The organism is Halomonas sp. GFAJ-1, assembly GCF_000236625.2.
Taxonomy (GTDB): domain Bacteria; phylum Pseudomonadota; class Gammaproteobacteria; order Pseudomonadales; family Halomonadaceae; genus Vreelandella.
Window position 1 is genome coordinate 1 of sequence record NZ_AHBC01000051.1, and the last position, 57133, is coordinate 57133.

A 57133-nucleotide genomic window follows, 5' to 3' on the forward strand; every position below is an offset into this window, starting at 1 on the left:
CCTAGCCGCTCAGCGACCTCGGCCACGCGATGGCCGCGCTCTACCACCTGCTTGACGGCTTCGATTTTGAATTCTTCAGTGTAGCGGGGATAGCTCATGGTTCCTCCTAGATACCTTTAGTATAAGGCCTGGAGGTGTCTACGAAACCTGGGGCGATTCATTAGTCAATTTATTTTGGGCGCTGGCTACTGGAGAAGTGATCAGCATCGCTGTGGGTGCAACGGCACGATACGGAAGAAAATACTGAGGCACTGGTGGCAAATATGAAAAGGGATTGAAAAACTCAAACACCTAAAGCAAATTAAAATTAGGAAAATGTCTATTGATCACTATTGGCGATATCAAAAGAAGATCGAGCTGTGACTCATCGCTCAGGCGGTGAAGCAGCATTTGCAGGACTGCCTTAAAGCCGAGCGGAGGATAAGTGAGCATATCGACGTGGCAAATACCAAAGCGTTATATGGAATAGAGATAGCGGTGGCGCTTGAGGAAACGATGGTGGGTATTCTAGGCAACTAATAACCAAAAGCCTGTCAAATGGCTGGCTTTAAACTGGCATTCTTTTAGACGTTAACGCTATAGAGTTTTGAAACGAAAAACTTTTGTAGCTAAATTTTGGTTGAATACCTCAGCCTTCTTAGCAGAGCTGTAGCAACCACCACTCTTTTCTCACCCCACATCCAGGGCATTGTGTGTTTACCACATTTAATAAAGGCTGAGGTTGTTGAAAAGAGGTGGGCAAGACCACTCCTATTTAAATAAAAACAAAAACTTACAACCCACAGGCGGTGGAAATTCAAGTAAGTGGCTTTTATGGTTTTTGGCCGATGGCTTGGGCGTGGGCTGTCAATAACCTGTGGATAAAAAATACCATATATGCTTGAATTGATTTTGATGTGGCCTATATATAGTATGCGTTTCAAGGGCTAATTAGCCCTTAAAGCGAAAAAGGGCCAGAGTCATAGACTCTAGCCCCCTCACATGGCATTAGGCGTTGCCGCGCCTTCAACCTATAGGTCATTACCTGACATGAAAATTAACACACTCTGTGTATTCTTCAACTCAAAATTGAAAAATCTTAGCTCCCCGGTTTGCGGCGAAGAAAGCTCAAACACTGGGAGGGAACTATGAAACATATCGAAATAGTGCTGTATCTCTTTGATTTATCATTAAGACTAATCGATCTTGCGCTTACGCTATGGCCTTACTTGCCGATTTTCCTATAAGGTAAATTTTATTCAAGTAAACCAGCCCGCCTCGGCGGGCTTTTTTACGCCTGCTCACACCCCACCGTGTAAACCGCCACACTCACACCCAAGTACCGCTAACACTGGGTCGCCATAACTGCACAGGTGCAACAACGATACGCTCACTTACTCCAGTATCTCTCTCGATACTGACTTGACGTATAACCTCCACACCTGAATGCGAACTTTGTGCTGCCTACCCTTTCTTGCGTACAATTGCCCGCCAACGCGCCCACCACGTCTGATAGGCCACCATGCTAGGCCATGGTGCTGCTGTTCATTTAGCGAATAGCCGCGATCAGAGGGCAATAGATTTGTGTACTTATACCGCATACCAAGTATGCAAGTGATTGATATGAAAAAAGAAAGCCCTGCCAACGCCGCCCGCCTGTTTTCTGTGGCCCCGATGATGGATTGGACAACCCGCGATTACAGAGCATTCGCACGCACCTTAACCAAGCGGGCGCTGCTGTATACCGAGATGGTGACGACCGGTGCGATTTTGCATGGCTCGCCCCGTGAGCGCTTTTTGGGGTTTAGCGAGGTTGAGCACCCTATTGCCTTACAGCTGGGCGGTAGCGATGCGGGGGAGCTTGCGGAGTGCGCGGCGATTGCCGAGGCGTGGGGCTATGATGAAGTTAACCTGAACGTGGGCTGCCCAAGCGACCGCGTGCAGAACAACATGATTGGCGCCTGCTTGATGGGCCACCCTGAAAAAGTAGCGGAGGCTATACGCGCCATGCAGGCGGCGGTGTCGATCCCGGTCACGGTGAAATGCCGTATTGGGATTGATGATCAGGATGAAGATGCGGATTTGGCGCGCTTTATTAATATTGTCGCGGATGCAGGCTGTGAGGTGTTTACCGTTCACGCGCGTAAGGCGTGGCTACAGGGTTTGTCGCCTAAGCAGAACCGTGATGTGCCGCCGCTTAACTACCCCCGCGTTCATCGTCTGAAGCAACACCACCCTGAACTCCATATTGGCATTAACGGCGGTATCAAAACCCTCGATGAATGCCAGGCGCAGCTCATGCACGTGGATAGCGTGATGGTGGGCCGTGAGGCGTATCAAAACCCGTGGCTGTTAGCAGGTGTCGATGCGCAGCTGTTTGGCGAACCTGGGCCAGCAAAAACACGCCTAGAGGCGGCCATGGCGTTTCGCCCCTATATTCAGCAGCGGTTGGATGAGGGGGCCAAGTTGAATCACATCACCCGCCACCTGCTGGGGCTATTTCAGGGCTGCTCGGGCGGCAGGCGTTTTCGGCGTCATTTGTCAGAACACGCCCACAAAGAGGGCGTGGGTTTGCGTGTTTACGATGAAGCGCTCAGCTTAGTGCGTGAGCCCTCCACCGAGCCGCTAGAAGTAGAACAGCCCGCCACGTTGTAACATAGCGGGCTGTTATGAGCGGGGTAAAATCGTTAATCGCTTATCGGCTTAGCTACCCCGCACGCCTTTCTCAATGCGCTCACCGACCTCTTGATCAATATTGCGCCAGTATTCAAAAGCGCGCTCTAGCACGGGTTCGGTGACGCCGCCAGACAAGTGGCCCACCACGTTAGAAACTAACCGGTCACGCTGCTCGTCATCCATCACTTGGCGAACAAGCGCGTGGGCTTGGCTCCAATCATCGTCATCAGGGCGCAGCGTGTAGGCAGAGCGTACCAGCTGGCCATCGGTCGACCACACCGCATCCTCTGGAAAGCGCTCAGGGTCTGCCTTGGCGCCGCCTTTACTGTTGGGGGTATATACCGGGTCGGTAGAGTGCTTAATTCGCATCGCGCCACCCTGGCTGTAGCTATGTACCGGGCATTTAGGCGCGTTTACCGGGATATGCTTGTAGTTTACCCCCAAGCGAGCACGGTGTGCGTCCGCATAGGAAATCACCCGCGCCAGCAGCATTTTATCCGGCGAGAAGCCCGTGCCCGGCACCGAGTTGTTAGGCTCAAAGGCGGCTTGCTCAATCTCGCTATGAAAGTCCGTCGGGTTACGGTTCAAGGTTAACTTGCCCACTTCCATCAGCGGGTAGTCATCATGGGGCCATACTTTGGTTAAGTCGAAGGGGTTGATGCGGTAGGTCTTGGCATCTTCAAACGGCATGATCTGCATTTGCAGCGTCCAGGACGGGTAGTCACCCCGTTTGATTGCCTCGAACAAGTCACGGCGATGGTAATCGGCATCGCTGCCTGCCATTTGGTCGGCTTGCTCCTGGGTCATGCACTTAATGCCTTGATCGGTTTTGAAGTGGTATTTCACCCAAAACCGTTCACCTTCATCATTCACCCACATATAGGTGTGGCTGGAGTAGCCATTCATATGCCGCCACGTGGCGGGCACACCTCGGTCTCCCATTAGCCATGCCACTTGGTGGGCTGACTCTGGTGCCAGTGTCCAAAAATCCCACTGCATATCGTGATCCCGCAAACCGTTGTCAGCGCGGCGTTTTTGCGAGTGAATAAAGTGCTGGAACTTCATAGGGTCACGGACGAAAAACACGGGGGTATTGTTACCCACCATGTCGAAATTACCTTCGTCGGTGTAAAACTTAATCGAGAAGCCGCGTGGGTCACGCCATGTATCTGGGCTTCCGCTCTCCCCGGCCACCGTCGAAAAACGGATCAGTACATCCGTCTTAGTGCCCGGCTGAAGAAATTTTGCTTTGGTGTACTTACTGACATCTTGGGTAACTTCAAAATGGCCAAAGGCGCCACTACCTTTTGCGTGGGGCTGGCGGTCGGGAATCATCTCTCGGTTAAACGCCGCCATTTGCTCCATGAGATAGTGGTCATGCATGACAATGGGGCCATCGGCACCCACAGAAAGGGAGTGTTCGTCGCTGGAAACCGGGATGCCCGCTTCGTTAGTTGTATACTTACTGCTCGTCATTACTCTTCCTCCATGTCGCGTTCGACGTGGCACGGCCTGTACCACTGGAAAGCACCGCCCATTGCAGCGTTGTTAACGTAAGCTTAAACGGTACCCACATAGGTATAGCTAATAAGCCGGTATCGCGCCATCCGTGGCATGGGTTCGACGGTGTATAAAAGTGTTAATACATCGCATCAGGCGGCGGTGTAAGGCTAGATTGAAAGCTTTCAATCGCGGTTTCTGCCTCCTCAATCTCATCAAAACGAGCGATGTGATAAAGCGCTTCACCTTCGTTGGCCAGCGGCAGTCGGCTCATGCCAATCACAATGCCGTCAGCCATAGAGAGCACCTCATCCTCATCATTACCGAAAGGGTCCGCGACCTTGCCCAGCACTTCGCCTTTGGCCACCCGCGCGCCTAGGCGCACTTTAGGGCGCAATATGCCGTCGATAGGTGCCCGTGCCCAACTGGATCCATTAGCCAGTTCAGCAGGTGCCGAGGAGCGCTGCCGCTGAGCGCCGGCTAGCATGTCCAACCGGCGCATTACCCGTAAAACGCCCCGCACACCTGGCGTAATGGCCCACTCATCAAAGCGCAGCGCCTCACCCGCTTCGTAAGTGAGTACCGGTATCCCGCGGTTCTGCGCGTAATGCCGAAGGCTCCCTTCCCGCAGCTCCGCATTGAGAATTACCGGCGCACCAAACGCATCTGCCATGCGCTCTGTTTCGCTACCCGCACTTAGCTGGGCGCGAATTTGCGGTAAATTTGTGCGGTGAATCGCCCCGGTGTGCAGGTCGATAATATGCGTTGCTTGGTCGACTATCTGCTCACGAAATAGCGCCGCAATGCGGCCGCCGAGCGAGCCTTTTTCGCTGCCCGGAAAGCAGCGATTTAAATCGCGCCGGTCAGGCAGGTAGCGGGTTTGTTGTAAAAAACCGAAGACATTAACGACCGGCACCGCGATCAGCGTACCCCGCAGGCTATTAATTGCTTTTGAGCGCAGTAATCGCCGCACGATCTCGACACCATTAATTTCATCGCCGTGAATGCCACCGCACACCAGCATCACCGGCCCCGCCTTGCGGCCATGTACCACTTCAAGCGGAATATGCAGCGGCGTATGGGTATATAAACGTGCAACTGGCATATCAATTTGTAAGCGCTGGCCGGGCTGAATGGTATGTCCAGCTAATTCTATGGGGGCTCGTGCCATGCTGTTCTTCCTATAACGGGCGTAGAGTGGGTACTCTACGAGTAACGACATACGTTTTAAAACGGTGCTTTAACACTCGGCTCATACACGCATCTTATACGCTCACTCATTATAAAGAACGATTTTGCTCACTCATGCTGAGGCGCTCACCCACCAACCATACAGTTTTGAATGTAAAACCACCCGTTTTCAGATAAAATGCGCGCGTCCGCATCGATAGTGAGGTTACGTTTTCATGGCCAGAAAGACCAAAGCAGAAGCCGCAGCTACTCGCGAAGCGCTGCTGGATGCTGCTGAAGAAGTGTTTTTCGCGAAAGGCGTAGCTCGCACATCACTAGAGCAGATTGCCCGCCATGCTGGCCTTACCCGTGGAGCAGTTTACTGGCATTTCAAAGATAAGGCGGACCTCTTTAAAGCGTTAGTTGAGCGTGTCCGCATGCCTTTTCAGTCATTGATGGACGAAGTGGATATATCCGACGCTGATATTTCGCCGTTAGAATCAATTCGCCGAGCCTGCCACACCGGTATGGCTAGGCTTGAGCAGCCTTCATATCAAAGGATATTGTCTATCTTGATGCATCGCTGCGAATTCTTCAGTGACATTAATCCTTTAGAAATGCAGGATAAAATTGCTAAGGAATGTTTTGATGAGATGCTAGCGGTATTTAAGCTTGCACAACATCAGCAACTACTGCGTGATGGCCTTAGCCCAGAGGTTGCAACACAGATGATGCAGTCTATGTTGGGTGGCCTATTCCATGACTGGCTTCGCAATCCCAGTGTTTATTCCATTGATGAGCGCAGCGGCAAAATGATAGATACATTCATTTTCCTAGTTAAACGTTAACACAAGGCTTTTGCTGCAATGCAGCACTACTCCTATACTGGTGAGACCCACAGCTTAGGAGTGCTTTATGGATGCACTGGAATTTATACGCGTTCGAGAACTCGATATCGCCGTACGCATTTGGAACCCCAATGCCCCGCGCACGTTAATTGCTTGGCATGGTCTTGCCCGCCACGGCGGTGACTTTTCCGCACTCGCCCAGCAACTAGGCGGCGAGTGGCGCATCATCGCACCGGACACGCCCGGTCGAGGACTTTCCAGTTGGTCCCTGTTCCCCGCCCATGACTATCTCTATAGCCACTATATAACCGTTGCACTTGGCGTTTTAGACCACTTTAAATTGCAACAGGTAGACTGGTTAGGCACCTCTATGGGCGGGCTACTAGGCATGCTAATGGCTGCCGACCCACAGCACAGTAACCGCATAAAGCGGCTGATCCTAAACGACGTGGGTCCTGAGCTTAACCCGCAGGGTTTGATTTCACTCTCTAGCTATTTTGGCGTTGCTCACCGCTTCAATAATTTTGCCGACTTACACGCAGAGTTAAAGCAGCATTACGCAAGCTTTGGGCTTACCCATGAACAGGAGTGGCGCGAGTTAGCGCTCAATAGTGCACGGCGCTTACCCGACGGCAGTTGGACCTACCATTTTGACCCGCGCATCGGGGAACAATTTGTCCACGACACCCCTCGGGACATGTGGAAGGAGTGGGCAAATATTCGCTGCCCGGTGATGGTCATTCGCGGCGCCGAATCTACTTTATTAGATGCCGAAACGCTGCCACGTATGGCCAAGGCACAGCCATCGCTGCAAACGTTAACCGTGGCTAATTGCGGCCACGCCCCCATGCTTAACCAGCCGGAGCAGGCCGCCCCCATCCTTCAGTTTCTCGACACCGCTATCCCCACTTACACCGCCCCCGCAGAGGTGGCCACTACCCAGCCACTGATCCTTTGGCTAAGCAAACAGTGGCGGCGGTTATTTAACCGCTAGGCAGTGATGGCTAGGCGGAATAGCCGTTCGACCGCTGCTGCTGTTTATGGTGCAGCCGCAGCTTGCTTAACCAAACGCGCGTCTCTAGATACTGCTGTTCCAGCACGCTGCGATACGCGCCCTCTTCGGCTAGGTATTTCACCAATACCCGGCGTTCACCCAATCGGGGAGTATCACCAGCTTTGCAGTGCAGCTTGATAAAACTATTCGGCTCATCATCGAGCAGTGAGGTAGCGCACCCATCCTGCTGAGGCTCTGTCACAACAACGGTAGCCCCCAATAAGCAGCGCCGTTTAAACGGTTGGTAGCGATGTAGCCCACGCTGAAGGGCATGGCATATGGCCGCCGCAATGGGCGAGGCAACGGCTAGCGACCCCCATAGCACAAGCACACCTACAGGCACTCTTAACATACCCAGCGGTAGCCAACGCAGCACCAATAACTCAACAGCCAGTGAGATAGCCCCCGCCAGGAGCACTAGAATGCTTAGCGCAAGCGTGGCAGGCACACCGGCAAAGCCCAGTGAAACAAGCGTACTGGCCGTATGGTCGTCACGCAGGCTATCTCGTTCGAATAGCTCAAGAGGCGCTACCCTGACTAGCACCAGTAGCCAATACAGCACAATCAGGGCCAGTAGGAACGTGAAAACAGCGGTCGGAAATTGCACAGCGGCAGAAATCAAGGTTTGCATAGCGTGACCTCCTCCAGACCAACAGGCTAGTAATATTTTCGCTTGGTTTTATCTTTATTAGTACAAGCTGAAAATGATGGTCTCTATTAGCGTAGTCCACATTACGCTTCTGCGTAGCGCATAGCCTTGACGCGTATCAGCCAGGCATAAAAAAGCGGGCATCACGTTGTCCGTGATGCCCGCTTAGTACCCCCCTGTTACGCTAGTGCTGGTCGTGCTCTAGTGCGGGGGAACTGGCCGTTTGATTAGGGTGTCGTTTGCGGTAGAGCCAGTCAGATACCGTCGCAATCATCGCGTAGAAGCTAGGAATGAACAGGCTACCCAGCACTGCCACCGAGGCCATCCCCATCGCCACGGTTGTGCCGATATGGTGGCTACTCACGTCGCTAGCACCTGAGGCTAATGCCAAGGGCAACGTACCAAAGATAAACGCCAGTGATGTCATGACAATCGGCCGAAAGCGCAATTCAGCAGCCGTAATAGCGGCTTCACGGATCGTCTTACCCTGCTCTTTACGCTGCAGTTCGGCAAACTCGACAATCAAAATAGCGTTCTTGGCCGCCAACCCCACGACCACCAGCATACCGATCTGCACGTAGACACTGGTATCCAAGCCTCGCAGCACAATCCCCCCAATACCGCCTAAGAAAGCAAACGGGGTGGCGGTCAGTACCGCTAAAGGCAGCGACCAGCTTTCGTACTGAGCCGCTAGAATCAAGAAGACCATTAAGATACCAAACACAATCGCTAGGGTTGCGGTATTACCCAAGTTTGCTTCCTGATAGGCCGTGCCCGTCCAACCCATACCCCAATTAGGGCCAAGGGTGTCTAACACCAAGGCTTCCATAGCCTCAATGGCCTGTGCCGAGCTATACCCTTCGGCAGGGCCACCTTGGAACTGTGCACCCGTATAAACGCCGAACCGGGAAACCACAGAAGGGCCCACCTGGCGTTCAAGAGTAACAAACTCGGAAAGCGGGATACGTTCGCCATTACCGCCCCGTACAAACACGCTATTAATATCTTCAGGAGTCTTACGGAACTCATCTTCGTTCTGTAGATAGACCTGGAAGTTACGGTTTTGGTAGCTAAAGAAGTTAACAAAGCCGTTGCCAAAGGTATTTGAGAGCGCTGAGGAAATGTTCTCTAACGCTACGCCATAGCTGAGCGCCTTCTGCTGATCAATTTCAGCCCGGAAGGAGGGCACATTGACGTTGAACGTTGAGAATACTCGGTTCAACGCCGGATGCTGATTCGCGGCCCCCATAATTTGCAGCGAGGCTTCATACAACTCTCGCGGCGAAGCGCCATCAAACGATTGCAAAAAGCCGGTAAAACCACCGGTGGTTGAAAGCCCCATAATCGGCGGTACGTTAAACGCCATCGCAGAGCCACCATCGATACTGGCGCCTAACTGCATAATGCGGCCTACCAACTCATCAGCGGTTAAATCGCGCTCCGCCCAGGGATGCATATTAATAAACATAATGCCGCGTGCTGTATTCACCGCACTGGAGAGAATGTCATACCCCGCTACCGCTGAGGAGTACTCCACGCCGGGGATATCTTCAATGGCCGCGCTCAGCTTGGCCATATAGTTTTGGGTACGGTCAAGCGACGCTGCATCCGGTAGCGACACGCTTACCAGCACAATACCCTGGTCGGTTTCGGGCACCAGCGTAGAGGGCGTATTAGCATATAGCCAATAGGAACCCACGCTAGTAGCCACTGTGAGGGCCAGCGCCAGCACCCAGAAGCGCACCAACTTTTTCACACCCCACATATACACGGCTGTGATGCCTGCAAACAGGCGATCGAACAGGCGTAGCGGTGTGGTGATCGCGCGCCTAAATGCAGTCTGTTTGGTTTTATGCAGGTTGTGCTTAATGAAAATGGCGGAAAGCGCTGGCGTGAAGGTCAAGGCCATTAATGCCGAGAGCGCCACCGATATCGTCACGGTAATCGCAAACTGCTGATAAATTTGCCCGGTAAAACCACCCATGAAAGCTACCGGCACAAAGACGGCAGCCATAATCAGGGAGGTGGCAATGACGGGGCCGCCTACTTCTTTCATGGCACGAATAGTGGCATCGCGAACGCTAATGTCTTCCTCTTCGCTAAGCACCCGCTCAACGTTCTCTACCACAAGAATGGCATCATCCACCACTATCCCGATCGACAGCACTAACGCAAATAGCGTCAGTAAGTTGATCGAGAAATCAAACAGGTAGAAGCCCGCAAAGGTACCAATAACCGATACCGGCACCACCGACATAGCGATAACGGTAAAGCGCCAGTTCTGTAGAAAAATAAACAGGATGACAATAACGATCAGAAAAGCTTCGATAAAGGTTTTGAGTACCGTTTCCACCGATGCATCGATGAACAGCGTTGTATCGTAGGGTGTCACATACTCAAGCCCCGGCGGAAAGCGAACCGCCAGCTCTTCCATCGTGTCGCGCACCGCTTCAGCCGTTGAAAGGGCATTAGCCCCCGGCTGCTGGTTGATGATGATAGGTGTCATCGTCGCACCATTTAAGCGCGCGTTTACCCCGTAAAACGAAGCCCCTAGCTCAATACGCGCAACGTCTTCCAAGCGCAATGAAGAGCCATCTGGATTGGTGCGCAGATAAATGTTACGAAAATCATCTGTATCTGATAAACGCCCACCAGCAGTAATCGTATAAGTATAAGCACGCGGTTCACTTTGTGGCGTTGCCGCTAAGTTACCCGCAGGGATTTCGGTGTTTTGCGCCCGTATGGCGGTTGCTACTTCGCTGGGGGTTAAGTCGTACTGGGCCAGCTTATCTGGGTCCATCCAAATACGCATGGCGAACTCGCCGCCGCCCAACACCTCAGCGTTACCCACACCGGGTACTTGGCGCAGTTCGTCAAGAATATTAAGGGTGGCGTAGTTCTGCATGTAAACATTGTTGTAATCACCGTTCGGCGAGGTCAGCGCCACCAGCATCAGAATCGAATCAGAGCGCAATTCAACCCTTACCCCCTGGGACTGCACGGCTTCGGGCAGCTGTGAGAGCGCGCCCTGCACCCGGTTGTTCACGTTGATGGTGTTGATATCACCATCGGTACCGATATTAAACGCCACGCTCAAGCTCATAATGCCGTTGTCGGCGCTGTTAGAGGTCATGTAGAGCATGTCCTCAACGCCGTTAATGGCCTCAGCAAGGGGCGCTGCCACTGTTTGCGCCACCGTTTCAGCATCCGCCCCAGGGAACTGGGCTTGCACTGAGACCGTAGGCGGCACAACGCTGGGATACTGCTCAATGGGCAGTATTCGCATCGCCAGGGAGCCTACCAGCGTCAGGATAATCGCCAGCACCGTGGCGAAAATCGGACGACTGATAAAGAAGTTGGAAAAATTCATTATTGCGCGCCCTCTTCCCCTTCGTCTGCTGGCATATCCCCAGCACCTTCGGCCATCTCTTCAGCTGCTTCAGCCTGTGCTTGCTGCTCCTCAGCTTCGACTTCTTCAGCGCGCTCAACCAACTCTCCCGCGTTGTCTTCAAAACGCTTAGGTTCAATCTTCCGGCCCGGCTCCACCCCGGCGGTATCACCAACAATGACGCGCTCACCCTCTTCAAGGCCATCTACAATTATCTGCCAAGGGCCTGCTACGTCGCCGAGCTGAACGGTACGCTCACGGGCTTTGCTCTCTTCATCCAGCACAAACACACGCGGCCCCATCAGCCCCTGGGTCACGGCAATTTCCGGCACAGCAATCACGTTAAAGCGCTTTAGACCTTCAAGGCGTACTCGCACAAACTGCCCAGGCAGAACGGCACCGTCAGGGTTAGCAAAGCTAGCCGAGGCCTGAACCGTACTGGTGCCACCATCTACCCGTGAGCCAAGGTAGTTCAATTGCCCTTCAAGCTCAGAACCACTGCCACCGCTTAGCCCAGGCACTGTCAGGCGGGCGGTGATATCAGAAGCCTCACTCTCCTCTCCAAGCTGTCGGCGTAGTTCAAATGCATCTCGCTGGGGCAGTTGGAAACGCACTTCAAGGGGGTCTAGCGGCGTGATGGTGGCAAGCTCTGTTCCGGGGTTCACTAGGTTGCCGACGTTGATTTGGCTTAAGCTGATCATTCCCGATACCGGGGCGGTGACGTTGGCATAGCCTAAATCAAGATTGGCGCTGGTGAGTGCGGCTTCCGCTTGAGCAACCCGCGCCTGGGCAACCCGTTGATCCGCTAAGGCTTGATCATACTGCTGGCGGCTCACTGAGTTTTGGCTCAATAGCTGTTCAAAACGCTGGGCATCGCGCTGGGCGCGGGCTAGCTCAGCGCGGGCGCTCTGTAGGTCAGCATCGCGCTGATTAACCGTAGCCTGATAAAGGTCCGGCTCGATGGTATAGAGCCGATCGCCCTGCTCGACTAACTGCCCAGGCTCAAAATGGCGCTCTTCCAGAAAGCCGCTTACCCGCGCGACGAGCGTTACTTCACTATCGCTACGCAGCAGTGACGGGTAAGACTTATTCAGCGGTATATCCTGCCGAGCTACTTCGGCGACTTCCACCGCATGAGCAGGCGCTTCCTGCTGCGCCTGCTGCTGTTGCGGCTGCTCTTGCCCGCAGGCTGCCAGCGCCAGTGCAGCTATCAGCGTCACTAGACTCGCTCTACCTGAGTGAATCATTTTCTTCATACGTCGAATTCCCATTCATCTTTTTTTGAACATTGACGGATAGCAACACAGCGCTCATTCAATCTGGCGCTAAGTAGATACTTCTAATACTAAGTGGGTATCACAAGCGTGGTAATCATTGCGGGCATTGCTGTCGCTAGGCGTCGGGCGTGGGCGGAGCGCCAATATCCAGCGCACCCTGGTAAGCGTCACCGCTTTCAGGAAGGGTAAAACTCACGGGATCACCGGTCAGCCAGGCATTTACCTCTTCAATCGCGGCAACATCTAGCAACCCTGCCTGCTGTCGTAGAGAAAGGAGGTTCACCACGTAGTCGTAGCGGGCCTCTGCAAAGTTGGCGATGGCGTTATAGAGATTTTGTTCGGCGTTTAACACGTCGACGATGTTACGCGTGCCGACTTCGTAGCCCGCCCGGGTGGCTTCTAATGCGCTGCGGGTAGAAACAATCGCCTGCTGGCGTGCCTCCACCGTCTCGACGTTATTGCTGACTTGGGTATACAGCGAGCGTACCTGCTGAATCGTAGCGCGGCGCTGAGACTCAAAGTCGTACTGGCTGCGCTCAAGCTGGAAGGTGCCCTGGCGAATACTGGCGCTCGTGCTGCCGCCCGTATAAATAGGCAAGTTAGCCGAGACCCCCAATTGGCTGGATGAGTCATGACCACTGGCAAGGTCGCTATCACTTTCAGCATACCGATAGTTCGCAAACGCCTGAACGCTGGGAAGACGGCCTGCCCGAGCAATCTCTACGCCAACTCTAGAAAGCTCGATACCTGCCCGCTGGGCCAATACTTGCGGATTACGCTCAATAGCTTGCTCCACCCAGTAATCGCGGCTGCTTGGGGAGGGCAAGACCACGGGCATATCACCTAACGCATCGATATTGGCATAGCGGCGTCCAGTGAGCTGTTCAAGCACTTCAAATGCCACCTGCAGATTACTCTCAGCGGCAATACGGTCGGCCCGGGACTGGTCAAAACTTGCCCGCGCTTCTTCCACTTCAGTAATTGCAATCAGCCCTACCTCAAACTGCTCGCTGGCCTGCTCTAACTGGCGGCCAATCGCACGTTCCTGCGCCAAGCGCGCCTCTAAAACCTCATGAGCACGCAGAATGTCAAAGTAGGCACCCGCCACATCAATCAACAATTGTTGCTCGGTGGCCGCCAACAAGTACACCTGCTGGTCGATTTGACGCTCAGCTTGGCTTACTTCATGACGGGTGACCGCATTAAACAGTGCCTGTGAAGCTTCTAGCGAAAGCGATGCCGTATTGAAGTTGTCATCGCTGACGCCTGCACCTGGGGTGGTTGGATCAGTAACAGCACCGGCTCTTGCCGAGTTTTGGCTTTCATACTGGCGGTTATGGACCACGTTACCTGAGGCATTTACCTGCGGCAGTAAACCACCGCGCACCACATCTCGTGACGCTTCCACACTGGAAAAATCAGCGCGTGCCGAAGCCAATGTCGCATTATTGTTGAGCGCATCACGCGTAATAGTCACTAGGTCTGCTGCGTGAGCAGGCAGCATCAAGGAAGACGTAAGCACTGCTAACAGCAGGGGACGAAAAGGGGCATTGACTGCCCAGTGTGCCAGTCGCATGGGGTTGCCTCTAGGTGTCAGCGTAGGATGGCGCAACACGTATGCCATTCAGAAGGAGTGGCATTATAGTTACATTCATGTATGTATGCCAGACTTGTACTTCGTCCAATTGTATGGACAAACAACTTGTCAAGCCTGCACTCCCTTACCTTAGCCCAAAGCATCTTGAGCAGGCACCCTTTTAGGTTTCGGCTAACGAAATCTACCAACGTCTTGGCCGCTAAGCGCCTATCATTGATACTGCTTTTGGGCACGTTGATTCAAACAACTAAGAGGCGTATGGGTATGTACAAGCTTGCGTTTTTTGTTCCCGTTGAAAATGCCGAAAATGTGAAAGAAGCCGTGTTTGAAACCGGCGCAGGCCGGATAGGCGATTATGAAGCCTGCTGCTTTCAAACCCGGGGCACTGGGCAGTTCCGCCCGCTGAAAGGCGCAAACCCGCATATGGGGCAGGTAGGGGCGCTTGAAACCGTGGAAGAGTATAAAATCGAGCTGGTGTGCGAGGATGAGCTGATTAAAGCGGCCATTACTGCACTAAAGCTCGCTCATCCTTATGAAGAAGTGGCCTATGACGTTTGGCAACTTGCCGATTTTTAAAGCGCTTAGGCGCTGCCGAAATAGCGCTCGCGGTCTTCAGGCATAATCGTACTACTATGCAGCGGATAGTCGGCGCGTTGACGGGCTACACCGGCTGTATGGTCAGCCGCGTTTTTACGATCTGCCACGCTTTTGCGATCTGCCACGCTTTTGCGATCTGCCACGCTTTTGCGATCTGCATAGTAGTGCTGCAATGTACGCTCTATGGTGGGAAATGCCAGCGCGTCCCACGGGATTTCATGCTCTTCAAATAGGGCTACTTCCAAGCTCTCCGGGCCTGCACTGAAGCCCCCTAGCAAGTCGGCGAGAAAAATCATATACACTTGATTGATATGCGGCAGGTCGATGAGCGTGTATAGCTCGCCTAGGTCAACCTCAGCGAAGGCTTCTTCCCAGGTTTCCCGCATAGCGGCCTGCTGGGTGGTTTCAGCGTTCTCCATGTAGCCAGCCGGTAATGTCCAGTACCCTTTGCGCGGGGCTATCGCTCGTTTACACAGCAGCACTTTTGAGCCACTGATGGGCAGCGTACCCGCCACAATGCGCGGATTTTGGTAGTGGATGGTGCCGCAAGCATCGCATAGGTAACGAGAGCGGTCGTCTCCTTCGGGAACAGCAAAACGGACTTTTTCTCCACACTGACTACAAAAGTTCATCGCGTTTTCTCTGGGCTGTGGGAATAGGCGTCAACATGCTTGACGTTGATCACCGCGGCTGGGTAAAAGGGAACAAAGCAAATGGAACCCCTATGTTAGAGACTCTACGCAAACAGCTGCAACAGCACACGCCTCAACGGTTAGACCACGTTAAGCTACCAGAGGCGGCTGTATTACTGCCTATTGTTGAGCGTCCAGCCCCAACGCTACTCTTTACCCGCCGGGCAAGCCACCTAAACACCCACAGCGGCCAAGTGGCATTTCCGGGTGGCAAACGCGAAGCGGGCGATACCGACCTTTACGCCACTGCCCTACGGGAGGCCATGGAAGAGATTGCGTTAGCGCCAGGGCTGGTGCAACCCCTGGGGCGCCTATCAGACGTTATTTCGCTCCACGGCATTCGCGTGACGCCCTGGGTGGGCATTATTCCACCGGACTTGCCCTTGGTGGCTGACCCGTCCGAGCTAGACGCTATTTTTGAAGTACCGCTAAGCCACTTTCTAGATGATAAGCGTACCCATACCGACGTCATTACGGTAGATGGCATTACCCACTATGTGCCCAGCTACCATGTTGATGGTCATGTGATTTGGGGGCTTTCAGCGATGATGCTGGTGGAGCTATTGGCCGAGGGGTTTGGTATGCCCATTAACCTCCACCAGCGCCCCGTCGGCGCGTTACGACACTTTCCTGAAAGAAGAAGCCGCCCGCACACGTCAGCCCGCCACCCTGGCATGAGAAACCCAAAATGATCGCATCTGACCTGCAAACCCCGCCCGTTTTTGCACCTGCGGCACACAATGCCTTAGTCGAAGCACTGGTCGAACAAGGCTGGTACGTCGGTACTAAGGTCATTGACTCAGCGCTTTGCCAAGCCTTGTATCGCGAGCTGCTGCACATGGCCGAGCACGATGCGCTTAATGAAGCAGGCATTGGTCGTGGCCAGCACCACCACCTTCGTAAAGATGTCCGGGGCGATGCCATTCATTGGCTGGATCGTGAAAGTGAAGCTCAGCGCCTCTACCTTAACGCCATGGGAGAGCTGCAGCAGTCGCTCAATCAGGCGCTGTTTCTCGGCTTATTTGAGTATGAAGCGCACTTTGCCCACTATCCGCCTGGCGCATTTTATCAGCGCCATTTGGATAGTTTTAAGGGACGCGCTAACCGTATCATTTCTACCGTCGGCTACTTAAACCCTGACTGGCCCAGCGATGGCGGCGGTGAAATGGTCATTTATCACCCTGACGATCCCACTCAAGAGGTGGCGCGCGTGGTACCTGAGGCGGGTACCTTCGCCTGCTTTTTATCCGAATCTATACCCCATGAAGTGCTGCCCACCCAGCAACCCCGTGCCAGCATCGCGGGCTGGTTCAGGCGTAACGCCTCGCTGGGTGGCGTGCTTGACCCGGCACATTAAATAATGCACCAGACTAATAAAGACGAGGCCGCGCTGCACAGTAAAATTGCAGCACTAGAAGCACGCAATGCGGCGTTGGAAGAGGAGAAGTGCCACTACCAGTGGCTAGCAGAGAGCACCACCGATCTGATCTCTCGCCATGCCCGTGATGGCACGTTCCTATACGCTTCCCAAGCGGCGCGGGATTTATTAGGTTATGAGCCCGACGAGCTTATCGGCGTTTCTGCATACCAACTTTTCCACCCTGCCGATTTAGACGACCTGCTTAGCAAATCTCCCCAGGTGTACTACCACGACGGTTTTTATCAGCAGACGTACCGGTTTCGCGCCAAGGCGGGCCACTACGTCTGGTTTGAAACCACCAGCCGCACCCGCCGCGATAGCGTTACGGGTGAATTGATCGATATTTTATGTGTATCACGGGATGTTGGACGACGAATTCATGCTGAGGCCACGCGGGAACGCTTAGCCCAGGTGGTAGAATCCACCACCGACTACGTGCTGTTTTTAGGCCCCAATCAGCACATCTTTGGTGCCAATGAAGCCGCCCGCCGCTGTTTTAGGCTACCTAAAGACGCTATGCAGGTCGCACTCCAGCAGCTTTATCAGGCGGACTCTCTTGCGTTACTTAAAGAGGTCGTTTTCCCCGCAGTGGAACGCTACGGCTCTTGGAGCGGCGAACTGGAAATGCGGGGTGCAAGCAACTCTGTTCCCGTATTAAGCGTGGTGCTTGCCCACCGTAGCCGAGGAGCAGAACCCGGGCACTTTGCGCTTATCAACCGCGACATTAGCGTTCGCAAGGCCGCCGAAGCCCAAGCCCGGCGCCATCAGGAGCAAATTGCTCACGCTAACCGTTTAGCAGCGGCTGGAGAGCTGGCCTCCAACATTGCCCACGAAATAAACCAGCCCCTTGGCGCCATTGCTAATTACACTAGCGGAGCGCTTTTTAAGTCCCAGCAAACCCCTGAACTGCCTGCTAAAGAATTACTGCTCCCGTTGTCGCGTATTGATGAGCAGGTGCAGCGTCTCGCACAGCGGCTTCGTCACATGCGCAGTTTTGTGCGTAAGCGCAGCCATCGCGTTCGCCCTATCGTCCTCGAGGATGTGGTAATAGCCGCCTGCCAGCTATGTGATTGGCAATACCAGCAGGGGGCGATAAAGCTGTCCCCATGCCTCCCCCCTGAGCTGCCGCGCATTTACGCTGACCCCATTGCCCTGGAGCAAGTCATTGTTAACTTACTACTCAATGCGCTGACGGCTAGCCGCGAACAGCATAGTGCTGAGCACGTGGTTATTCGTGCTTATATGAGCGGCAGTCGTCAGGTTACGCTTAGCGTGGAAGATCAAGGGTCAGGCATCGCACCTGAACATCGCCACGCGATCTTCGATGCTTTTTTCACCACTCGCGATGAGGGGCTAGGAATGGGGTTGGCCATTAGCCGATCATTAATGGAGAGTATGGGAGGCGCACTTGCCTTGCGTTCGGCAGAACCGCTTGGCGGCGCATGCTTTGATGTTACCTTACGCGCCGAAACCCCAGCTCATAATGAACGCTAGGCGTTAGCTGCACCTTAACTTACGTTTGCTTAAGGAAACAACCATGCACCGCCACGATACTAGATCGGCCACATCCCCCCCCCCACCGCTTACCTCACCCTCTACGGTTATCGCCGTGGTTGATGATGACCAAGCACTGCGGGACTCCCTGGTATGGCTATTAGAATCCGTGGGGTTAGCGACGTATGCCTTTGCCGACGGCGAGGCGTTTTTAGCCGCTGAGTACAGCGAATTCGGCGCTGTGCTGCTGGATGTACGGATGCCAGGAATGAGCGGTCTTCAGGTTCAGCAGCAACTGGTAGACCATCACGCCGCCCTGCCGGTGATTATGATGACAGGGCACGGCGATGTACCCATGGCAGTCGCTGCACTGAAAAATGGTGCTTTTGACTTTATCGAAAAGCCCTTTAACCATCAGCAGCTGATTGATGTTGTGCAGCAGGCTCTTGGCAGCGCTTATGCGCAGCGTCGTGTTTTTCAGCAGCAGCGTTTACTACAGGCACGCTATCAGTCACTGCGCCCCAAAGAGCAGCGTATCGTGGCCCATGTAGCAGAAGGAATGACCAGCAAAGAAATTGCTGAACACATGCAGATTAGCGGCAAAACCGTTGAGGTGTATCGGCTTCGCGCCATGAAAGCAATGGGTGCCGCTAACTTGGCAGAATTAGTGCGTCAGGCGGTGGCGCTGGAACTCGTTCCAGCACTCACAGCTGACGAATAACTTAACTTAGCGGTACGATCTGGCCATTGGCATTTTCTAATATCTCTCGCACCTGTTCGTAGTTGATAACGTGCGCACCATCACCATTATGCTCTTCAATTAAGCTGACAACGTTGAGCAACGTTTCCATACCAAACGCTTGCTCATCGGTGGCGGTAAACGCCTGCACGTAAGCTTCCCCAGCAGCGCCCCAGCCCACCTTAACGGGTGCATCGATGATATTAACCTGTGTGCCCACGGGCACACGCCAGAACACCGACTCAATGTCTTCTGAGTGCATACGGATACAGCCACGGCTGGCACGCATGCCAATACCATCAGGCTGGTTAGTGCCATGGATGAGGTAACCAGGGATATCTAACAAAATGGCGTATTGGCCAAGTGGGTTATCTGGGCCTGGCGGCACAACCGCTGGCGGCGGATCGCCCCGCTCGGCGGCCTCACGTCGAATTGAGGCCGGTGGATACCAGGCCGGGTTCTCAAGGCGCATGGTGGTTTTAGTGATTCCTAACGGCGTATTGTATGCATCGCGACCGATCCCAATAGGATAGGTCTCCACCCGCGATGTCTCGCCATTACTTACCTCTGGGTAATAGTACAGCCGCAACTCGGCTACGTTAATCACAATACCGGTACGCGGCTCATCCGGCAGAATAAACTGGCCAGGTATCGTGACTTCAGTACCTTCACCGGGCACCCAGATGCTTACATCCGGATTGGCCATGCGAATTTCTTCGTAGCCCACATTATGCAACCGGGCAATATCCAGCAGGGTATCCTCACTACCAGCCGTCACCGTGTACACCTCTCCGACCATATTGCCCTCTTCAGGCAAAGCAAAATGGCCCTTCGGTGACTCCTTCTCATTAGCACCAGCGGTGCTTGCTAACAGCCATGCCCCCAGCGCAAGGCTAGTAATCGTTAACTGCTTAATGCAATGCAAGGGCTGATAGCGCGCCATCGTCGTCATGGATTCTCCTTTTTTATAGGCCCTGGGCATTGCCAACTGGGCCATTTGGCTATGAATATGCCCATTGGCTTGAGCTAGGTCAATTCGGCACACTGTCGCAGCCATGCCCCATGGCGACTCATCACGGCTATTCATCACTCCTATCTATCACTACTGCCCTATCACTACTGTCTATCACCGCGATCCATCAGCTCATGCACTCGTGAGCCACGCACCTAAGCCCTGCGCCACTTCTATATTCATTCTTCTGTTTCTCTCCTCCTTGTTAACGTGAGTATTACTAACAGTGGGCATTCAAAAATGCTTATAAATCATTCGGGCTTGTTAGCAATAATAAAAAATATTAATTTTATCTTTGCAAAAGTGAGCACAGCGTCTACCTTAATAAGTGTCTCAGCGCAGTGAAGCGCTGAGCAGGGTACGCTACCCCCCGTAGTTTGCACCCGTTGATTTAACGAACTAGCCTACTTGGCTATTAGGAGTAATAGCGATCTAGTCTGCGTCAGTAGAGACTGCGCAATGGGTATTTTAGGAGAAACACTAATACCTACTCACTAGCACCGTTATTAATTTGTTTAGACATTGACGTCTTCTCGTTATGTCTTATCGCAAGCGCAAGGAGCAAGAGCAATGAAAATGATCAAACCCGCTTTTCTAGGCACTCTGATGGTACCGGCGTTTATGTTTGCAGCAACAGCTGTAAATGCCAACGAGCACACAGAGATGGCAACCACAACAATGGAAGCCACCTATCTTACCAGCCAACCTGAAGGCACCTTCCACGCTGATTCATTAATCGGAAATGATGTTAAAAGCACTGTGGAAGATGACAATGATATCGGCACCATCTCTGACCTGATTATTAATGAAGATGGGCAAATTCAAGCAGTCGTAGTGGGTGTTGGCGGCTTCCTCGGTATGGGCGAAAAAGACATCGCCATCGATTGGGATTCGCTTGAACTTACTAAAGATCATGATGATGAAGAATATGTCATCCGTGTAAATGCTTCACAAGATGCTCTTGAAGAAGCTGAAGAGTATGAGCGCGATAACGACTAACACCTAGTTAGCCTCTAAAAGGCCTTGGCAATTGCCAAGGCCTTTTTTATGGTTATTATTAACTTCTATTAGATAAAAAAAATAAAAATGGCGCCACATAATTAATATGGCGCCATAACTTAAGTTATAAAAACGGAAAATTAATTTTTAAGCTTGGCTTCCATTGTGATTTCTGCATTTAGAACTTTAGAAACGGGGCAATTGTCTTTAGCCATTTCTGCCGCTTCTTTAAATGCAGCTTCATCAGCACCACTAACGGAAGCTTCTACCTCCAAGTGAATCTTAGAGATATCAAAGCCATCTGTGCTTTGAGAAAGCGTCACCCTAGCATTGGTATCAATTGCTTCTGCAGTGTAGCCTTTTTCACCCAAAATCATAGAAAGCGCCATTGAAAAACAACTGGCATGGGCCGCGCCAATCAGCTCTTCTGGATTGGTGCCTGGCTCGTCTTCAAAGCGCTTTTTAAAAGAGTAGTTAGTGGCTTCCAAAACGCCACTTTCGGTGGATACGGTGCCTTGACCATCCTTCAAGCCACCTTCCCAATGTGCACTAGCTTTACGATCCATCCTGTTCTCCTTTCCTGTGGTGTTTCGCTAATTGCATGAGTAGGCACACACTGCGCCCACTAGCTCCTTCAGCGTAGCCGATTCTATCAACTATGCCGAATTCACCCACTAACTGCCGGTCGTCTCTTCGATACTGCTTTGCAATGCACGTACAGAGCGCTCTCCCCGCTCTTCAAAAGGATCACTAAGGTCTATTACCATTTCTACACGGCGATTTACCCCTCGCCCTTCAGGGGTTAAGTTGGAAGCTAACGGTCTCGTATCCGCAAAGCCTTGAATCACCAGTTGCTCAGGCAATAATTCTTCTGTGGCAACAAGAACATTGGCCACCGACGCGGCACGCATAGCGGAAAGATCCCAATTGCTGCGGAAACGGGAGGTGCGGATGGGCACGTTATCCGTATGGCCGTGAACAGACACCGTGCCGTCTACGGTAGCTAGCACAGACGCTAATTCAACAAGTAAATTAACAAAATCAGGCGTTACATCAGCATTACCTGAACCAAACGTGCCCTGCTCCGCCACTCGTATCACCACACGGAACTGATCAACCTCAATTTCTGTCACGCCTTCTAGCGACGACTTTTTTAATAGCTCCTCAAGTGCGCTTGCTACTTGCAAGGTGCGCTGCTGTCTCTGTGACTCCAAAAGGCTACGCATCGTTTCTAGTTGAGGCTGCTGAAGCGTTGTGCGTTGACGAACCTCGTCAACAAAGGTGCGGTCTGGCGTAGCGGGGGAGAAATTTTGTAATACCGCACTGGTTCCCATGGGTATTTGCATGGCTTCTACATCACGCTGTACGCCAAACGCTTTTGACAGCTCATCTGCCACTCGGCGAAATTTTTCAGCGTCAATCTCTGCAAACGACAATAAAAGTACAAAAAAGCACAGCAGCAGTGTCATTAAGTCCGCATAGGTCACCATCCATGCTGGTATGTTAGTCTTCTTAGCCATCGCTTACGTCCGCTCGCCTACAGGGCTTTTTTCGTCATCATTTGATGCACCACGGCGCTCAGGGGGTACGTAAATTGTTAACATTTGCTCTAATACGCGCGGGTTTTTGTCACTTTTGATTGCCAGCAGCGCATCAATCCATAGTTGCTGCATCTTAGCTTCTTGCTGCATTCTCACCCACAGCTTATCAGCAATAGGGTTAGCAATCATGGTGCCAATCATCGCCCCATAGAGCGTGGTCAGTAGGGCAACCGCCATTGCAGGGCCAATCAGGGAGGGGTCTCCCATATTTGCCAACATCTGTACTAGCCCGACTAACGTGCCAATCATCCCCATCGCTGGCGATACTTCGCCTAACGCAGAAAAAACGCGTCCGCCTGCCTCGTTACGCTCCAGGCTCAATAGGCGCTCTTTTTCCATCATCTCTTTAATCAGCTCAGCGCTATAACCATCCGCCAGCATTTGCAAACCCTTTGCAAGAAAGGGTGAATTTACTTCTTTGTTTTCTAGGGCAATCATGCCTTCTCGGCGAGCAACCTTAGACAACTCTACTAGCTCTTCAATGCTCTCCTGAACATTAGGCAACTGGAATTTAAAAGCCCTCGCCGCCGCTTTAAATGCAAATTTAAATTGCGTGATACTAAATTTTGCCAGTACGACAAATAAGCTTCCTCCGACAACTAGCAGCAGCCCGGTCGGGTTCATAAACACTTCGGGTGACGTGCCTAGTATTACAGCGGCACCCACCAGAACAGCTGCCCCCACCAAACCAATCAGCGTTGCGAGATCCACGGCCTTTCCTCAAAATTGTAAAAAATGCGTAAGCACTGTTTAACGAGACAGTAGAGACTAGTTACATGACGGTCAACGCTAAAACAGTAACGATACACAGGTTGACATTATTACACGATGTCAATCTAAGAAAACTGTTGATAAGACGCGCGATCTGTTCGCTTTCAGATACTTTGTCTCTACACTTTTGAGTACCATAACAATCACTATAAATAATGTCATCGACGTAAGGACACGCCATGTCAACGGCTGATGCGATGCGCCTGCTGCTGCTCTCTTCTTTGTGGGGGCTTTCGTTTATTTTTATGCGGGTAGCAGTGCCAGAATTTGGGCCAGTGCCGCTTGTGTTGCTGCGTATGGGGGTTGGGGCGCTGTTGCTAGTGCCGCTGCTAATGAGCCTGAAGTACCTGCGGCTGATTTGGCAGCATAAGGGACCGCTACTGCTGCTGGGTATTATCAACCATGTGCTGCCTTTTTCACTGCTGGCCCTAGCGACCACACGCCTTGAAGCAGGCTTCACCTCTCTTCTTAACGCCACGACTCCGATTTTTACCGCGCTGTTAGGTGCCGCTTTTTTTGCAACCCCCGTGCAGCGCCAGCAATACGTTGGGTTAGCCCTGGCCCTGCTGGGGGTGTATGTACTTTCCGCTAACCGACTAGATTTTGCACTGGGTGGCGATGGCTGGTTTATTGTCGCGGTGTTAGGGGCGACTTTTTGTTACGGCATTGCCAGTAACTATTCAAAGACCCGCCTGGGGCATCTGCCCAGTCGCGTACTTGCAGCGGGCAGCAGTGCGATGTCTGCCTTAGTTCTGCTAATACCCGGCCTGCTGCTATGGCCAAGCGAGCCAGTGAGCCCCCTTGCGTGGGGCAATGCGCTGGCGTTAGCGGCCCTCAGTACTACGCTGGCATTCCTACTGTATTTTGGTTTACTCGCCAGCGCAGGCGCTACGGCCACATCAACCGTCACTTTTTTAGTACCGGTCAGCGCGCTAATGTGGGGCTATTTACTATTGGATGAAACGCTAAGCCTTCAGGTAGTGGTGGGTATGGTAATTACCTTACTGGGCACAGCGATTGCCACCCGGTTATTACGGTTTAAGCATCGCGGTGCGTTGGCACCACCTCATCCCCGACACAAATGACGCTACCTTGTCCAGCGGTTAAGGTAGCATTCTGGCCAAAATATGCGCCCTTAAGGTGAGGCTGCGTGTTTAACGCAAGCAAGGTTCTTAATGGTTCGCCCGGTTCAGGTATCGCCGCCGTTTGCTGGTCAACGGTGGTGATTTTACAGCGTTGGCAAGGTTTGCGTAACGTCAGCTCATAACCGCCCTGCTCTGCAGACAGCGTTGCCCACTGGTCTTCAGCCCAAGCATCTGCACACTCAATAACGATATTGGGACGAAAGCGGTTCATCGGTATGGGGGCCTGCCCCCCGGCAATGAGCGCTTGATTTAGCGCGTCTAAAGAAGCGGTAGTGGTTATAAGAAAGGGGTAACCATCAGCAAAATAGGTGTGGGCTTCTCCGCCTGCTAAAAAATCCGCCTCAACCGCACGCGTAAACTCAGCTGCAAATCGCACCATACTGATTCCTCGTGCCTGCTCGCCCAAAGCTGACTCAAGCCAACAGGACACCTCGTCACCTTCAGGCAGCGCTTTACAGTGATCTTCCCATACCTTAACTAATCGAAGATTACCCTTTGGGTCTGATAGGGAAATGGCAATTGGGTCCACACTGGGATGGGAGAGCACCAGCGCTTCAGACGTGAGCGCGACCGAAATGGTGGCAAGCGCAGGTAACTGGCGCTGGGTAACAAAACGCTGCTGGGCATCCACTAGCATCCAACGCCGATCCCAAGCCAAGCCATGGGCATAAATATCACTTTGAGTAACGTCGATCCCCTTAAGCGATTTAACCGGATAGACGCTGAGTTGGGTAATTTTCATGACAATCTCGCACTCGATATGGCAGCTCTTTAATTAAGAGCCTATCGAGGTTGCCAGCTCGCCGCTAGCGACCCTGAGACTAAAGCGTGTTACCCACTTCAATCCGATACCCCAAATCCATCACGTGGTGCTCAAGTGATTCGCCGCGAATGCGCGACAACAGCGTTTTCGCGGCGGCTTCACCAATGGCTTGCCGAGGCGTAATGACGCTGGCAAGGCGCGGCGTCATCGCTTGGCCAACATCGTGACCATGAAACCCAGCAATCGCCATCTGTTGAGGCACCTTGACGCCATGGCGTAAACATTCGAAGTAAGCCCCCACCGCCACGTCGTCGTTTGTGCAGAAAACACCATCGGTATTGGGGTAATTGCGTTGAATTTCCTGCATCAATGCTGCCCCTACACTATAGGAAGAGCGTTGGCTGCTTTGCAGCGTTACCGGTGTTAACCCCTGCTCTTCCATAGCTTGGCGATAGCCTTGCTCGCGCTGGCGTGTCCGCTCATCCAGACGCACAGCCAGATAAATCACCTGACGCCTGCCACGGTGAATCATCTCACTGACCATATCGTAAGCGGCCTGCACGTTATCGTAGCCCACCGCCTGATGCAGTGGCGGGCGACGGGTATCCATAATTTCCACAATAGGAATACCGGCTGTCTCCAACATCCGCAGGCTACGCGGCGTGTGATCGCGGTCAGACAAGATGACGCCATCCACATTATAAGAGAGCAGCGAGGCCAAACTGCGCTCTTCAAGCTCAGGGCTGTAACCGTAGTGAGAGAGCATCAAGTGATAACCAGCAGGCTCGGTGTACGCTTCGATACCGACAATGACATCAGCAAATACCTGGTTGGTAAGCGATGGTACCAACACGCCGATAGAGTGGCTGGTAGCCCGAGAAAGCAGGTCTGGTGCCCGATTGGGAATATAGCCAATCTGTTCAGCAACGCTAAAAATACGTTCGCGAAGCCCTTCTGATACCGTATCAGGGTCCCGCAAGCAGCGACTGACGGTCATTTTTGTCGCGTCAACGCGATCAGCAATATCTTGTAATGTCGGGCGTTTTTTCTTCAAATGACACCAATGTTAAAAGCTCATGTGCGTGTCAGACACTTTAAGCGCAGCGATACACTGCGCCAACACGGTTTCTGGCGGTTGGGCAATCGAGACAGCAATAGCGTCGTCCTCCCTCGGCGGTTCTAGCTGAGCAAACTGCGAGCGGAGCATATCATCTCCCTTAAAGTAGTGACCTTCCCTTCCTGCAAGACGATTGCGAATGGTCGCAAAGTCACCCTCAAGATAGATAAACACGACGTTTGGCTCGTCACGACGCAAGAGTTCACGGTAGCGGCGTTTAAGGGCCGAGCAGGCGAGCACCATCGCGGCTTCTCTTGACAATAGCTGCGCCAAGTCAGATAACCAACCAGCACGATCTTCATCGTTAAGAGGGATGCCCTGGGCCATTTTCTGAACGTTATTTTGACTGTGAAAATCATCGGCATCGTAGAAAGTAATGCCTAAAGCGCTTGCCAACTGGGCACCAATTAAGCTCTTACCGCAACCTGACACACCCATAACGACAATTTTGCACTGCTTGGCCGCGTTATGCATTTTTGACCCCTTTAGCCGCCACTTTTTCTTTATGCCGCATGCGAATCACAACGATCAGCATAATAACCACCAGCGCGACTAAGCCCTTGGACAATGGCGTCGCCATCAAATATTCCCATAGCGGCATATTGCGGGCGCTGGCAATACGCATTGCTCTTGCCAAGTTAGTCTCAATCAACGGACCTAATACCACCCCGATGATAATCGGTGCCAAGGGCACATGAATCTTTTTGAAAATGGCGCCAACGATACCCAATAAAATGGCGATAAACACATCGAACAAGCTGTTTCGAAGGCTATAAGCCCCGAACAAGGCAAATACCAGCACCGTTGGTACGATGTATTCCATTTTAATTTTTAAAATATAAGAAAAGTACTTAATCCCTACTGCGCCAATGATCGTCATTGCCACCACGGTTAGCAGCATTCCATATAAAAATGTGAATGCTATATCGGGGCGGCTAACGAATAGGCTAGGACCAAGCACAATGCCGTGAATAACCAGGGCACCGGCAATAATCGCGCTGGTAGGGCTCCCTGGAACACCCAGTGCTAGAAGTGGAACCATTGAACTACCAACCGTCGCATTATTGGCACTTTCGGCGGCAATAATGCCATCAGGGTTACCTTGCTCAAAGGGTATGTTGCGCCGTGAAACCCGCTTGGCATCGCCGTAAGACATAAATACCGCTAACGTTGTGCCAACACCAGGCAGCAACCCCACTACCGTACCGATCAAGCCAGACTTCCAGACCAGGAACCGTTGCTTCAAAATATCTTTAACAACTGTCATTCGTGAAATTGTCTGATCGCGGTACTGGACTTGCTCACCGGGCTTTTTACCAATATTCAAAAACATCTCAGCAAAGCAAAAAAGTCCCAGCACGACAGGCACCACAGAGATACCTGAACGCAAATCTATGTTATCAAAGGTGAAACGCTCAGACCCTGTGATCAAATCCACCCCCACCGTGCTTATGAATAATCCTAACAGCACAGCGAAGGCCGCCTTTAACACGCTACCACTCAGCGCGCCGACAATAATCAGGCCACTTAACGACACAAAAAACATTTCCGCGGGGCCAAATTGCAGTGCAAACCGGGCCAGCGGCGGCGTAAATAAAATAAGCACCAACACGCCGATAAAGCCACCGAACATGCTGGAAAAAATAGAGTAATAAAGAGCCTCTTTGGCACGCCCCTGCTGCGTTAATGGATACCCCTCCATCGCTACGGGCGCGGCAACAACATCGCCTGGCACGTTAATCAAAATGGCGGTAATTGAACCGCCATACATACCACCCATATAGATGCCACCAAGCAGCAGCAAGCCGGTTTGTGGCTCCATCGTAAAGGTCAGCGGTAACAACAACGAAATGCCAATGGCACCGTTTAATCCTGGAATGGCGCCGACAACAATGCCGACTAGCACACCAGCAAACACCACCAAAAAAACGCTAGGGGTAAATAAATTGAGCAGGATTGATACGATATCCATGGGTGCTACTCAGGTATTGGTAGGGTTTGTACGAAAACTGCCTACACTCGACAACTTTTCGTACAAACCCTTGCGAAATGAAACCGGGGTTTTTAACCCCGGTCATGGGACGGCATCAGTTACCGTTAATTTGATCTAAGTTATTTTCGATAACCGGCATCAACACGTTATTAGATTGCTCTAGCATTTCGTTGACCGCGCTGTCGTCTAAATAGCGGTAAGGGATCGCAGCGTTTTCGAAGTTAGCCATCATTGCTTCGTTGGTACTGATAGCATCCAACGCCGTGATAAGCGCCTCACGAATATCGTCAGGCAACCCCGTGGGCGCAACTAATACCCGTGATACGCCCATTACCAAGTCAAGCCCCTGCTCTTTGAATGTCGGTACGTCTGGAAACATTTCCATACGCTCTTCCGCTGCAAAACCAATCGGCTTGCCGTTTGAACCTACAATCGGGTCGTGGCTCATGGATGACGTCGACGCCAAATCAATGTGGTTGCCTAGCAACGCATTCATCAACTCACCGCCGCCGGAATAGCGGATAGGGGTAATTTGCATCTCTGAACGCTCAGCAAAGGCTAGCGCGTGAAGCAAACCAAGGGCGCCAGATTCACCAATAATCAGTTCGCCGGGACGCTCCTGACCATAGCTAACTAACGCTTCCAGCGTACTGTACTGGCTATTAGGCGAGGCAAAAACCCCCATTGGCATATCATCAAAAGCCGCTAGGTAATCAAAGCTTTCAAACGTAAAGCTGGTATCTCGGGTATGTTCCAAGACGAAGTTATCCGGGTAGCCGAATACGCCTAGGGTATAGCCGTCGGCATCACTACGGGCAATCTCGTCGATGCCGATCTCACCACCGGCACCTTCACGGTTAACAACGTTAATTTGCTGCCCGAGTTCTTCACCCAAACGGTCTGCGACGATACGTGCCACCGTATCACCGCCGCCGCCAGCGCTGTAGGGAACAATAATTTGGATGTTTTTAGTGGGATAGTCCTGTGCCTGGACAGCACTTGTTGCTGCCAGCAAGAACGGCGCACTAAGTAACAAAGCTAGTTTCGTTTTCATTGTCATCACCTTGATTATTTGGCGTGCGTTGATGAGTTGGTATGACTCTTTTATTGGTTTGTTCGCAATAGTTGATTAAAAGATTGCGCCTGAGGGTGCTGGGAGACCCAGCAACAGTGTAAAAATGAGATACATAAACAGGGTGATCGCAGCCGCAAAACCAATGGCTCGAATCCACAAAGATCGATCAAGGTTCGCGGCGTCTATGCGATAGGCGTGGTAGCTATAAATGGTGAAGACCAAAAAAGCTGACGCAGGATAAAACCCTACGGATAGCAACAGTCCGTAGGCCATCAGCAGCAATGTGCCAGGCACCGCCACTTGAAAAATCAAAGTATCGTTAAATTGAGCACGCATTTCACAGCGCGCCTTTAGCTCCTCTGCTGCCACCTTCTTGCGCCCTTCTAGCAGTGCCTGGACAACCAGCAACCCACCGACAATAGTCATTCCCCATAAAACATATTGAGGGAACAGCGCTGATCGCTCCGGCAAATCGGTCATCTGCAGATAAAAGAAGATTGAGCTAAGAAAAATCACAACGCCGAGAATTAGGTTTGAAAGCATTTGAGCACACGCGTTAGTAGTTCAGGGGGTTACCATTTTGATCGCCAATGTTACCGGTAACTCTTAAGGCATTAAGAGGCTAGCTAGCTACTCCGTGGGTGTCAAAATAAAACTGCCAACTTACGACCAACGTCTAGGGATAGCTACTCGCTGCCCCCCGCGCTACATTACGCGTTATGCATTCTGTCCCGGAGTCGACATGCCAGCGCCAGATCCTTGTACTGAACTAGAGCTAGACCACCAGCTCTGCTTTGCACTCTATTCAACATCGCTGATGATGACCAAAGTTTATAAGCCCCTACTCAAAGAGTTAGGGCTTACTTACCCTCAATACCTTGCCATGCTGGTCCTCTGGCAAGAGGATGGCATTACTGTTGGGACACTAAGCAAGCGTTTACTAACCGACCCAGGCTCATTAACGCCCCTGCTAAAACGGCTTGAAAGCGAACAGCTACTTATTCGTCAGCGTAGCCAGCAAGATGAGCGAGTTGTTGAGCTTTTCTTGACACAAAACGGCCGTTCACTACGTGAGCAGGCGCGCCATATTCCTAGCTGTATCGTCAACGCTAGCGAAAAGTCTGTGGACACATTAACCCAGCTTCAAGAGGATTTAGCCCAACTGCGGGAAAGCCTACAAAAGCTTCAATGAGCCACTAGACACCGTATTGAGGTGCCTACTTTTTGGCCAATTTGCTTGCGCGCAAAATAAAGCTGCACTAAATTAAAGCGGCTACCTATACCACCCACTTACAACAATCACCTATAGGAAATACGCTATGTCTATCGAAACAATTGCTTACCGCGCCCATGCGAATGCTACTGGCGGCCGCGAAGGCCATGCTAAATCTTCTGATGGCGCGCTGGACGTTCAGCTCAGCACGCCTAAAGAGCTGGGTGGCGCTGGCGGTCAAGGCACCAATCCTGAGCAGCTGTTTGCGGCAGGCTACTCTGCTTGCTTTTTAGGCGCTCTCAAGCACGTGGCAGGTCAGGAAAAAGTTAAGCTCCCTGAAGATACCCAGATCGACGGCAGCGTGGGCATTGGCGCCATTCCGACGGGTTTCGGTATCGAAGTCGAGCTTAAAATCAGCCTGCCTGGTTTAGAGAAGGACGTAGCTCAAACATTGGTCGATAAGGCACACATCGTCTGCCCTTACTCTAACGCCACGCGCGGCAATATTGATGTCACGCTGACCCTGATTTAATTACCCAGCGCCCAGGCTACCGCTTTGCTGGCATGCAAAGCGGTAGTATCGTAAAGCGGCACCGATGTATGGCGCTGATCAACAAGCAGTGCTATTTCTGTACAGCCGAGAATAACGGCTTGAGCTCCCTGCCGGTGTAATGAGGCAATAATATCCAAATAGCGCTGCCGAGATGACTCATTAAACTGGCCATGACATAGCTCTTTGAAAATAATGTCATGCACAGCCTGGCGATCGTCATCCTTGGGTGTGAGCACATCAATGGCAAAGCGCCCTTTCAAGCGCGCCTTGTAGAATTCTTGTTCCATGGTAAATCGAGTCCCTAACAAGCCGACCCGCGTGACACCATCTTGCTGACACTTTTCCCCAGTCGCATCGGCAATATGTAGCAACGGGATATGAATAGCGGCTTCAATCTCAGGGGCGACTTTATGCATAGTGTTGGTTGCCAGTAATAGGCCCTCGGCCCCGGCAAGCTCAATCCGTTTTGCCGCCTGGGTAAGTAGCGCTCCTGCCGCCTGCCAATTGCCCTGTCGCTGTAACGCTGCTATTTCAGCGAAGTCCACGCTCACTAACACCATAGGAGCAGAGTGAAAGCCGCCTAACGCGTGATTCACGCCTTCATTGATTGCTTTGTAATAACTCTGCGTTGACTCCCAGCTCATACCGCCCAGCACGCCGATAACACGCATCGTGTTTCTCCTTGATAGCTAACCACTCGTTAACATGCTAAAAAATATAGACCTTGTACCAGCGCTATACGGCCCCATGAAGACTGAACGACCCAACTTCTTCGGATGAGTTGCTGTACCGCCCTTTTATTCACCTGGTAAAGAGCGAGGAAAATATGAGCGATAACACGACCTATACACCACCCCGGGTATGGAAGTGGGAACCTGGGAACGGTGGTAAGTTTGCCAACATCAATCGTCCTGTAGCGGGTGCCACCCACGATAAGCCGTTGCCGGTCGGCAAGCACCCTCTGCAGCTCTACTCGCTGGCGACCCCAAACGGCGTAAAAGTTACGGTGATGCTAGAAGAGCTGCTAGAAAAAGGTTTTTCAGCGGCTGAGTATGATGCGTACCTGATACAAATTGGTGAAGGCGACCAGTTTGGCAGCGGCTTTGTCGAGGTAAACCCCAACTCCAAAATTCCGGCGCTGATGGATCACAGCGTTACCCCGCCTCAGCGGGTATTTGAGTCAGGGGCAATTCTGCTTTACCTAGCGGAAAAATTTAATGCTTTCTTACCCACTGACCCAGCCAAGCGCACCGAGTGCCTTTCGTGGCTATTTTGGCAGATGGGCAGTGCACCGATGTTAGGCGGCGGCTTTGGTCACTTTTATGCCTACGCACCGGAAAAGTACCAGTACCCCATTGACCGCTACACCATGGAGGTGAAGCGTCAGTTGGACGTACTGGATCGGCATTTAGCGGAAAACCGCTTTATGGCGGGTGATGAGTATACGATTGCCGACATGGCGATCTACCCATGGTACGGGGCGCTGGTGAAAAACCGCGTTTACGAAGCCGCTGAGTTTCTTGAGGCCCATACTTATCAGCATGTTATACGCTGGACTGAAGAAATTGACGCGCGCCCTGCCGTTCAACGAGGCCGCATGGTCAACCGTACCTGGGGCGAGCCAGGCGAGCAGCTCCCTGAGCGTCACGATGCCAGCGATTTTAACCAACCCCAGGCCAACGACTAAACATAGGAGAAAAAGCATTGCCAAGGAGGGCAGTGCTTGGCTGTGATTAACCACACACGGGAAGTAAATGAGGTAACTGGCAAGCCCAATTCTTCGGCTAATGAGGCCCGCGTACGCCCGATAAGCTTGAGCCGTCTCCCTCTTCACCACGCTTAACCACACTTAGCGAGCCATCGGTTTCCAACACCACAGCTTCCACGGCGCTAAGTTGCCCAACGCCACTGCTTCGCACCGCTGAGCGCACTTCCTCTTTGGTAACCCGTGCTTGACGCAAAGCCGCCGTTAAGTACTCTCCACGGTACAGCAGCATTAACGGCTCTCCTGTTATCATCCGTTTCACCCAGCTAAATCGCACGCTTAACCATGTAATGACAAACTGAAGTGAAATAAGTAACGCAAGCGCTAGTGCGCCTTCTGCTAAGGCAATGTCTTTTGACAGCAGCACGGTCGCTAACGTTGAACCCAGCGCCACGGTCACAATCAGGTCGAAAGCATTCATTTTAGACAGCGTTCGGTTTCCCGAGATACGCAGAAAAGCCACAAGCACAGCGTAAGCCAGCACACCCACTATTAACGTCCGCAGTAAACTTTCCCAACTGCTAAAAAAAACCATTTCCATATGAGCCTACTCCTACTCCGGTGCTACTCGGTGAATAAACCTTACTCACTGAGTGTAGTGAGGATAGGCCACCGGTCATAGAGTAGGCGTTTCAATCGCTGGCGTGCTCTTCCCACCAGTCCGCGTAGGAACTGTTATGCGGCGCAAAACCGCCCTCATCAGGTGCACCATCTAGCCACCAGCTCGCCAAGTGCCTCTTTGGCCGCCTGCACGCCCTCACGGGCTTGGCGCAGTGTAGTGTCATCGTTTTGCTGTCGAGCACTACGCACCGCTCGCCTGGCTTTCATTAGCGACTTGATATGGGTGCGTTTTTCATCTTCGCTAAGGCGAGGGTCGGTACAGCGCCATAACCGATTTTTAGCTACAAAATAGCGGCCATCCGGCGTATGTGGGTATTTATTAGCCATACCGCCCTCTCTCGTTTAAGTTAGGCGCCAGTGTAGGCATGTCCTGGGCATCATCTCCCCAGCGATATCGCCAGCTGCGTAGGCGTATAGATTACCCAGTGCTGCGCCAGCGCTTTGCCCGTGGGAAGAAAGTTGCTTACACGCTAACGAAACACCTAGCGGTCGCGCAGTAGCCATTGAGGGGTAATCTCATGCTGGCCATTCTCATCAGTAATAAACAGCGAACCGTCACTAATCATGACGGCCCAGTTAATAGCACGGGGAAGAGCTGCTGCAACGGTGGACAAGGCTTCTTGGGGCAGCCCGGCCACATGGACATTTTTCAGTGCCGCCACGGCAGGTAATACTTTGCTTTCCCAAATATCGACCCGCCCGTACGCCAGGAGTGAGACCCGCTCAGCACGGCGCGAACACCAGGTAAGACGCTCCGCATCCGGCAGCCCTACTTCTACCCAGTGCAGTACTCGGCCATCTAGGCTCTTTTCCCACAAGGCAGGCTCGTCTACATCGGAAAGCCCACGCCCAAAGGCTAATGCCTCGCTGTACCAGAGTATGTAAGCAATCAGACGCGCGCACATCCGGTCTTCAGTTTCAGACGGATGGCGGGCGACGGTAAACCGCAGCGTTTCATACACATTGCGGTCAAGGTCGGTAAGGTTGATATCAACTTTATAGGGGGTAGCACTCAACGCCATTGGGGATATCCATCTAAAATTTGCGCCAGTGTAGCGGATTTATCGAAACGATTTATCGAAACATAGGGTGGCAGAGCGCTACACCGCTCGGTAATCCGCTAATGAGGAAGGATTTAGTAACACCGCGGTGCCGTTCAAGCATTTTCTCGGGGAACATAAAAGAAGGGGTGACGTTGCCGCCACCCCTTCGTTAAGCAAACCTGACAAACTAAGGATTAAAAGTTGGGTTTGCGCTTCTCAACAAATGCGCTCATGCCCTCTTTTTGCTCCTCGCCTGCAAAGCAGAGCGCGAATAAGCTGGTTTCCAACGCCAACGCACTACCGAGATCCTGATCCAACCCGTCATGAACGGCTTGCTTGGCGCCACGCACCGACAGCGGGCCGTTGCCTTTAAGCTGTTTGGTAAGCTCTTCCACATAGCTCTCAAGCTCGGCCTGGGGCAGAACCCGATTAACTAATCCAATGCGCAGCGCTTCCTGAGCATCGATTTTGCGCCCCGTGGTTACTAAGTCAATGGCCATGGCAGGTCCAACACGCCGTGGTAAGCGCTGGGTACCACCGAAACCGGGGATGACGCCTAACAATACTTCTGGCTGTCCGAAAACGGCGTTGTCGCTGGCGACTGCCCAGTCGCAGGCCAATGCCAGTTCGCAGCCGCCGCCAAGACAAAACCCATTTACGAGCGCGACCACCGGCACGGGCAACGTTTCTAAACGCTTAATAGTACGTAGCGCCTGGCTTGCGAAAGCGCGGGCTTCCTCGGGCGTTTTATCGCGCATTTCGGTGATATCCGCCCCAGCAACAAACGACTTTTCACCGGCGCCGGTAATTAGCACCGCGCGCAAATGAGGATGCGCCTCTAGCTCGACAAGGTGTGACTCCAACGCGCTTAGCACCTCGCTATTCAGCGCGTTAAGTGCCTTAGGACGGTTAATCGTCAGGCGCACCACACCGTCGTTATCAATTTTCTCAATGACTGCGTCGCTCATACTGGCTCCTTAATTGTTATTACGCATGAAAGTGAATACCCAACAACCCTAGCGAACGCTTGGTTGGTAGGCAATCACTTCTTTTGTCGAGCCTAGCGGTGTTGACGATGTTATTCGTATATATGGAAGCCTCGGCCACTTTTACGGCCAAGATAGCCCGCATCGACCATGCGCTTTAACAGTGGGCATGGGCGATATTTGGGGTCGCCAAAGCCTTCTTGGAGAACTTCCATAATCGCCAAGCACACATCCAAGCCAATCAGATCTGCTAACGCCAGTGGCCCCATGGGATGGGCGGCGCCTAGCTTCATCGCTTCATCAATGGCCTCAGGGGTGGCAGTCCCTTCTTGCACGATAAACGCAGCTTCGTTAATCATCGGCACCAGCAAGCGGTTAACCGCAAAGCCCGGCGCATCGCCAATCGGCACGGCGGTTTTACCCAACGCTTTGGTGAGCGCCTCAATGCGCGCCACGGTGGCATCAGAGGTCTGCTCGGCACGAATCACTTCCACCAGCTTGAGCACCGGCACCGGGTTAAAAAAGTGCATGCCCACCACCCGCTCCGGGCGCTCGCAAACCGCGGCCAAGCGGGTCAGCGAAAGCGACGACGTGTTGGAAGCTAAGATGGCATCGTGGCTTAAGTGGCTAAGATCACGAAACAGCTTTTCCTTAAGCGCTGGCTGTTCTGGCGCGGCTTCAATAATAATGCTGCAGTCGCTCAGTGCTTCAAGCGCCGTGGTGGTGGAAAGCCTGGCCAGCGCATCACGCTTGTCGGCTTCACTGATTTTTTCTTTAGCGACCAGCTTACCAAGCCCTTTATCGATGGCGGCTTGAGCACGGGTTAGCTGCTCGTCGGCCACATCGTAAAGGCGCACCGTAAATCCACTGGCCACCACTACCTGGGCAATCCCTTGCCCCATGGTACCGGCGCCTACTACGCCAATGTGTTGTTCGTTCATGGTTGTGTTCCTTTAATTAATGCTGCTTGGCTTCTTCACGCAGGACAAATTTCTGAATCTTGCCGGTAGAAGTCTTGGGCAGCTCGCTGAAGATGACGGTCTTCGGCACTTTGTAGCCCGCCAGATGCTCACGGCAGTGGGCGATGATATCGGCCTCGGTCACTTCTCCGTAACCGATTTTCAGTTTGACGAAGGCGCAGGGCGTCTCGCCCCATTTTTCGTCGGGCTTGGCGACCACAGCGGCTTCTTCCACAGCGGGATGGCTGTAGATGGCATCCTCCACTTCGATGGTAGAGATATTTTCACCGCCGGAGATAATGATGTCTTTAGAGCGGTCCTTGATCTCGATGTAACCGTCGGCATGCCAAACCGCTAGATCCCCCGTGTGGTACCAGCCTCCTTCCAACGCATTGGCGGTGGCGTCCGGGTTTTTCAGATAGCCCTTCATGACGTTATTGCCGCGCATTAAAATTTCGCCGATAGTCTGGCCATCTTTGGCGACTGGCTCCATGGATACAGGGTCGGCCACACAGAGCGCTTCCAGCATGTGGTAACGCACGCCTTGGCGGGCCTTAATTTTAGCGCGCTCTTCCAGCGGGAGTTCATTCCACTCCTCACGCCATGCACATACCGTCACCGGACCGTACACTTCGGTCAGGCCATAAACGTGAGTTACTTCAATACCAAGCTTCTCAACCCCCGCAATCACAGAGGCTGGCGGCGCAGCGCCCGCAGTCGTGACCTTAACAGGGTGATCAAATTCGCGCTTCTGGTCAGCGGCGAGGTTCACTAAACCATTGAGGATAATCGGGGCGCCGCTAAAGTGGGTCACCTTCTCATCCACAATAAGGTCGTTGATGCGCTTTGGATCGACTTTGCGCAGGCACACGCTAACCCCGGCATTAGCAGCAATCGTCCAAGGAAAACACCAGCCGTTGCAGTGGAACATCGGCAGTGTCCAGAGGTAGACCGGATGGTGAGGCATGGCCCACTCTAAAATATTGCTGACCGCATTTAAGTAGGCGCCACGGTGGTGATACACCACCCCTTTTGGCTTACCAGTAGTGCCGGAGGTGTAGTTAAGCGAAATCGCCTGCCACTCGTCGCTAGGCAGTTGGTAGGCATACTCAGGGTCGCCTTCAGCAAGCAGCGCTTCATACTCTATCTCGCCGATGCCTTGGGTTTCGCCTAGAAACTCCACATCCGCCACATCGATAATTAGCGGTTTTTCATCTAGCAGGGCGACGGCATCGTTGATAACGCCTGCAAACTCAGGGTCAACCAGAATGGCTTTTGCTTCGCCGTGGCTCAGCATGTAGCTGATGGCTTCAGCATCGAGACGAATATTCAGGGTATTCAGCACGCAGCCCGCAAGCGGCACGCCGAAGTGTGCTTCAAACATCGCCGGAATATTGGGCAGCATGGCCGCGACCGTTTGGCCGGGCTGAATACCACGCTTTTCAAGGGCGGAAGCCAGCTGGCGGCAGCGGGTCCAGGTTTCTGACCAGGTACGGCGGGTGCTACCGTGAACCACCGCCGGAAAATCGGGATAAACAGAGGCTGAACGCTCAATAAACGTCAGCGGGGAAAGTGCCACATGGTTGGCAGCCGTGGGTGATAAGCCTTGCTCGAAAATGGAAACGTTCATAAATCACCTTCTGTATGAATAGTTAAATACGTACTACGTTTTTTATAATTTAGCGTTGATCTTGCTCGTCCGTTTCTTTATCAGGCCCAGGCTCACGCCCAAACAGGTTTTTCTTTTGCACGAGCATGTATAGCACTACGCCTGCGGCTAACCCCCAGCCTGCACCGTAAACCGCCAGCACAACCGCCATGGTGCCCGCTACGCCGCGCTCTGCGGTAGTTTTGGTCTGTTCAATTCCCACCATCAAGCAAATATAGCCTGTGAGCAGCAGGGTCAGCGAAAGGGCGATAGGCAGTACCGGCTGAAACATACTGACCAGCGGCAGCGTAAAGAGCGCAATAAAGCCCGTAATCCAGAAGGTGCCACCGCCGCTATAAATAGACTCCATGGCATTGCGACCATTTTTATAACGCTCGGCCATGGTAGCGGTTACTGCGGTCCAGATAGGGCCCGCTAACCCAGGGTAAGGCGCGAAGAAGGCGTGCATGCCATTACGAATGGCCGTGACATGGTGAATACGGTCGGTGCTGTAATCGATTTTTTCATCGCTGCGTATATGGTCGACGCGGGACATCAGCGTGCGCCCCACCACAATGTCACCAAACGCGATGACGTAAGCGATGACCGCAGTAGGTACGGCTAACATAAACACATCAATGCTGGGGAAGCCCACGACAAAAGGCAGATAGCCCCACATTTCGGTGAAGTTCGGCTGGGTAATTCCCCATTCGATCGTCGGGCGCGGATACTCACCAATCGCCCAGGCAATTAAGATAGCGGCGATCATCCCGGGCACCATGCCGTAGTTAGCGATTTTCCGCATGATCGCGTGATCTTCAACCCAGCGCTTAAAGGCCACAGAAAACAGCATAAAGATCGCGATTAACATACCGGCAATGAGCGAAACAGGGGTTTCAGCCAAACGTCCGCCCTGCTGTATTTCTCCAGTAATGGCAGCAATACCAGCACCAATAATAATCCCGGCTTGAAGGGAGTTAGGCACCAAGTGCACCAGCTTACGCCCTAACCCGGTTACCCCTAGGATGAAGAAGATCAAGAAGACGAGAAATTGCAGTGCGAATAGCGCCTGGATCGCCTCGGGACCAGGTTCAAAATCCCCCAAATAGACCAGCACTACCGGCACCGCCGGGGTAATCCACCCAGGCACCATAGGCACACCCAGCAGGGCTGGCAGCATAAAGCCAACGCCACAGACCACCACAAAAGCTAACGCAACGTCGTAGGGTAAACCCAGGTACTGCTCCAACAGCGGAATCATGGCCAGGCTGACTACGAACATAATCAGCCCTTGAATCATCTCCGCCATTTCCCAGCGGTAATGAATAAACGGAAGGCGCACTTTAAAGGGCCCTGCAGGCCAGTAGGGCTGCTCTTCGCCGTGCTGGCGGTGCTTTAACTGCATAACATACTCCTTGGGGTTTTAAGCATTATTGACTTGTTTTTCCCACTGAACGGCCGCCCGATTGGCACGACCATCCCACCGGCGCGCTTTTAAACGGCCGTTTTATTGTTGGCTAACGTAAGCCGCCGACCTGTTAGGGTCGGCGGTTAAGATGGTGGGAGCAGCGACTGCCCAGTAACGCTATACGGCTGGGTCGAAGTCGCTCAGGCACTGCATGCCAGACTCGATGATCGCGCGCTGGGCGAGGCCTACCGGCAGCCACTGGGTAATGGCGAAGTGTGCGCTACACAGCTTGGCGGTGTAGAACGGCTCGTCACTGCCATCGCCAATCGCTTTTGTCGCTGTCAGCGCTGCTTGGCCCATTTGCCAAGCACACAGCACGTGGCCAGCAAGGTTCAGGAAGGGAGTAGCATAGGCTTGTACGGCATCAGGGCCATTCTCTGGGTCGCTACCCTGTTCAAGCACGCTCACCATAGCGGCATGCAGGTCATCAGCACCGCTAGCAAGCGCGTTACCCAGCGCCGCAAGTGAAGGATCACCACGCAGTGCTTCAGCGGTTTGATTTACTTCGTTGATCAGCGCTGAAAGAGCGGCACCGCTGTCGCGTTGCAGCTTACGTCCGGCTAAATCCAGCGCCTGAATACCGTTAGTGCCTTCGTAAATAGGCGCAATTCGCGCATCGCGCAGAAGCTGAGCAGCGCCGGTTTCTTCCACATAGCCCATGCCGCCATGCACCTGTACACCCATCGAGGCGATATCAACAGCTTGGTCGGTCGAGAAACTTTTTACGATAGGGATTAGTACGTCGGCACACGCCTGAGCGGATTGGCGCTCGGCTTCGCTTTCGCTATGACGGGCAAGGTCAAGCTGACCGGCACAGTAAAGCGCCAACGCACGCAGGGCATCGGTGCGAGCGCGCATAGAGAGCAGCATACGACGCACATCTAAGTGGTCGCTAATTGCACACTCATTGCCGCCGCGAGACTTGGGCGAGCGGCCTTGAGTACGCTCCTGGGCATAGGCGAAGGCGTGCTGGCAAGCACGCTCCGCCACGCCAATACCTTGAATACCTACTTTGTGACGCGCTTCGTTCATCATGGTGAACATGTGATTGAGCCCGCGTCCCTCTTCGCCCACCAAATAGCCGATAGCACCGCCCTTTTCGCCGAAACTGAGGGTGCAGGTAGGCGAGCCGTGAATACCCAGCTTGTGCTCGATAGACGCGCAGGTAACGTCGTTTTGCTCACCCAGAGAGCCATCGTCATTCACTAGGAATTTAGGCACCAAAAAGAGCGAGATGCCTTTATTACCCTCCGGTGCATCAGGCTTACGCGCGAGTACTAGGTGGATAATATTTTCAGCGGCGTCGTGCTCACCCCAGGTGATATAAATTTTTTGGCCGCTGATACGGTAGTGGTCGCCTTCTGGAACGGCTTTAGTGCGGACTTTAGAGAGATCCGACCCCGCCTGGGACTCGGTCAAGTTCATGGTACCCGTCCAGGTACCTTCTACTAACTTGGGAAGGTAGGTCGTTTTTAGCGCTTCGCTGCCATGATGGGCTAACGCTTCGATTGCGCCCGCCGTAAGCATCGGGCAAAGGCCCAGCGCCATGTTGGCCCCGTGAAGCATTTCTTGGACGGCGCTTGCCACCACTTCAGGCAGGTTTTGGCCGCCTAACGCTTCAGAAACGCCAATACCGTTCCAACCGCCCTCAACATAGGCTTGATAGGCCGAAGCGAAGCCTTCTGGCGTAGAAACAGTGCCATCTACGTGACGTTTAGCACCCTGCTGGTCGCCAATGCTATTGAGCGGCCCCCATACGTCACCTGCCAGTTTTGCCGCCTCTTCCAGCACTGCTTCCACAAGATCGGGGGAAGCTTCTTCAAAGCCCGGCAGCGCAAGCGAACGGTGCGTGAGCATCTCTTCAAGTACAAAGCGTAGATCGCGTACCGGCGCGGCATAATAATTCATGGCAAAACCTCAGGCAAAGACGGTGATAATCAGCTATTAGCAAAAACACTACACGAGATAGTAGTTTCACTACTTTTATCACGCCATTAGCCCAAGGTCTCACCTTGGCAAATAATATCCGCTATTTATTTACGCCCCCTGCCTGCTCAACGTCATCGTAGTAAGTAATATGGGACTCATCCTCAGCGGGTGGCCCCACCACCGGCTCCGCAACATTGATTTCAGGCACCACGTCAGAAAGGTCTTCTAAATGCTCGTGCTCAAGCGCACCCAGCATTAACTCCTCAGTCACCACCAGCTCAGCCCCCGCATTGGACATAGGCGTCGTGGCGGTAAAAGGCGCCACGGGCACTGGCGCGGGGCGAACACTGCGCCGCCAACTGAAAAACAGTAGGAAAAACAAGCTAAGCGAGCCAAACGCCCAAAACAGCCCGGCATCGCCCATGGCGGTCATTACAGGAGAAATCATCAGCGGACTGATCGTCGCGCCAATGGAGTTGATTAACAAAAGGCCCTGGCTCATACGCACCAACGCACCCGCCGGTGCACGGTCAGCCGCGTGGCTAACCGCCACCGGGTAAAGCGCAAACACACCACCGCCCAGCAAAAACAGCAGTACCGCCAACAGTGGGGTCGAAAGTGGTAGCCACAGCATGGCCGCTGAAATCACTACGCAAAAAGCGCTGATAGCCATCAGCACCATTTGGCGGTCGTGGCGGTCCGACCAGCGGCCAATCGGGTACTGCAACAGCATGGCACCTAAAATCACCACAGCCATCATTTGGCCTACCTGGTTAAGGCTCATGCCATTGCGCTGTAGGTAAAGCGGCAGCAGCGTATAGGCCGCTGCGACAACCATCCCCGAGCCTAAGCTCCCCATCACGCCGGTGGGTGTCATCGTAATCAGCCGGAGCGGTGGTAACGGCTCTGCGTGCTCTATAATCGGCGATACGCGCGGTATCATCGCCATGGGCAGTACCGATAAAGAAGCCAATAGGCCAATCACCATAAACGGCGCTGTGTCACCCATAGCGCTCGTCACCCCCAGCAACAGCTGGCCCAGCACACCCGCGGCGTAGAGCGAAATCATATACAGCGCCAGCAGGCGGCCACGCACTTTTTGCTCGCCCGAGGTAAGCAACCAGCTTTCAATCACTAAGTACACGCCCACCGTGGCCCACCCGCCTATCAAGCGCAGCACGAACCAGGCCCAGGGATCAAAAAACAGCCCTTGTAGCAGTACGGTAACCGCCACAAGAGAGGCAAAGCTGCCATAAGCGCGGATATGACCAATGCGAAGCAGGAGGCGGTCATTAAACATCGCACCCAGGGCGAGGCCGATGAAATAGGCCGAGGAGACAACCCCAATGACCGTGGCAGATTCACCCGCAGCATCCAATCGCACGGTAATTAAGGTGGCAAGAAAACCGTTACCAATCCCAAGAATAAACAGCCCTAATAAGGGCGCTAGCGCCATGGCCAGCAGTTGCCGCGACATGAGTACCTCACCTTGCCAGATGGTTAATGTGTAGCCGTTTACACGCCTATCACATCTGGCAGGCAAGAAAACGGGCGCGCAATTATTGCTTTCGTTGCACCAAAGTCAACGCTTTTTCATACCCCAGTCATGTAAATCAGTGTTTTGTAAATATTGCGGTGTCTTTGCCAGGAAATTCCACTGCCAACCCCTGCTTGTTGGCCCACCAGCGAAAGGTCACTTCGCTAAAAAAGCTCACGTGGGTAGGGTCATTAATATAGTGCCAGCGGCTAAACGCTTCCTGGCTAGTCACACGCTTGGTCATCAGCCCAAGGTAGCCGCCCGGCGTAAGGTTTGCGACTAGCTGAGAAAGCACCTCGCCGGGCGCCGCGAGATGTTCGACGACTTCAGTGGCGGTAATAAAGTCATAGCTGCGATTTAGCACGTCCTGATTAGGGGCGTAGTAAATATCGTAAACCGCCATGGTATGCCCAGCCTCTTCAAACATCACTGAAAGTGTCGGGCCAGGGCCTGAGCCAAAATCCAGTCCCGACGCACCGTCGGTAAGCTTGCCAAGCATTGGATCAAATAAACGCCCTAAGAAGCGCCGATATCCCGTATCATGCGGCGAATTCTGATGCTGGTCATACTCGGCTTTTTCTTCCGCTGCGGTTAAATGCTGCTCTTGAGGGACAAACACCAGCGCACACGTGGCACACTGGTAGTATTCACGTCGGCGGTCTTGGTGATAAAGCGCGGGTTCAGACGCATTGCATAGCGGGCAACGTCGCATCATCGTATTCTCTTGTCTTACGTTTGTATTAAGGAAGGTGGCATGCTCACAGGTTTAGATCATCTTGTGGTGACAGTGACCGATATGGGTCGCGCAGTCGATTTTTACTCACGCGTACTGGGCCTTGATGTCCGTTACCGGGATGCCCAGCGGGTAGATTTAATGCTCGGTGATACTGCCCTGCGGCTTCACCAAACGGACACAGATATTGCTCCTGTGTCAGCAACACCGACACCTGGCAGCCTCGATTTATGCTTACGCTGCCAGCTGCCGCTGGATGAGTTTAAACATCACCTGGATGTGTTAGCGATCGATGTGGAGCTAGGCCCAGTGTCACGACAGGGCGCCAACGGCCCTATTGAGTCCATCTATCTGCGCGACCCGGATGGCAACTTGCTGGAAATTTGTCGCCCTTCATCTCGCGAACAGCAGACTAGCGCCTATTAATGCGATGCTCTACGTACCACGCTATCATAGCGCGCTTAAACGTTGCTCTAGAACGCTTGTTCATAGCAGATTATATTGAATAGTAGATAAGGATCGGTCATGCGCGATAACGCCAATGATGCGCCAATTGAGGGCGAAGTAATTAGTAACGAAACACACTCAGAGCAGCCAGAAAAAGAGTCGTCATCGCCGCCCGATACCACCATGGCTATGGTGATCTACGCCCTCTATTTAGCCAGCTTTGTGGTGGGGTTCACCTCGATTATCGGTGTGATCATTGCCTATGTGTATCGGGGCAAAGGTCCAGCATGGCTGGATGAACACTACCGCTATCAGGTGCGTACTTTCTGGATCGGCCTACTGTACGCCAGCGTGGCCACCCTCCTGACCCTTGTACTGGTGGGCTTCCCGCTGCTGCTAGCGCTGGCGGTGTGGTTTATTGTGCGCTGTGTAAAAGGCTTTAAGGGCCTTCAGGAAAAACGCGCGCCGTCTAACGTGGACAGCTGGCTGCTTTAAGGTATGACCCAAAAAGCCCCCACCACACGCAAGCGCTTCTCCCAGGCAAGCGCTATTGCTTGGTTGTGGAAATCACTCTCTCACTGGTCGCTGGCGAAGCTATGGCGCTTCGCCGCTCTGCTCGGCCCTCAGGTATACCGCTTCAGTAAGCGAGAGCGGCGGGTAACCGATATTAATCTGGAAGTGGTCTACCCAGACATCACGTCAAGCGAGCGCAAAGCACTCGCCAAACAGAGTTTAAAACACTCTGCCGCCACCATGCTGGAACTAGGCCATGCCTGGATGGCAGCGCCGGAAAAGGTAGAAGCGAGCATTCTCGCAGTGCATGGCCGTGAAAAACTGGACAGTGCCCGGGCGGAAGGGCGTGGTGTCATTGTGTTAGCCCCCCATTTTGGCAACTGGGAAGTGCTGAACTTCTGGCTATCCAATCACTTCCCCTTCACCGCCATGTACGAACCGCCCAAAATTGCTGATTTAGAGTCCATTACCCGCCATGGCCGTGAACGCATGGGCGCAAGCTTAGTACCTACTAATCCCCGGGGAGTCGCTGCGCTTCTCAAAGCACTTAAACGCAGCGAAGCCATTGGCATTCTTCCCGACCAAGAGCCTGCCTGGGGCAGCGGTGTTTTTGCGCCTTTTTTTGGACGCAAGGCCTACACCGCTACCCTGCTACCCAAACTAGTGGCCCGCACCCAGGCTCGCGTAGTGACTGGGGTAGCGTTACGGATACCGGGGAAGGGGTTTGAAATACACTTTCTGGATGCCGATGAACGTGTGTATAGCGACGACGACATCGCCTCTGCCACCGGCGTCAACGCCAGTGTAGAAGCATCGATTGCCCTGGAGCCGGCCCAGTACCAGTGGGAATACAAGCGCTACCGCAAGGTGGTCGAAGAGCAACAAGGGCTCCCCAACGCGAACGACTACCGGCTCTATTGAACGAGGTAAGCTATGACCCAGCGTGATATCTCTACAGAGGATACGCGGCCACCGCAAATTATTTATGCGCTCTATTTAGCGGGTTTGGTAACCGCCAATATCACGCTGCTGATTGGCGTGATTATCGCCTATGTATACCGCCGAGAAGCCCCCCTATGGCTTCAGCCCCACTACCGCTACCTTATTCGCACCTTCTGGATCGGCAGCCTCTACTTTATTGTCACGTTCACCTTGAGCCTGACCGTAGTGGGCGCCTTGCTGTGGCCGTTACTGGTGATTTGGCTGGGCGTTCGCTGCGTGCTTGGCTGGCTGAGCGTGCGCAAGGGCGAGCCACCCGCACGCCCTGGCAGCTGGCTCTGGTAATACGTGAGAGAGAAAGCGCCACACGTTAGGTCACTCTATTCATCGCTGTGCCGGGCATACACGTCGTCCAAACGCTCGATGTCATCTTCGCCTAAGTAGCTGCCCGACTGCACTTCGATAAGCTCTAAGGGGATCTTGCCCAGGTTTTCCAATCGATGCGGCACACCAATAGGAATGTACGTGGACTGGTTCTCACTGACTAAGAAGGTTCGTTCATTAACAGTGACTTGCGCAGTGCCACTGACTACGACCCAATGCTCGGCTCGGTGATGATGACGCTGTAACGACAACCGCCCACCAGGCTTTACCGTTATATGCTTTACCTGATAACGCTCACCGCTATCCATCGCTTGAAAGCTTCCCCACGGGCGATGCACCTGTGCCGCTGTATGCACTTCACTGCGCCCAGCCTCGGTGAGCGTTGCCACCAAGTGCTTCACCTGTTGGGCATACTCACGATGCGCAACCAGCACACTGTCTGGGGTTTCAACCACCACTAAATCTTCTACGCCTAGGGTTGCCACTAAACGGTGTTCGGCAATCACCAGTGAGCGATGGGTATCGCGCAGCACACAGTCGCCCTGCACAACGTTGCCCGCCTCGTCGGAAGGCTGAGCCGCCCACAGCGCATCAAAGCTACCAATGTCACTCCACTTCGCCTCCAGTGACACCACTGCCGCCTGTTGGCTCTGCTCCATGACCGCGTAGTCAATCGAATCCGCCGGGCAGCGGCGAAAAGCCTCTTCTCCCAAACGTAAAAAATCCAGATCCCGATGAGACTCAGAAACCGCCGCCTCACAGGAGCTTAACATGTCGGGCTGGAAGACTTTTAGCTCGGCAAGGTAGCTTCCCGCTCGCAATAAGAACATGCCGCTATTCCATAAGGTGTTGCCTTGGGCTAAAAGCGCCTTCGCGCGCTCGGCACTGGGCTTTTCAATAAACGACGCTACCCGGTGTCCCCCGCCTAACGGGCTGCCGCAAGCAATATAGCCATAGCCCGTTTCCGGGTAAGTAGGCACAACGCCAAACGTTACTAGATGCCCCGCCTCGGCAAGCGGCACTGCGGCGTTAACGCTGGAATGAAAGGCTGTCAGATCACCGATGACATGGTCAGCAGGGAGCACCAACAGTAATGAGTCGCTTCCCCCTTGGCGGGCGATTAGCGCAGCACACGCAATAGCAGGCGCGGTATTGCGCCCTTCAGGCTCTAGCACCAGCGAGCCAGCATAGCCGCTTTCCCGAAGTTGCTCGGCCATTAAAAATCGGTGGGCATGGTGGCCCATTAAAATAGGCGGTGCCGTTACCAAGCCCTCTAAACGCGCCAACGTTTGTTGCAGTAAGCTCTGCGAGGAAGTTAAGCGCAGGAACTGTTTAGGCATCTGCTCCCGTGAGAGCGGCCACAGCCGCGTACCGCTTCCACCGCTGAGAATTACCGGCTGGATCATGGTGTCATCCTTGTCTGCGAGGCCGAGGGGCCAAAGTCTTCCTGCAACCAGTGGCGCAAGTCGCTCATTTTGGCCACGCGCTCACTGTTATCAAGTGCTGGAAGGGTGCCTTCAATAAAGCCTCGCTCACGAAACGGCGCTAACAGCGCCGGGTCGCCGCTAATAATATGCACCGGTACCGCAGCACTGGCATTGTCTCCCGTAATCAACGGTGCAGCTTGGTGGTCGCCCAGAGCTATCAGCAGCGTATTTTCATCCACCACCCGCTCGGCCCAGCGCCCAGTCACTTTTACAGAGTAGTCTACCGACCATGCATAATGGTCACGAATGCGCTCTATGTCCCGCCAAATCACGTCGGGCGGATCACCTGCATGCTCCCAGGGGGCAAAAATCTGCCCATCCCCTATCATCGACCAGTTTTCTAACACCGGAAGAATAGGCGTCCAGGGTGCATGGCTTGAGATCAGCGCTATCTGGGCAAACACCGGGCTATCGCCCAATAAATGGCGCTGGGTGTAGTCCAGAACAAATTGGTCCGGCATGGTCACCCAATGCAGCGGAGGCCCCGCATAGGGAATATCCTTTGCCGCAGCAATCTCGTCAAAACCGTAGGCCACCCCTTCAGGCCATGCCAGCGTAATGGCGGGCATCACGGTTAGCGTGCGCTGCCCGGTCGCACGAAAATCATCAACCAACGTTGAGTGGCCGCTCTCTAGCATCAACCGATACCATAGCTGGTTATCAATCCAGCGGCCGCTGAGCGTAGTGGCGTGAGCGAGCCACGACTGCCCTCCACGGATAGGCGCATCTAGCAGCCCTGAAACAACATGAAGGTTTTGGTCTGCCAGCCGCTCCTCCATCTCCGCGAGCGTCTGCAAAATCTGTTCGCTGTAGCGGGGATTATCAATCGCCGAAACACCGTAAGACTCGATGAATGTTAAAAGGACATTTCGCCCCTCAAGACCGGGTAACGGCTGAGCCTCAATGGGTGAACTCTCTAGCTGCTCGTTAAATGCCTGCCGTGCCTGGTGGGTGGCGACGACCTGCTCCCACTGAAAGCGCGTGGTATTAACAGCGGGTAGAGCGGAATTCGGCACTAGTCGGTGGCCATTTGCTTCGAGTACAGCGAAGAACAGCGCCGCTCCCATCAGCAGCGCCACCACCGTACCCTGCGGCTGCTTTAGCGTTAAGTAGCGCTTGGGTAGCAGTAACCAGACAAGACCCCATAGGGTGCCCAGCACCAGCATACCCCCCAGTAGCATCAGGAAAACCGCCATTAGTTGGCCTACATTACCGACAAGCAGGTGATAAACAGAGCGCACCAGGGGTAAATCTAAGTAGAGGTTCAACGAGCGGCCAAAAGCGGTGTGAGTGGCGGCATCGCCAAGGTTAGCGGCGATGACCAACGCCAGCCAAGCGACAACCACAACCACGAGCCAGCGACGAACAAGGCCTGGCGGAACGAGCTGTATGCCTGCCGCGACTACCCATGCTTCCCAAGCAATCAGTGGCGAGCCGATGTCACCAAAACGCCACCATAGTGGTACTACCAACAGGCAGTTAAGCGTAAGAGCCGTGAATAAAAAACGAAGCATTGGCACCTCTGCCGCCTGTGAATAATCATTTCCCCGCCGACATATCATGGCGTGGCATCGAAGTTAATGTAGCGTTGAATGTTGCTAATACCGCTACGCAGCTTATTACAATTTTAACTGTCACCCTGGTAGGTGGCGCTAGAAAACCGCAAAATACATATACTCATTTATCTAATCGTATAGTTTTCGTTCAAATATTTCATATACTGATTTTGCTGGCTCTCTTTTTACATAACCGAAAGGATCTCGCTCATGGGTGGCCGTTTTACAGCAAGGTGCATACTGTCGTTAAGCTGCTTGATTGCTCTTCCTGCCACCGCCAATGATGACGAGGTGTTCAATCACGTTATCGAGCGCGCCCAAGCACTCGCCGATGCGCCCTATCAAGCACCTGAAGAATCGCTGCCCAGCGCGCTTAAGGAGTTGAGCTATGACGACTATCGGCAAATTCGCTTTAACCCTGATCGGGCGTACTGGCGGGATGAAAGCCCTTTCTCAGTTCAACTTTTCCATAGCGGGTTTTTATTTCAAACCCCTGTGAACATTAACATTGTCGATAGTGGCGATGTGTCTCCGCTGCCCTTTTCAACGGATGATTTTAACTACGACCACCAAGCTAGCCACCTGCTTGAAGAGGATCTAACCGGCAGCGGCCACGCAGGGTTTCGTTTGCACTATCCGATTAACAGCGACGACTATGCCGACGAATTCGCCGTTTTTCTGGGTGCCAGCTACTTTCGCTTGATTGGCCGTGACCAGGCATACGGCCTATCTACCCGGGGGCTGGCGATTGATACCGTATCCAGCAAGGGTGAAGAGTTTCCGGCGTTCCGCGAGTTCTGGCTTTATAAACCCAACGAAGAAAGCAGTGCGTTTACGCTGCTCGCGCTAATGGATAGCCCTTCGCTCAGTGGCGCTTACCGGTTTGTTATCCAACCCGGTGAAAACACCCAGGCTGAGATAGAAGCCACGCTGTTCGCGCGGGAAGATGTAGAAAAGCTTGGCGTTGCGCCCTTAACCAGTATGTTTGCCTTTGGAGACATCAACCCCGAACCGCCAGATGATTTTCGCCCTCAGGTTCACGACTCCGATGGGCTGCTGATTCACACCGGCGCCGATGAGTGGATCTGGCGACCGCTGGATAACCCATCAGCCGTGCGCGTTTCTACTTTTTTAGATAACGCCCCCTCAGGGTTTGGCTTAATGCAGCGGGAAAGAGATTTCAGCCGCTATCTAGATTTAGAAGCCCACTACCACCGCCGCCCGAGCCAGTGGGTGGAACCCCTGGAAAATTGGGGTGCAGGTCATGTAGAACTGGTGGAAATACCCACCCCTGATGAAACCCACGACAACATTGTCGCTTACTGGGTAGCTGAAGATGCGTTAAACGCCGGTGAGTCGCGCCGCCTGCACTACCGCACCTATACGCTAAACACTCAACCAGATGAGCACGCGCTAGGACAGGTCATGCGCACCCGCCATGGCAACGCCGCGGTACCGGGGCAAGAGGACTCCCCCTCTGCCAACCAGCGCCAGTTTATTGTCGACTTCCACGGCGGCGTTCTTGAAGAGATCAGCCCTGACCAGCCGGTTGAGCTTGATATCAGCTCGCTTTCTGGAGAAATACTGCTCCCCCAGGTAACCCCCCTACCCGAAGGTGGCTGGCGCGCCCGTTTCAGGATTCCCGCTGACAGCACGCCTCATGATATCCGGCTTCGGCTACTGCTGAACGACGCGCCAATCAGCGAAACCTGGAACTACGTATGGCACCCCGATGCCTGAAAACCGCGAGGCCATGCTCTCTCTCCCTTGGCTAAGATGCCGTCGCGCTTTTTTTGCGATCATCGTCGTCGCTACCAGTATTGCAGGCAGCGCTGCCATGGTGCAGGTGGTGACTCACCTGCCCCTGGGCTGGCAAATAGCGATGCTCACGTTATTTGTGTTGACCTTTAGCTGGGTTGCCCTTGCTTTCTGGGGTGCCGTCTGTGGCTTTGTGCTTTGCATGCTGCGCCTTGATCCGCTGAGCCTGCGCCGCGTTCCTTTCTTGCCCTCGGATGCAAAACAGCTGACAGGCCGGACAGCGCTGGTCATGCCGATCTATGCAGAGCCCCCCATTCCCACTATTGCTGGTTTAGAGGCCACCTGCCGTTCGCTGCTGCATCAGGCGAACAGCCTCGGCTCAGCAGCGGTAATAGGTGATCACGTTGAAGTATTTATTCTGAGTGATACCCAGGATAAGTCTCTAGCGCGAGAAGAGGCTGACCACGTGGCGACCCTACAGCAGCGACTTGACGGACAACTAGAGGTTCACTATCGCCGCCGCCCTAATAACCTTGGTCGCAAAGCCGGCAATATTGCCGAATTTTGCCGCCGCTGGGGCCGTCGTTACGACTATCTAGTAGTGCTGGATGCCGACAGTCTGATGAGCGGCGCCACGCTTTTACATCTTATTGATCGCATGCAGCGCCAGCCCAAAGTGGGCCTGATTCAAACCGTACCGATACCGGTGGGGCAGCGCACCCTCTTCGGTCGCTTTAGCCAATTGGCATCGGCGCTTTATAGCCCCATGCTGGCGGCCGGGCAGAGCTTTTGGCAGGGCGATGCCGCTAACTATTGGGGCCACAACGCGATTATTCGTACCCGTGCTTTTATGGCCCACGCAGGGCTACCCCCCCTTTCAGGTAAGCCGCCTTTGGGTGGTGAGCTGCTCAGCCATGATTTTGTAGAAGCAGCGCTGCTTAAGCGCGGCGGCTGGCAAGTGCTGCTGGATACAATGGCCACCACCGCCGTATCACGCCATGACCCTGCCGTTAGCGCCTCGCATAATAGCTTTGAGGCTATGCCCAGCAATCTACTCGACTTTGCCAAACGCGACCGCCGCTGGCTGCAAGGCAACCTACAGCATTTGCGGCTCCTTAACGGCGCAGGCTTTCATTTCATTAGCCGTTTGCACTTCTTTTTTGGCGCATTTGCCTACCTCTCTTCGCTGATATGGCTTGGCCTTCTGGTATGCACCAGCATCCTGGTAGGGTATCAAGCCGTGGAGTCTCAGCCTCACTACCCTTTGCCTCAGGCACTCTCCCTTGGACTACTCTCGGTCACGCTGGCCATGCTGGTAGCCCCCAAGCTATTAGGCCTTTTACTCACCTGCTGGCAATGTCCTCACAGGTTTGGTGGGCGCCTGCGGCTTATTACCAGCACCTTGCTAGAGATTCTGTTTGCGGCCTTAATCGCCCCGCTAATGATGGCGTGGCATAGCCTGTTTATTATGAATGTCTTGATAGGACGGGCCATTGACTGGCAGACCCAGCATCGGGGCGAGCGTTCGTTAAGCTGGAAAGAGTGCTGGCACCATGCAGGTTGGATGACGCTTGGTGGCGCTGCTTGGGCAGGCATGCTGGTGCTTTTTTCGCCTTCGGCGTTTGGCTGGCTAACGCCCGCTTGGTTGGGGCTCATCGCGGCAGTACCCATCGTCAAATACACCAGCAGCGCTACCTGGGGCAGTGCGGTGAGCCATAAGGGTTTACTCCGCACCCCCAGTACCGTTATCAAGCCGCCGCTCTTAGCAGATTTTGTAGCTCTCACCGCCCTCAGCCATCAATCACTTGGTCAACGCCCTGTGCACACGGGCATATTGAAACCACCGCCTAGCGAGTTACCTGGCGAGATGCCATGTCAATCGTTTTACCAGCACCGTCTCCAGCCCGCTAAAGCAGCCTCCCCCTCGGCTAAGGAGCGTTACTAATGCCCTCTGCTTTTTTTCAACAGCTACGCAGTGCCAGTGGTGTGGCGCGCTCGCTTTTTATCTACTGGCGCCCAGGCAGGCAGCGCAGCTTACAGCGCCTCTACCGCCCTTTTATTCAGCCGGGAACGGTAGCGTTTGATATTGGCGCCCATTTAGGCGACCGCAGCGCAGCGTTTCATGCACTGGGAGCTCATGTTGTGGCGCTAGAGCCGCAGCCTGCACTGGCCAAATGGTTTAAGCGGTTGGTTAACCAGCCAGGGATCACGCTGCTGCCGTTAGCCGCAGGCCCACAGCCTGGCTTTGCAGATATCGCTATTAGTGTTGGCAACCCTACCCTATCGACGCTTGCCACCGAGTGGCGCAGCCAGGTAAGCACGCGCAACCCTGGTTTTCGTCAAATCGCGTGGGAAGAGAAGCTCAGGGTAGAGGTCACCACGCTGGATCAACTGATTGCGACGTATGGCGAACCTAGCTTTATTAAGATTGACGTTGAAGGCTTTGAGGCTGAGGTGCTCATGGGGCTTACCCACCCGGTCGCCGCCCTGTCGGTGGAGTTTGTCGCCGGTGTATTAGAGGTCAGCCATGCCTGTATGGAACAGCTTGCTCGCCTGGGCGATTACCGTTTCAATGCTATCGCCGGTGAGCAGCGCAAGTTCCGCTGGGAATCATGGCAGTCGCCTGAAGCGATCACCCAGTGGCTAAACAGTGGCGCCGACGGGCTGGCTTCTGGCGACCTATACGCCTGCCGGAGCGACCACCCTTTGCTGAACGCACCTAATAACCTCTCCTATCACGAGTCACAACACGAATGATTTATCACTGGCAAACCCTCACCGCCCCACGGCTGGCGGCTATCGCCAATGGTAGCCCGGTAGCGATCATGACCCTCGGCGCCATTGAGCAGCACGGGACCCACCTGCCGTTAGGCACCGACCTGATCATTGGGGAAGGGTTACAGGCTGCCATGCTGGATATGATCGACCCAAGGGTCGATGTGCTCTGCCTACCGGCTATGGCCGTAGGCGCTAGTGATGAACACGCCGGTTTTGCAGGAACACTCAGCCTTCCCGCTCCCCTCGCCATCGCCACGCTAGAGGCTTATGGCGCAAGCATTGCCCGCGCGGGCATACAAAAACTGGTGCTGATCAATAGCCACGGGGGCAATAAAGCCGTGATGGATCTTGCCGCACTGACACTGAGAAAGCAGTTTGCGATGCGGGTGGTAAAAGCCACGTATACGCGACTACCCGCCCTAGAAGATGCCATTGACCCAGAAGAGCTTCGCTATGGCCTGCATGGTGGGCTGCTGGAAACCGCGATGATGCACTATTTGGCCCCATCACTGGTGACGCTGGATGGCTATCAACCAGCCCCACCGGCCATGCCTGAGTCCGGCGCCCTTGTTAGCCCGGAAGGGAGCGCCGCTTTTGCCTGGCTTGCGAAAGATTTAAGTGCCCAGGGCGTTGCAGGTGATGCCACCGGTGCCAATGCTGAGCTGGGTGAGCGACTGGTCAAGCATTACGCGGCACAGCTGGCACAAGTGGTGGCCGAAACCGCCCACTTGCCACCACTGACTGCTCAACGTTAACACCGTTACCGACCATGACCCTCAAGCACATCATCCAGAAAGTGTCCTGCACGATTGGCTTTAGCGCTTAAATAGCGGTGGTTATGGTCGGTCACGCTGCCATAAAGCGCTTGGCGAGAGACCACCTCAATGCCGCCTTCACGTAGGGCGGCCATTTTCAATGGGTTGTTAGTTAATAGCTGCACTTTGTTGATGTCCAGCGCGTTAAGCATATCCACCGCCACCGCGTATTGGCGTTCGTCATCACCAAAGCCGAGAACCTGGTCAGCGTCTACTGTGTCCAGGCCGCCATCTTGTAGCGTATAAGCGCGTAGCTTGTTTGCCAGGCCAATGCCCCGCCCCTCTTGGGCTAAGTAAAGCAGCACACCGCCGCCCATGGATTGAATATCAACCACGGCGTTACGCAGCTGCTCGCCGCAGTCACAGCGCAAACTGCCAAACAGATCACCGGTTAAACAAGCAGAGTGCATACGCATCGGCACCGCGCCTGAAAGGCGTTCAGGCTGACCAATCACCACCGCTACATGCTCACGCAGGCCGTCAGGCTCCCGAAATAGCACAAAGCGGCTTTCCGCCGCGTCTTCCAAAGGGATGCGCGCCTCACTAACACGCTTCAACATACCCGGGGCGCCCGCCAAGCACTTCTCTGCGTCCCGGGCGTTAACCTCCAACAGCTCACCGTTGGCCAACTGTTGATCGATACGCGCAGCCGCTGACGCGCTTACCTCGGCACTCAGCGCCGCGGGGACTAATAGCGCACGGCGCATTAACGCCACCGCCCCACGCTCACCGACGCCTGCAGGCTTCAGCCCACTCAACAGCGCAGGGGTTAGCGGCGTGCTCTCCTGAGAGAGCGCCAACCGGTGCAGATCAGCTTCACTAACGTGCTTGGGTAGTGGTAAACAGGCGGCATCCGCTGTTAATGCCATTCCCATCGCCTCAAGTCGGTGGCGTGTTAGCACCAACGCTGGGCGCGAACCCGATAATGCAGCCAAGCTGTCAACCGATGCACTGCCTTCTAACGCTTGCACCAGCAGACGCTGCTCACTGGTGTTCACCACTACCGGCAGACCGCGACGAATATCAAAAATGGCGCGTTCAATGTGATACATGTAGGCCTCCAGGTTGCCTTTTATAACGGGCAAAGTTCGCTTGCGCTGGGCAATATGGCCCCGCATGATGAAGTGATACGGTTTGTAGGGAGGCGTCATGCCCAATTCCAGCAGTGGTCAACCCTCTGCCCATGCCAATGGCAGCATCGATAGTGATACCGCGTGGCAGTGGTTGTTGGCGATACGCCATAGCCTGCCCTCTAGCGCTAACATCACGCTTAATCAAAGTGGGTGGCAAAGCCAAGCGGAGGTGACCGATACCGTCCGCGACCTGTTGGACTGCCTCACGCCGCTGGCAGCCCAATCGTGCTGGGTAATGGCTCAACTGGGGCAAAGCCTTGATGGGCGAATTGCCACGGAAAGCGGCCATTCCCACTACATCAACGGCTTCGAGAGTTTGGTGCACTTGCACCGCCTGCGGGCATTGGCTGACGCCGTGGTGGTGGGCGCGGGAACGGCAGCCGCTGATAACCCCCAGCTCACCGTGCGCCATATCACCGGCAAGCACCCCGTGCGGGTGGTCATTGACCCAAGAGGCCGAGTACCCGCCGAGCATTTGCTGTTCACCACGGATACCGCGCCCACGCTGCATATCACCGGGCCGGACGTTAGCACTGGCACAAGCAACGCCGAGCACTGCGTGCTGCCGCTTAATAACCACGGGCAGTTCATCCCCCGTGATGTCATATCCCTGCTGGCGCAGCGCGGCCTTACGCGGGTGTTGGTTGAAGGGGGCGGCATCACCGTCTCGCAGTTTATTGAAGCAGGCACGGTCGAGCGTCTGCACCTGCTGGTGGCGCCGCTGCTGATTGGCTCCGGCAGGCCCGGCCTGCAAATGACACCTATTGATACCTTGGAAAGCGCCCTGCGCCCGGCGATGCGTACGTTCCGGTGTGGAGATGACACGCTGTTTGACGTTCAACTGCCCAGGCGCCGCGGAGGCGTTTGAAGCCGCCGTTGGCGTAGAAGTCGCGGACGCCGGCGAAGAGGCTGGCGTTGCCTTAGCCCGTTTAGCAAGTGCTACCCAGATGCCAGGCAGGCTAGAGAGCAGTACAAGCACGCCATACGCCAGCGAAACGGCAACGCCTTGCGCTGACGGCAGGCCAACCAATACCCAAACGCCCGCCGCCGCCCCTTCACGCAGTCCCCAACCAGCAATCGAAAGCGGTACCAGCATCGCCAGCAGCAGCACCGGCGCCAGCGCTAGAATATCCACCGCTGCGAGCTCAACACCAATCGCCCGAGCGGCACAAACCATCACCACCCCATAGCTAAACACGATGGTTAACGACGAAAGAAGCTGCCACGGCCATACCTGCCGCTTGAGCAAACTGCGGCATATTTCCTGCCCAAAAACGACACTCCACGCTGGCAATGCAATGCGCGAGGTGCG

General features: G+C 53.8%; 54 protein-coding genes and 1 pseudogene (1 of these 55 cut by a window edge). 22 read left to right on the forward strand and 33 right to left on the reverse strand.

Translation table 11 applies throughout. From position 1 onward, the window contains the following. The coding region (locus tag MOY_RS14120) for an IS3 family transposase (RefSeq protein WP_009097852.1) at positions 1 to 98 on the reverse strand (98 nt) is incomplete at its 3' end. Positions 99 to 1602: 1504 nt separating this feature from the next. Between MOY_RS14120 and dusA the strand changes: the two genes are divergently transcribed. Then, complete coding sequence (gene dusA, locus MOY_RS14125; RefSeq protein WP_009101002.1) at positions 1603 to 2634, forward strand: tRNA dihydrouridine(20/20a) synthase DusA; 1032 nt, start codon at positions 1603 to 1605, stop codon at positions 2632 to 2634. Positions 2635 to 2682: 48 nt separating this feature from the next. Here the strand turns inward: dusA and MOY_RS14130 are convergent, their stop codons facing one another. Both MOY_RS14130 and MOY_RS14135 read right to left on the reverse strand, forming a co-directional pair. Continuing rightward, positions 2683 to 4131, reverse strand: a complete 1449-nt coding sequence (locus MOY_RS14130) for a catalase (RefSeq protein ID WP_009101004.1) — start codon at positions 4129 to 4131, stop codon at positions 2683 to 2685. A gap of 163 nt (positions 4132 to 4294) precedes the next feature. Next, entirely contained in the window at positions 4295 to 5326 is a 1032-nt protein-coding gene (locus tag MOY_RS14135; RefSeq protein WP_009101006.1) for a succinylglutamate desuccinylase/aspartoacylase family protein, read from the reverse strand. Between the two features lie 235 nt (positions 5327 to 5561). Here MOY_RS14135 and MOY_RS14140 point away from each other — a divergent pair, with 235 nt between their 5' ends. Together MOY_RS14140 and MOY_RS14145 are read left to right on the forward strand one after the other, a co-directional pair. Beyond that, entirely contained in the window at positions 5562 to 6173 is a 612-nt protein-coding gene (locus MOY_RS14140) for a TetR family transcriptional regulator (RefSeq protein ID WP_009101008.1), read from the forward strand. A gap of 67 nt (positions 6174 to 6240) precedes the next feature. Further along, complete coding sequence (locus tag MOY_RS14145) at positions 6241 to 7167, forward strand: alpha/beta fold hydrolase (protein WP_009101009.1); 927 nt, start codon at positions 6241 to 6243, stop codon at positions 7165 to 7167. Positions 7168 to 7177: 10 nt separating this feature from the next. Here MOY_RS14145 and MOY_RS14150 read toward each other — a convergent pair whose 3' ends face one another. The 4 genes from MOY_RS14150 to MOY_RS14165 form a co-directional block, all read right to left on the reverse strand. After that, on the reverse strand, positions 7178 to 7858 hold the full coding sequence (locus tag MOY_RS14150; protein ID WP_009101011.1) for a hypothetical protein: 681 nt from the start codon (positions 7856 to 7858) through the stop codon (positions 7178 to 7180). A gap of 202 nt (positions 7859 to 8060) precedes the next feature. Beyond that, positions 8061 to 11246, reverse strand: a complete 3186-nt coding sequence (locus tag MOY_RS14155) for an efflux RND transporter permease subunit (protein ID WP_009101012.1) — start codon at positions 11244 to 11246, stop codon at positions 8061 to 8063. Next, entirely contained in the window at positions 11246 to 12520 is a 1275-nt protein-coding gene (locus MOY_RS14160) for an efflux RND transporter periplasmic adaptor subunit (protein ID WP_035540807.1), read from the reverse strand. Before MOY_RS14160 ends, MOY_RS14155 begins: the two co-directional genes overlap by 1 nt. A 136-nt stretch (positions 12521 to 12656) precedes the next feature. After that, the gene (locus tag MOY_RS14165; protein ID WP_009101015.1) at positions 12657 to 14117 is read right to left on the reverse strand and encodes a TolC family outer membrane protein; all 1461 of its coding nucleotides are present in this window, start codon (positions 14115 to 14117) and stop codon (positions 12657 to 12659) included. A 285-nt stretch (positions 14118 to 14402) separates the two neighbouring features. Here MOY_RS14165 and MOY_RS14170 point away from each other — a divergent pair, with 285 nt between their 5' ends. Further along, the gene (locus MOY_RS14170) at positions 14403 to 14714 is read left to right on the forward strand and encodes an NIF3 1 (protein ID WP_009101017.1); all 312 of its coding nucleotides are present in this window, start codon (positions 14403 to 14405) and stop codon (positions 14712 to 14714) included. 5 nt (positions 14715 to 14719) lie between these two features. On the opposite strand, the gene MOY_RS14175 is transcribed toward MOY_RS14170, so the two are convergent. Further along, a complete protein-coding gene (locus MOY_RS14175) occupies positions 14720 to 15367 on the reverse strand; it encodes an NUDIX hydrolase (protein WP_009101019.1) in 648 nt (215 codons plus the stop codon). A gap of 92 nt (positions 15368 to 15459) precedes the next feature. Between MOY_RS14175 and MOY_RS14180 the strand changes: the two genes are divergently transcribed. From MOY_RS14180 to MOY_RS14195, 4 genes are read left to right on the forward strand one after another with little or no spacing between them, the layout of a single operon-like run. Then, complete coding sequence (locus MOY_RS14180; protein ID WP_193391966.1) at positions 15460 to 16119, forward strand: CoA pyrophosphatase; 660 nt, start codon at positions 15460 to 15462, stop codon at positions 16117 to 16119. Next, the gene (locus MOY_RS14185; protein WP_009101023.1) at positions 16116 to 16784 is read left to right on the forward strand and encodes a 2OG-Fe(II) oxygenase; all 669 of its coding nucleotides are present in this window, start codon (positions 16116 to 16118) and stop codon (positions 16782 to 16784) included. Before MOY_RS14180 ends, MOY_RS14185 begins: the two co-directional genes overlap by 4 nt. Before the next feature lie 3 nt (positions 16785 to 16787). Then, complete coding sequence (locus MOY_RS14190) at positions 16788 to 18341, forward strand: PAS domain-containing sensor histidine kinase (protein ID WP_009101025.1); 1554 nt, start codon at positions 16788 to 16790, stop codon at positions 18339 to 18341. A gap of 43 nt (positions 18342 to 18384) precedes the next feature. Continuing rightward, positions 18385 to 19062: a response regulator transcription factor gene (locus MOY_RS14195; RefSeq protein WP_009101028.1), complete on the forward strand. Its 678-nt coding sequence runs from the start codon at positions 18385 to 18387 to the stop codon at positions 19060 to 19062. A 1-nt stretch (position 19063) separates the two neighbouring features. Here MOY_RS14195 and MOY_RS14200 read toward each other — a convergent pair whose 3' ends face one another. Continuing rightward, positions 19064 to 20032, reverse strand: a complete 969-nt coding sequence (locus MOY_RS14200) for a L,D-transpeptidase family protein (RefSeq protein WP_035540821.1) — start codon at positions 20030 to 20032, stop codon at positions 19064 to 19066. A gap of 630 nt (positions 20033 to 20662) precedes the next feature. Here MOY_RS14200 and MOY_RS14205 point away from each other — a divergent pair. Further along, positions 20663 to 21091: a PRC-barrel domain-containing protein gene (locus MOY_RS14205; RefSeq protein WP_009101031.1), complete on the forward strand. Its 429-nt coding sequence runs from the start codon at positions 20663 to 20665 to the stop codon at positions 21089 to 21091. Between the two features lie 140 nt (positions 21092 to 21231). Here MOY_RS14205 and MOY_RS14210 read toward each other — a convergent pair whose 3' ends face one another. From MOY_RS14210 to MOY_RS14220, 3 genes are all read right to left on the reverse strand, one after another. Further along, positions 21232 to 21657, reverse strand: coding sequence for an OsmC family protein (locus tag MOY_RS14210; RefSeq protein WP_009101032.1), 426 nt, complete (start codon positions 21655 to 21657; stop codon positions 21232 to 21234). Positions 21658 to 21765: 108 nt separating this feature from the next. Next, positions 21766 to 22611: a flagellar motor protein MotB gene (locus MOY_RS14215; RefSeq protein WP_050949581.1), complete on the reverse strand. Its 846-nt coding sequence runs from the start codon at positions 22609 to 22611 to the stop codon at positions 21766 to 21768. Between the two features lie 3 nt (positions 22612 to 22614). Continuing rightward, positions 22615 to 23403 (reverse strand): MotA/TolQ/ExbB proton channel family protein, encoded by a 789-nt coding sequence (locus MOY_RS14220; protein ID WP_009101034.1) that lies wholly within the window; start codon positions 23401 to 23403, stop codon positions 22615 to 22617. 239 nt (positions 23404 to 23642) lie between these two features. Here MOY_RS14220 and MOY_RS14225 point away from each other — a divergent pair, with 239 nt between their 5' ends. Then, positions 23643 to 24548: a DMT family transporter gene (locus tag MOY_RS14225; RefSeq protein ID WP_009101035.1), complete on the forward strand. Its 906-nt coding sequence runs from the start codon at positions 23643 to 23645 to the stop codon at positions 24546 to 24548. Here the strand turns inward: MOY_RS14225 and MOY_RS14230 are convergent. The 6 genes from MOY_RS14230 to MOY_RS14255 form a co-directional block, all read right to left on the reverse strand. Further along, positions 24502 to 25350: an MOSC domain-containing protein gene (locus tag MOY_RS14230; RefSeq protein ID WP_009101036.1), complete on the reverse strand. Its 849-nt coding sequence runs from the start codon at positions 25348 to 25350 to the stop codon at positions 24502 to 24504. The two genes, MOY_RS14225 and MOY_RS14230, sit on opposite strands and share 47 nt — an antisense overlap. Before the next feature lie 79 nt (positions 25351 to 25429). Further along, positions 25430 to 26425: a gluconate operon transcriptional repressor GntR gene (gntR, locus tag MOY_RS14235; RefSeq protein ID WP_009101037.1), complete on the reverse strand. Its 996-nt coding sequence runs from the start codon at positions 26423 to 26425 to the stop codon at positions 25430 to 25432. Between the two features lie 12 nt (positions 26426 to 26437). After that, the gene (locus MOY_RS14240; RefSeq protein WP_009101038.1) at positions 26438 to 26962 is read right to left on the reverse strand and encodes a gluconokinase; all 525 of its coding nucleotides are present in this window, start codon (positions 26960 to 26962) and stop codon (positions 26438 to 26440) included. Beyond that, positions 26955 to 28460 (reverse strand): tripartite tricarboxylate transporter permease, encoded by a 1506-nt coding sequence (locus MOY_RS14245; RefSeq protein ID WP_009101040.1) that lies wholly within the window; start codon positions 28458 to 28460, stop codon positions 26955 to 26957. Before MOY_RS14245 ends, MOY_RS14240 begins: the two co-directional genes overlap by 8 nt. A gap of 115 nt (positions 28461 to 28575) precedes the next feature. Then, on the reverse strand, positions 28576 to 29535 hold the full coding sequence (locus MOY_RS14250) for a Bug family tripartite tricarboxylate transporter substrate binding protein (protein WP_009101042.1): 960 nt from the start codon (positions 29533 to 29535) through the stop codon (positions 28576 to 28578). A 75-nt stretch (positions 29536 to 29610) separates the two neighbouring features. Then, entirely contained in the window at positions 29611 to 30099 is a 489-nt protein-coding gene (locus tag MOY_RS14255) for a tripartite tricarboxylate transporter TctB family protein (RefSeq protein ID WP_009101044.1), read from the reverse strand. A 199-nt stretch (positions 30100 to 30298) separates the two neighbouring features. Between MOY_RS14255 and MOY_RS14260 the strand changes: the two genes are divergently transcribed. Both MOY_RS14260 and MOY_RS14265 read left to right on the forward strand, forming a co-directional pair. Beyond that, positions 30299 to 30748, forward strand: coding sequence for a MarR family winged helix-turn-helix transcriptional regulator (locus tag MOY_RS14260; RefSeq protein WP_009101046.1), 450 nt, complete (start codon positions 30299 to 30301; stop codon positions 30746 to 30748). A gap of 127 nt (positions 30749 to 30875) precedes the next feature. Continuing rightward, on the forward strand, positions 30876 to 31301 hold the full coding sequence (locus MOY_RS14265) for an organic hydroperoxide resistance protein (protein ID WP_009101048.1): 426 nt from the start codon (positions 30876 to 30878) through the stop codon (positions 31299 to 31301). Here MOY_RS14265 and MOY_RS14270 read toward each other — a convergent pair. Then, positions 31298 to 31993: an aspartate/glutamate racemase family protein gene (locus tag MOY_RS14270; protein ID WP_009101050.1), complete on the reverse strand. Its 696-nt coding sequence runs from the start codon at positions 31991 to 31993 to the stop codon at positions 31298 to 31300. The genes MOY_RS14265 and MOY_RS14270 overlap by 4 nt on opposite strands. A 155-nt stretch (positions 31994 to 32148) precedes the next feature. Between MOY_RS14270 and yghU the strand changes: the two genes are divergently transcribed. Then, on the forward strand, positions 32149 to 33009 hold the full coding sequence (gene yghU / locus MOY_RS14275; protein WP_009101052.1) for a glutathione-dependent disulfide-bond oxidoreductase: 861 nt from the start codon (positions 32149 to 32151) through the stop codon (positions 33007 to 33009). Between the two features lie 97 nt (positions 33010 to 33106). Here yghU and MOY_RS14280 read toward each other — a convergent pair whose 3' ends face one another. The 10 genes from MOY_RS14280 to MOY_RS14325 form a co-directional block, all read right to left on the reverse strand. Beyond that, entirely contained in the window at positions 33107 to 33628 is a 522-nt protein-coding gene (locus MOY_RS14280) for a DUF421 domain-containing protein (protein ID WP_009101056.1), read from the reverse strand. A 158-nt stretch (positions 33629 to 33786) separates the two neighbouring features. Continuing rightward, positions 33787 to 34035 (reverse strand): hypothetical protein, encoded by a 249-nt coding sequence (locus MOY_RS14285; RefSeq protein WP_009101058.1) that lies wholly within the window; start codon positions 34033 to 34035, stop codon positions 33787 to 33789. Between the two features lie 155 nt (positions 34036 to 34190). Continuing rightward, complete coding sequence (locus MOY_RS14290; protein ID WP_009101060.1) at positions 34191 to 34730, reverse strand: YaeQ family protein; 540 nt, start codon at positions 34728 to 34730, stop codon at positions 34191 to 34193. A 215-nt stretch (positions 34731 to 34945) separates the two neighbouring features. Continuing rightward, positions 34946 to 35719: an enoyl-CoA hydratase/isomerase family protein gene (locus MOY_RS14295; RefSeq protein ID WP_009101062.1), complete on the reverse strand. Its 774-nt coding sequence runs from the start codon at positions 35717 to 35719 to the stop codon at positions 34946 to 34948. 110 nt (positions 35720 to 35829) lie between these two features. Further along, positions 35830 to 36678, reverse strand: a complete 849-nt coding sequence (locus MOY_RS14300) for a 3-hydroxybutyryl-CoA dehydrogenase (protein ID WP_009101063.1) — start codon at positions 36676 to 36678, stop codon at positions 35830 to 35832. Positions 36679 to 36694: 16 nt separating this feature from the next. After that, positions 36695 to 38326 carry an acyl-CoA synthetase gene (locus MOY_RS14305; protein WP_009101064.1) on the reverse strand — a complete coding sequence of 544 codons (1632 nt, stop codon included), beginning with the start codon at positions 38324 to 38326 and terminating at the stop codon, positions 36695 to 36697. A 49-nt stretch (positions 38327 to 38375) separates the two neighbouring features. Continuing rightward, positions 38376 to 39749 (reverse strand): solute carrier family 23 protein, encoded by a 1374-nt coding sequence (locus tag MOY_RS14310; RefSeq protein WP_009101065.1) that lies wholly within the window; start codon positions 39747 to 39749, stop codon positions 38376 to 38378. Positions 39750 to 39929: 180 nt separating this feature from the next. Continuing rightward, positions 39930 to 41720, reverse strand: a complete 1791-nt coding sequence (locus tag MOY_RS14315) for an acyl-CoA dehydrogenase (RefSeq protein WP_009101066.1) — start codon at positions 41718 to 41720, stop codon at positions 39930 to 39932. Between the two features lie 121 nt (positions 41721 to 41841). Further along, positions 41842 to 43218 (reverse strand): MFS transporter, encoded by a 1377-nt coding sequence (locus tag MOY_RS14320; RefSeq protein ID WP_009101067.1) that lies wholly within the window; start codon positions 43216 to 43218, stop codon positions 41842 to 41844. A 136-nt stretch (positions 43219 to 43354) separates the two neighbouring features. Next, the gene (locus MOY_RS14325) at positions 43355 to 43993 is read right to left on the reverse strand and encodes a class I SAM-dependent methyltransferase (RefSeq protein ID WP_009101068.1); all 639 of its coding nucleotides are present in this window, start codon (positions 43991 to 43993) and stop codon (positions 43355 to 43357) included. Between the two features lie 39 nt (positions 43994 to 44032). Here MOY_RS14325 and MOY_RS14330 point away from each other — a divergent pair, with 39 nt between their 5' ends. The 4 genes from MOY_RS14330 (at position 44033) to MOY_RS14345 (ending at position 46255) form a co-directional block, all read left to right on the forward strand. Next, positions 44033 to 44437: a VOC family protein gene (locus MOY_RS14330; RefSeq protein WP_009101069.1), complete on the forward strand. Its 405-nt coding sequence runs from the start codon at positions 44033 to 44035 to the stop codon at positions 44435 to 44437. Positions 44438 to 44536: 99 nt separating this feature from the next. Beyond that, complete coding sequence (locus MOY_RS14335; protein ID WP_009101070.1) at positions 44537 to 44953, forward strand: DUF4870 family protein; 417 nt, start codon at positions 44537 to 44539, stop codon at positions 44951 to 44953. A gap of 3 nt (positions 44954 to 44956) precedes the next feature. Next, positions 44957 to 45892, forward strand: coding sequence for a lysophospholipid acyltransferase family protein (locus MOY_RS14340; protein ID WP_009101072.1), 936 nt, complete (start codon positions 44957 to 44959; stop codon positions 45890 to 45892). A 12-nt stretch (positions 45893 to 45904) separates the two neighbouring features. Continuing rightward, the gene (locus MOY_RS14345) at positions 45905 to 46255 is read left to right on the forward strand and encodes a DUF4870 family protein (RefSeq protein WP_009101074.1); all 351 of its coding nucleotides are present in this window, start codon (positions 45905 to 45907) and stop codon (positions 46253 to 46255) included. Between the two features lie 35 nt (positions 46256 to 46290). Here the strand turns inward: MOY_RS14345 and MOY_RS14350 are convergent, their stop codons facing one another. Beyond that, positions 46291 to 47700 (reverse strand): mannose-1-phosphate guanylyltransferase/mannose-6-phosphate isomerase, encoded by a 1410-nt coding sequence (locus MOY_RS14350; protein ID WP_009101077.1) that lies wholly within the window; start codon positions 47698 to 47700, stop codon positions 46291 to 46293. Further along, on the reverse strand, positions 47697 to 49295 hold the full coding sequence (locus MOY_RS14355; protein ID WP_009101079.1) for a hypothetical protein: 1599 nt from the start codon (positions 49293 to 49295) through the stop codon (positions 47697 to 47699). The genes MOY_RS14350 and MOY_RS14355 overlap by 4 nt, the downstream gene beginning before the upstream one ends. 252 nt (positions 49296 to 49547) lie before the next feature. Here MOY_RS14355 and MOY_RS14360 point away from each other — a divergent pair, with 252 nt between their 5' ends. From MOY_RS14360 to MOY_RS14375, 4 genes are read left to right on the forward strand one after another with little or no spacing between them, the layout of a single operon-like run. Beyond that, positions 49548 to 51077 carry a glucan biosynthesis protein gene (locus tag MOY_RS14360; RefSeq protein ID WP_009101081.1) on the forward strand — a complete coding sequence of 510 codons (1530 nt, stop codon included), beginning with the start codon at positions 49548 to 49550 and terminating at the stop codon, positions 51075 to 51077. Next, positions 51070 to 53040 carry a glucans biosynthesis glucosyltransferase MdoH gene (mdoH, locus tag MOY_RS14365; RefSeq protein ID WP_009101082.1) on the forward strand — a complete coding sequence of 657 codons (1971 nt, stop codon included), beginning with the start codon at positions 51070 to 51072 and terminating at the stop codon, positions 53038 to 53040. Before MOY_RS14360 ends, mdoH begins: the two co-directional genes overlap by 8 nt. Continuing rightward, the gene (locus MOY_RS14370) at positions 53040 to 53852 is read left to right on the forward strand and encodes an FkbM family methyltransferase (protein WP_009101084.1); all 813 of its coding nucleotides are present in this window, start codon (positions 53040 to 53042) and stop codon (positions 53850 to 53852) included. Before mdoH ends, MOY_RS14370 begins: the two co-directional genes overlap by 1 nt. Beyond that, on the forward strand, positions 53849 to 54628 hold the full coding sequence (locus MOY_RS14375; RefSeq protein ID WP_009101086.1) for a creatininase family protein: 780 nt from the start codon (positions 53849 to 53851) through the stop codon (positions 54626 to 54628). Before MOY_RS14370 ends, MOY_RS14375 begins: the two co-directional genes overlap by 4 nt. A gap of 5 nt (positions 54629 to 54633) precedes the next feature. Here MOY_RS14375 and ribA read toward each other — a convergent pair whose 3' ends face one another. Next, positions 54634 to 55740 carry a GTP cyclohydrolase II RibA gene (ribA, locus tag MOY_RS14380; protein WP_009101089.1) on the reverse strand — a complete coding sequence of 369 codons (1107 nt, stop codon included), beginning with the start codon at positions 55738 to 55740 and terminating at the stop codon, positions 54634 to 54636. A 316-nt stretch (positions 55741 to 56056) separates the two neighbouring features. Here ribA and MOY_RS17600 point away from each other — a divergent pair, with 316 nt between their 5' ends. Further along, complete coding sequence (locus MOY_RS17600; RefSeq protein ID WP_235803720.1) at positions 56057 to 56689, forward strand: RibD family protein; 633 nt, start codon at positions 56057 to 56059, stop codon at positions 56687 to 56689. A 105-nt stretch (positions 56690 to 56794) separates the two neighbouring features. Here the strand turns inward: MOY_RS17600 and MOY_RS17605 are convergent. Then, positions 56795 to 57133 (reverse strand): annotated as a pseudogene (locus MOY_RS17605) (lysylphosphatidylglycerol synthase transmembrane domain-containing protein) (its annotated part continues 534 nt past the right edge of the window); the annotation flags it as partial.

Excerpts from the sequence above, each read along its gene's own strand:
- MOY_RS14255 (WP_009101044.1), bottom strand. The coding sequence starts at position 30,099 with ATGCTTTCAAACCTAATTCTCGGCGTTGTGATTTTTCTTAGCTCAATC.
- MOY_RS14350 (WP_009101077.1), bottom strand. The coding sequence starts at position 47,700 with ATGATCCAGCCGGTAATTCTCAGCGGTGGAAGCGGTACGCGGCTGTGG.
- MOY_RS14315 (WP_009101066.1), bottom strand. The coding sequence starts at position 41,720 with ATGAATTATTATGCCGCGCCGGTACGCGATCTACGCTTTGTACTTGAA.
- MOY_RS14145 (WP_009101009.1), top strand. The coding sequence starts at position 6,241 with ATGGATGCACTGGAATTTATACGCGTTCGAGAACTCGATATCGCCGTA.
- MOY_RS14225 (WP_009101035.1), top strand. The coding sequence starts at position 23,643 with ATGTCAACGGCTGATGCGATGCGCCTGCTGCTGCTCTCTTCTTTGTGG.
- MOY_RS14150 (WP_009101011.1), bottom strand. The coding sequence starts at position 7,858 with ATGCAAACCTTGATTTCTGCCGCTGTGCAATTTCCGACCGCTGTTTTC.
- MOY_RS14245 (WP_009101040.1), bottom strand. The coding sequence starts at position 28,460 with ATGGATATCGTATCAATCCTGCTCAATTTATTTACCCCTAGCGTTTTT.
- MOY_RS14295 (WP_009101062.1), bottom strand. The coding sequence starts at position 35,719 with ATGAGCGACGCAGTCATTGAGAAAATTGATAACGACGGTGTGGTGCGC.
- MOY_RS14335 (WP_009101070.1), top strand. The coding sequence starts at position 44,537 with ATGCGCGATAACGCCAATGATGCGCCAATTGAGGGCGAAGTAATTAGT.
- MOY_RS14260 (WP_009101046.1), top strand. The coding sequence starts at position 30,299 with ATGCCAGCGCCAGATCCTTGTACTGAACTAGAGCTAGACCACCAGCTC.
- MOY_RS14270 (WP_009101050.1), bottom strand. The coding sequence starts at position 31,993 with ATGCGTGTTATCGGCGTGCTGGGCGGTATGAGCTGGGAGTCAACGCAG.
- MOY_RS14185 (WP_009101023.1), top strand. The coding sequence starts at position 16,116 with ATGATCGCATCTGACCTGCAAACCCCGCCCGTTTTTGCACCTGCGGCA.
- MOY_RS14280 (WP_009101056.1), bottom strand. The coding sequence starts at position 33,628 with ATGGAAATGGTTTTTTTTAGCAGTTGGGAAAGTTTACTGCGGACGTTA.
- MOY_RS14200 (WP_035540821.1), bottom strand. The coding sequence starts at position 20,032 with ATGACGACGATGGCGCGCTATCAGCCCTTGCATTGCATTAAGCAGTTA.
- MOY_RS14135 (WP_009101006.1), bottom strand. The coding sequence starts at position 5,326 with ATGGCACGAGCCCCCATAGAATTAGCTGGACATACCATTCAGCCCGGC.
- MOY_RS14190 (WP_009101025.1), top strand. The coding sequence starts at position 16,788 with ATGCACCAGACTAATAAAGACGAGGCCGCGCTGCACAGTAAAATTGCA.
- MOY_RS14330 (WP_009101069.1), top strand. The coding sequence starts at position 44,033 with ATGCTCACAGGTTTAGATCATCTTGTGGTGACAGTGACCGATATGGGT.
- MOY_RS17600 (WP_235803720.1), top strand. The coding sequence starts at position 56,057 with ATGGCTCAACTGGGGCAAAGCCTTGATGGGCGAATTGCCACGGAAAGC.
- MOY_RS14165 (WP_009101015.1), bottom strand. The coding sequence starts at position 14,117 with ATGCGACTGGCACACTGGGCAGTCAATGCCCCTTTTCGTCCCCTGCTG.
- MOY_RS14290 (WP_009101060.1), bottom strand. The coding sequence starts at position 34,730 with ATGGCGTTGAGTGCTACCCCCTATAAAGTTGATATCAACCTTACCGAC.
- MOY_RS14230 (WP_009101036.1), bottom strand. The coding sequence starts at position 25,350 with ATGAAAATTACCCAACTCAGCGTCTATCCGGTTAAATCGCTTAAGGGG.
- MOY_RS14340 (WP_009101072.1), top strand. The coding sequence starts at position 44,957 with ATGACCCAAAAAGCCCCCACCACACGCAAGCGCTTCTCCCAGGCAAGC.
- mdoH (WP_009101082.1), top strand. The coding sequence starts at position 51,070 with ATGCCTGAAAACCGCGAGGCCATGCTCTCTCTCCCTTGGCTAAGATGC.
- ribA (WP_009101089.1), bottom strand. The coding sequence starts at position 55,740 with ATGTATCACATTGAACGCGCCATTTTTGATATTCGTCGCGGTCTGCCG.
- MOY_RS14300 (WP_009101063.1), bottom strand. The coding sequence starts at position 36,678 with ATGAACGAACAACACATTGGCGTAGTAGGCGCCGGTACCATGGGGCAA.
- MOY_RS14215 (WP_050949581.1), bottom strand. The coding sequence starts at position 22,611 with ATGGCTAAGAAGACTAACATACCAGCATGGATGGTGACCTATGCGGAC.
- MOY_RS14325 (WP_009101068.1), bottom strand. The coding sequence starts at position 43,993 with ATGATGCGACGTTGCCCGCTATGCAATGCGTCTGAACCCGCGCTTTAT.
- MOY_RS14155 (WP_009101012.1), bottom strand. The coding sequence starts at position 11,246 with ATGAATTTTTCCAACTTCTTTATCAGTCGTCCGATTTTCGCCACGGTG.
- MOY_RS14285 (WP_009101058.1), bottom strand. The coding sequence starts at position 34,035 with ATGGCTAATAAATACCCACATACGCCGGATGGCCGCTATTTTGTAGCT.
- MOY_RS14205 (WP_009101031.1), top strand. The coding sequence starts at position 20,663 with ATGAAAATGATCAAACCCGCTTTTCTAGGCACTCTGATGGTACCGGCG.
- MOY_RS14355 (WP_009101079.1), bottom strand. The coding sequence starts at position 49,295 with ATGCTTCGTTTTTTATTCACGGCTCTTACGCTTAACTGCCTGTTGGTA.
- MOY_RS14310 (WP_009101065.1), bottom strand. The coding sequence starts at position 39,749 with ATGCAGTTAAAGCACCGCCAGCACGGCGAAGAGCAGCCCTACTGGCCT.
- MOY_RS14140 (WP_009101008.1), top strand. The coding sequence starts at position 5,562 with ATGGCCAGAAAGACCAAAGCAGAAGCCGCAGCTACTCGCGAAGCGCTG.
- dusA (WP_009101002.1), top strand. The coding sequence starts at position 1,603 with ATGAAAAAAGAAAGCCCTGCCAACGCCGCCCGCCTGTTTTCTGTGGCC.
- MOY_RS14130 (WP_009101004.1), bottom strand. The coding sequence starts at position 4,131 with ATGACGAGCAGTAAGTATACAACTAACGAAGCGGGCATCCCGGTTTCC.
- MOY_RS14175 (WP_009101019.1), bottom strand. The coding sequence starts at position 15,367 with ATGAACTTTTGTAGTCAGTGTGGAGAAAAAGTCCGTTTTGCTGTTCCC.
- MOY_RS14195 (WP_009101028.1), top strand. The coding sequence starts at position 18,385 with ATGCACCGCCACGATACTAGATCGGCCACATCCCCCCCCCCACCGCTT.
- MOY_RS14180 (WP_193391966.1), top strand. The coding sequence starts at position 15,460 with ATGTTAGAGACTCTACGCAAACAGCTGCAACAGCACACGCCTCAACGG.
- MOY_RS14345 (WP_009101074.1), top strand. The coding sequence starts at position 45,905 with ATGACCCAGCGTGATATCTCTACAGAGGATACGCGGCCACCGCAAATT.
- MOY_RS14265 (WP_009101048.1), top strand. The coding sequence starts at position 30,876 with ATGTCTATCGAAACAATTGCTTACCGCGCCCATGCGAATGCTACTGGC.
- MOY_RS14375 (WP_009101086.1), top strand. The coding sequence starts at position 53,849 with ATGATTTATCACTGGCAAACCCTCACCGCCCCACGGCTGGCGGCTATC.
- MOY_RS14320 (WP_009101067.1), bottom strand. The coding sequence starts at position 43,218 with ATGTCGCGGCAACTGCTGGCCATGGCGCTAGCGCCCTTATTAGGGCTG.
- MOY_RS14360 (WP_009101081.1), top strand. The coding sequence starts at position 49,548 with ATGGGTGGCCGTTTTACAGCAAGGTGCATACTGTCGTTAAGCTGCTTG.
- MOY_RS14240 (WP_009101038.1), bottom strand. The coding sequence starts at position 26,962 with ATGCATAACGCGGCCAAGCAGTGCAAAATTGTCGTTATGGGTGTGTCA.
- MOY_RS14210 (WP_009101032.1), bottom strand. The coding sequence starts at position 21,657 with ATGGATCGTAAAGCTAGTGCACATTGGGAAGGTGGCTTGAAGGATGGT.
- yghU (WP_009101052.1), top strand. The coding sequence starts at position 32,149 with ATGAGCGATAACACGACCTATACACCACCCCGGGTATGGAAGTGGGAA.
- MOY_RS14370 (WP_009101084.1), top strand. The coding sequence starts at position 53,040 with ATGCCCTCTGCTTTTTTTCAACAGCTACGCAGTGCCAGTGGTGTGGCG.
- MOY_RS14250 (WP_009101042.1), bottom strand. The coding sequence starts at position 29,535 with ATGAAAACGAAACTAGCTTTGTTACTTAGTGCGCCGTTCTTGCTGGCA.
- MOY_RS14160 (WP_035540807.1), bottom strand. The coding sequence starts at position 12,520 with ATGAAGAAAATGATTCACTCAGGTAGAGCGAGTCTAGTGACGCTGATA.
- MOY_RS14170 (WP_009101017.1), top strand. The coding sequence starts at position 14,403 with ATGTACAAGCTTGCGTTTTTTGTTCCCGTTGAAAATGCCGAAAATGTG.
- MOY_RS14305 (WP_009101064.1), bottom strand. The coding sequence starts at position 38,326 with ATGAACGTTTCCATTTTCGAGCAAGGCTTATCACCCACGGCTGCCAAC.